Source organism: Pseudomonas sp. PSPC2-3, from assembly GCF_049898265.1.
Taxonomy (GTDB): Bacteria; Pseudomonadota; Gammaproteobacteria; order Pseudomonadales; family Pseudomonadaceae; genus Aquipseudomonas; species Aquipseudomonas veronii.
Genome location: NZ_JAFCXJ010000005.1, coordinates 401783 through 455839, shown reverse-complemented (window position 1 = coordinate 455839; position 54057 = coordinate 401783). Strand labels below are relative to the sequence as shown.

Here is a 54057-nt window from a genome sequence, read left to right as displayed (position 1 = left end):
TCGCCGCAGGCATTGCAATCGCAAAAATTGTGAGTTGATGAGAGTCGACTCGCTCGCCCTGGGCTCGGCTCAAGACGACTGAATTATTCGCTGTTGTAAATGGACGTTAACCGGCAAGAAAACAGATACGGCTTATAACGAGCTTTCAATTTTGGTTGAAGGTTGTGATTTTTTAGACGGGGTGAATAAATGATTGATGTTGCAACTCAAATGAAACGGACAGCTTTGGTTGCTTTTATGGCAGTAGCATCGGGGTGTTCGTCACCGCCAGAGCGCAGCGCTGATTCCACCAAACCTACTGAGCCACTCGCGGATTCTCACTTTCATATTTCCAACTATGCCTTCCAAGGCACAACGCTGCGCAATCTGGTAGACAACTACATGTCGACGGGTATCACGCGCTCGGTCGTGATGCCACTGCCACTGCAGCAACGATGGGACAGTTTTGAGGGGTACCAAGCAAATTCCGGAGGGGATGCGTTCGGGCCGAACTACTATATTGGGCCGAAGTCAGATCTTTATTACTATGCATTCGCCGATGCCATGTACGCCAAGGAATATCTTGAACTGCCCCGGGAGTACCAAGAACGATTAGATCTCATGATCACGGGATTTAATCCCATGGATCGCTATGCCGTTCAGCATCTGAAACGGGCGATACTCACGTACCCCGGGGCATTTGTTGGAATCGGTGAGTTTACAATTCATAAAGAAGTCGTCTCCAAGAAAATCGGGGGTGAGCCAATCAGCCACACTGCCGCAGGCGATATTCCATCGGACGTTCACAGCGCTGACGAGACGATGTCCCTGACTTCAGAATCACTCTCCAGCCTTCTCCAGGAAGCTGGCGAAATAGGGCTCGTGGCGACGCTTCACAACGATGTCTATGATTCGGATGTTACACACACCGGTGAAGTAAAAGCTCTCCACCCTGAACGGAATTATGAGGCAGAACTGAAATCGCTGTGCTCAACGGCCCCCAAAACGGTCACTATTTGGGCTCATACCGGTTTGGGGCGATTCGTCAAACCTACAAAAGACCACTTGGCAATCGTTGGTCGAGTCTTGGATAGTTGCAATAATTGGCTGGTCGATATCTCATGGGATATCGTACAGGAAACGATTCTTCATCCTGGCTCAGCAATGCCGTCGACTGAAGAATGGATTGCATTTCTAGATAAATATCAGGACCGGATTCTTTGGGGCTCTGATACCGTTATTTTCGGGCGCAACAAGTTCGAGGCTCTTCCAGGTACCGGAATGACCGTTACCCCCGGAAAATTAATGGCCGCCCAAGACTATAAGAGTGTTTCTAATATTCTCGATCCGGTGTTTGCGACATTGTCGCCTCAGGCTGCGGCGAAGATAAAATATGAAAACTATGTGCGCGTTTTTAACGGGGCTCGTCTAAAAGTTCGTGCGTGGGAACAGCTTCATCGAGACGCTAACGTCTGGGACATCAAAACGCCCAAGACTCCCGATCTTCGCCCTCAGTGAGTCGCACCGCTATCAGCCTATAGCGACCAGGTATTTGTAGCCTTTCCAATACATTCAATACCATCAAGTTACACGATAGGCGTGACGCACTTCATTTTGAACGGTCTTATCCATCGAGCATTAAAGCTTGTGACTAGAGAGTGTTGTGATGAAGTTGAGCAATCTAACTAAGGCGGCACTGATTGTCGCGTTGTTATCGTCCCTGTCGGGCTGCTGGATATTCATGCCGCCGGGTGGTGGTGGTGGTGGTGGCCACGGTCAGGGCGGTGGCCATGGCGGTCCGGGCGGTCCCGGTCTGCGTTAAGTAACGGCTTATTGGGGCAAGCCACGCTATTCATCTTGATGAGGCGTGGCTTGCCTTTTTTTTGCCCGGCTTAAATCACAGGCAAAGAAAAGCCCGCGATGGGGAGAGCGGGCTAAAAGGTGTTTCTCTAGGAGCTGAAACAACACTAGGTGTTCACCTGTGAAAGCTTTGTGAAAGGCTTGAGCCAATGTGTCGATGGCCAGTTTGCTGGTGCTGTCGCTGTACCCGAGGCTGTTTTCGCGTTGAGTGCCGGGCTGCGCTGACGTCAAACGGGCGAGATGGTCGCCAGCAGACCGATGCCAATGGTCAGCACCAAAAAGCCAAACAGGAAAATTGCCATCTTGGTCATAAGGCCTCCGAAGGGAAGGGGGCGGCAGGAACATTCCTGTCGCGCTCGACAAGGGTGTCGGGAGTGGCCCTATTGTCCGCCTCGATGACATTTCGATACAGGCGCAGATAGTAAAGAAAAAACCGTATCAGATGCGCGCGCAACGCTTTGGCCTGGGGGGTTGGAGAGGGCTGGGTTTATCAAGATCAGCAGGTGAGCCATGTCTTGAGGGTACGGCGAGCCACCTGAGACAGCCGCAGCATTTCCCCCTAAGATGGCGCCCACAGCCTCAACAATAAGAGAGGGCCGACCCTCGATGGAAAGACGTCAATTCAGCGGTGGCATGAAAGGCAAGAACCTGCGCTATCTCAATGAAACACCCGGCCAGCCGGCGTCGGCCACCCGCGTTGGCTTCCTGCTGCTCGAACACTTCTCCCTGCCGGCCTTCACCCAGACCCTCGACACCTTCGTCACCGCCAACCTGTTGCGCCCCGAGTTGTTCGCATCGCGCACGTTCGGCTGGGGCGACGGCGAAGTCATCAGCGACCTGGGCCTGGTGATCCGCCCGGATGCACGCCTCGACGTGGCGGCCCTGCAAACGCTGGAGTTGTTGGTGATCTGCGGCGGCTTTCGCACCGAACTCAAGGCCAGCGACGACTTCATCCACCTGCTGCGCAATGCCGCCGAGCAGGGCGTCAGCCTGGCCGGCTTGTGGAACGGCGCCTGGTTCCTCGGCCGCGCCGGCCTGTTGCAGGGCTACCGCTGCGCCATCCACCCCGAACATCGCCCGGCACTGGCGGAAGTGTCCAAGGCGGCCCACGTCACCAGCGAACCGTATGTCATCGACCGCGACCGCCTGACCGCCTCGAGTCCGTCTGGCGCTTTCCACATGGCGCTGGATTGGATCAAGGGCCTGCACGACAAGGCCTTGGTCGAAGGTATCGAAGATATCCTGGCCTTTGAGGAGTCCCGCTACCGGCGCATCAAACCGACGGAAAACATCTGCGTCAGCGCGCCGTTACGCGAGGTGGTGAAACTGATGGACGCCAACCTCGAAGAACCCTTGGAGCTCGACCAGCTCGCCGTCTACGCCGGCCGCTCCCGCCGCCAGCTCGAACGGCTGTTCAAGGAACAACTGGGCACCACGCCGCAGCGCTATTACATGGAACTGCGGGTGACCGAGGCGCGCCGGCTGTTGCAGCACACTGAGTTGTCGCAGGTGGAGGTGCTGGTGGCGTGCGGGTTTGTTTCGCCGAGTCATTTCAGCAAGTGTTATAGCTCGTATTTCGGCTACAGGCCGTCGAAGGAAAAGAGGTTGGTCAAGTAGCGTGGAGGTTGTTGGATTTTTTGTGTGACGAGTCATGATCACGGAGTGCTGATTCTCATCATATGTTTCAGAACCGCGCCAACCGATACCCCTCCAACTCCGGCAAACCCGACAGCCGCGGCCGCGTCGAAGCCAGTTGCGCGATGAGCTCCGCAGTCACCGCCGCCTGCGTCAACCCCAGATGCTGATGCCCGAACGCAAGCAACACCTTGCCGTCGAAGACCCGATCGATGATCGGCAGCGAGTCCGGCAGGGAGGGCCGGAAGCCCATCCATGGCGTCGCGTCCTGTGCATTGAGGTCTTGCCGGAACAGCCCTTTGCTCAGGCGATGCAGCTGCCAGGCGCGTTGCATATTCGCCGGGCGCTCCAGGCCGGCGAATTCCACGGTGCCGGCCAGGCGCAGGCCGCCGCGCATGGGCGTCATGATGAACTTGCGCTCCAGGGAGGTAACGGCGAAGGGCAGGCGTTCATGTTCGTGGGGCAGCATCAGGTGGTAGCCGCGTTCGGTGTCGAGGGGGACGTGCTTGCCGGTCAAGGCGGCGGTGAGTTTCGCCGAGTGGGCTCCGCAGGCGATCAGCACCTGGCGTGCGGCCAATGGGCCTTGATCGGTGATCAGCGTGACGCCATGGGCGTCGACTTGCCCGCCCAGCACCTGGCGGGTGAAAAATTGCACGCCGTTGGCTGTGGCGGCGTTCACCAGTTCGCACACCACTTGATAGGGATCGAGAAAGTGCCCGGTGCCCGCAAAGAACAGCCCGCCCAGGATGTGCTCGCTCAACTGCGGCGCGGCCTTGCGAATGGTGTCAGCCGACCAGAACGCCACCGGCACGCCTTGCTGCGCCATCCGTTGCTGCAGCGCGTCGATGGCCCCTCGCGAATCCGCACGCTCGAACACCAGCAACGAGCCGTCTTCGCGCAGCAGCTCCGGCCGGTCGATGCCTTGCAGCAGGCGCTGCCATGCGCCCAGGCTGCCTTCGTTCAGTGCGCGAATGCCGGCGACCGTGCGCCGGTAGCTGGCCGGGCGCAGGTTGAGCAGCAAACGCGCAAACCAGGGCAGGGCGCGGGGCAGGTATTTCCAGTCCAGGCGCAGCGGGCCCATGGGGTCCATCAGCATCGTGGGCAAGCGCTTGAGGATCGACAGGTCGGCGATAGGGAACACTTGTTCGCTCGCCAGATGGCCGGCGTTGCCATAGGAGGCGCCCATGCCGGGGGGCTGCGCGTCGATGACGACGACCTGGCGCCCTTGACGTGCCAACTGCAAGGCACAGGCGACGCCGATGATGCCCGCGCCGACCACGGCGATGTCGGCGCTAGGGGTTTCAAGCGACATTCTGTTCCGCCGACCAGTTCGCGTACCACTGGCGGAACAGCGCGTACTGGCTTTCGGCATAACGACGCTGGGCCGCGCTGAGTTGGTCGCTTTCGTTGAAGTGCAGGGCGTAGCCATGGTCACCGTTGAGCACCATCAGGTGCTTGTAATACAGCACCAGATCGCAGCCTTCGTCGAAGGACGACAGCACCGCCAGCGCAGCCTCCAGCTCAAGGGCCTGGCGACGTGCCTTGGCATCGCCCTTGGCGGCTTGCTTGCTCAGCGCCACCAGTTGCAGCACTTCCCGAGGTAGGGCGTTGCCGACGCCGGTGATAGCGCCGGTCGCGTTGCAGTTGACGAAGCCGTGTACCACCTGGGTATCGACGCCGACCATCAAACTCACGTTATCGTCCTGGGAGGTGATGTGTTCGGCGGCGTAGCGCAGGTCGGCGGCGCCGCCGAACTCTTTGAAGCCGATCAGGTTCGGGTGCTCGCGGCGCAGCTCGAAAAACAGCTCGGCGCGGGTGGCGAAGCCGTAGTAGGGGCTGTTGTAGATCACCGCCGGCAGGTGGGGCGCAGCGTCGAGGATCGCGGCGAAGTGGGCCTTTTGCGCGGTGGCCGAAGCGCCACGGGACAGCACGCGGGGAATCACCATCAACCCCTGGGCGCCGACCTTGGCCGCATGCGCTGCGTGGGACACCGCTTCACGGCTGTTGACCGCGCCGGTGCCGACGATGGTCGGCACGCCGGCGGCGGCCAGGCGCGCCACGCCCTCCTGGCGCTGGGCTTCGGTGAGCAACGGCCAATCGCCCATGGAGCCGCAATAGACCACGGCGCTCATGCCGATATCGATCAATTCGCGGCCCTTGGCGACGAGGGCGTCGAAATCCGGCTTGCGCGCGGCGGTACACGGGGTCATCAGTGCGGGAATGCAGCCGGTGAAGATGGTGTCGCTCATGGGGCTAACTCCTTGGAATATTCAGTCAAACCATGCAGGGCTCAGATGCCCCAGGCGAAAGGGTCCTGCGCATCGATCAGCAGGGTGCTGTCGGCGGTCATGTAGGCGCGACCGGTGATGTACGGGCGCACGCGTTCGCCGTCCCATTCATAGCGGCCTTCGAACTGGCTGCCGGTGATGCTGGCTTGTACCCAGGTTTCACCCGGCGCGAGTTTGTCATCGGCGGCCAGGCAGGCGAGCTTGGCGCTGGTGCCGGTGCCGCAGGGCGAGCGGTCGTAGGCTTTGCCCGGGCACATGACAAAGTTGCGGCTGTCGGCGTGGGCGTCATCGGCGAACAACTCGATATGGTCGATCAGTGCGCCGTCTTCGCCATAGATGCCTTGGCGTTCGAGGGCCTTGAGCATCGCCCAGGTGTAGTCGGTCAGGGCGTCGACGTTATCCATCTGCAGCGCCTGGCCGTGCTCCGACACCAGGAAGAACCAGTTGCCGCCCCAGGCGATATCGCCATGGACCACGCCATGCCCCGGCACTTCCACCGCTACCCGTTGGCGAAAACGGTAGGCGGGCACGTTGCGCAGGGTCACGGCGCCGTCTGCATGGAGTGTGGCCGCCACCGGCCCGACGGGCGTGTCGACGGTGTGTACGCCTGGCTCGATGCGCCCCAGATAGTGCAGCGAGGCAACCAGGCCGATCGTGCCGTGGCCGCACATGCCGAGGTAGCCGGCGTTGTTGAAGAAGATCACGCCGCAGGTGGCGCCCGGTGTGACCGGCGCGCAATACAAGGCGCCCACCAGCACATCGTTGCCACGCGGTTCCAGCAGGCAGGCGCGGCGCCATGCGTCGTGGTGGGTGCGCAGGTTGTCGAGTTGCGCGGCGATGCTGTTGCCGGCCAGTGCGGGGAATCCGTCCATCACCAGGCGCGTGGGTTCGCCGCCGGTGTGAGAGTCGATGACGTGCAGTCGTTTCATGACACGCTCCATTCAGGGGTGAGCCTGGCCGATGGGATAGGCATGCAGTGGCCATATCGTGAACGCGTCAGCGCTGCGACGATTGATGTTTTGCGCCGGGTTGGATGACGAATTCAGCACAGTTTTCTACGCTCGACAGCATCCCGTGCATGGGGCAATCTGCTGGACGTCGAGGCGCAAAGAGGGGGGCGGAGTGATGTTGCAGAGTGCGTTTGCGGCCCTGTGCCAAGGGCGCGAGGCGAATCGCCCGCAGAGCATCGAGCAGTTATTGGCCGGCGTCATGCAACTGCTGCCGATGCTCGACGTGATCCCCAATGCCGCGATTTTCATCAAGGATCTCGACGCCCGCTATGTGCTCGCCAACCGCACCCTGGTGCAGCGTTGCGGGCTCAAGCAACTGCAACCGTTGCTCGGCAAAACCAGCGCCGAGGTGTTCCCCGCGCAATTGGGGCCGGGTTATACCGAGCAGGACCGGCGCGTGCTGGAGCAGGGGTTTGTATTGGCGGATCAGCTCGAGTTGCATCTCTACGGCAGCCGCGAACCGGGCTGGTGCCTGACCCACAAGTGGCCGCTGTACAATCACGTCGGGCAGATCATCGGCCTGGCCGGCATTTCCGTCGACCTGCAATCGGCCAGCGAAACCCACCCCGCCTACCAACGCCTGGCCGCCGTGGACGCGCATATTCGCACGCACTTCAATCGGCGCGTGACCTTGGGCGAACTGACGCGTATCGCCGGGATCTCGGTGGCGCAGCTGGAGCGCTACTGCAAGCGCGTGTTCCACCTGACGCCGCGGCAGATGATCCAGAAAGTGCGCCTGGAGCACGCCCATCGCTTGCTGCACAGCGACCTGCCGATCACCGACGTCGCGCTGCAGTGCGGTTACACCGACCACAGTGCGTTCAGCCGCCAGTTCAAGGCGTCGACGGGGTTTACGCCGAGGCAGTACCGCCAGTTGGGCTAACCGCCGGCATTGCGATGCAACGAATAGCCCCGCTCGCCGCTCCTATGCTTACGAGTAACCTTTTCACGACGACAGGTAATGGGCTTATGACGGCGGCTGACAACGATCATGTGAACTGGCTGGTGCAACAGTCGATGCTGCACGCGGCGCGCCAGCGCGCCAAGCTCTATTCGGGGCAAGGGCGCCTGTGGCAACAGCCGTATGCACATACCCGGCCGCGTGACGCTTCGGCCTTGTCGTCGGTGTGGTTCACCGCGTACCCGGCGTCGATTGTCACCCGTGAAAACGGCACGGTGCTCGAAGCGCTGGGCGATGAGGCGCTGTGGCATGCCTTGTCGAAGATCGGTATCCAGGGTATTCACAACGGTCCGCTGAAAAAGTCCGGCGGCTTGGCCGGGACGGAACACACGCCGACCATCGATGGCAATTTCGATCGCATCAGCTTCGACATCGACCCGCAGTTGGGCACCGAGGCGCAGTTGCAGGCGCTGACACGCATGGCGGCGGCTCACAATGCGGTGATCATCGACGATGTGATCCCCTCGCACACCGGCAAGGGCGCGGATTTCCGCCTGGCCGAGATGGCCTACGAGGACTACCCGGGGCTCTACCACATGGTGGAAATCCGCGAGGAAGACTGGCCGTTGCTGCCGGAGGTCGCCGACGGGCGCGATGCCCAGAACCTCAGCCCGCTGCAGGTGGACGCGCTGCGCGATAAACACTACATCGTCGGCCAGTTGCAGCGGGTGATTTTCTTCGAGCCTGGCGTGAAGGAAACCGACTGGAGCACCACGCCGGTGGTCATCGGCGTCGATGGCAAGCCGCGGCGCTGGGTCTACCTGCATTACTTCAAGGAGGGCCAGCCGTCGCTTAACTGGCTCGATCCATCCTTCGCCGCGCAGCAGATGATCATTGGCGATGCGCTGCACGCGATCGATGTGATGGGCGCCAAGATCCTGCGCCTGGATGCCAACGGTTTCCTCGGTGTGGAGCGCAAGCTCGACGGCACGGCCTGGTCGGAAAGCCATCCGCTGTCGATCACCGGTAATCAATTGCTTGGCGGCGCGATTCGCAAGGCTGGCGGTTTCAGCTTCCAGGAACTGAACCTGACGCTGGACGACATCGCGTCGATGTCCCACGGCGGTGCTGATCTCTCCTACGACTTCATCACGCGTCCGGCCTATCAGCATGCGTTGCTGATGGGCGACACCGAGTTTCTGCGCCTGATGCTGCGCCAGATGCACAACCTCGGCATCGACCCCGGCTCGCTGATCCATGCCTTGCAAAACCATGACGAACTGACCCTGGAACTCGTGCATTTCTGGACCCTGCATGCCCATGACAGTTTCCTCTACCAGGGTCAGACATTTCCCGGCAACATCCTGCGCGAGCATATCCGCGAGCAGATGTACGAGCGCCTGGCCGGCGAACATGCGCCGTACAACCTCAAGTTCGTCACCAATGGCGTGTCCTGCACCACCGCCAGCATCATCACGGCAGCCCTCGGCATTCGTGACCTTGCGACGATCACGCCGGCCGATGTCGAGCAGATTCGCCAGATCCATTTGCTCCTGGTGATGTACAACGCCATGCAGCCCGGCGTGTTCGCCTTGTCCGGCTGGGACCTGGTCGGGGCATTGCCGTTGGCGGCGGATGACGTCGCGCACCTGATGGCCGATGGCGATACCCGCTGGATACACCGCGGCGCCTACGACCTGGTGGACCTGAACCCGCAGGCCGAGCTTTCGGCGGGGCAGATGCCGCGTTCGAAAACCCTGTACGGCAGCCTCAACCGCCAATTGCAGGACCCGGACTCGTTCGCCTCCCAGTTGCAGAAAATCCTCGCTGTGCGCCGTGCCTATGACATCGCGGCCAGTCGCCAGATCCTGGTGCCGGACGTCGAACATCCTGGCTTGTTGGTCATGGTCCACGAACTGCCGGCCGGTAAAGGCACACAAATCACCGCGTTGAACTTCGGCAGCACGCCGATCACCGAAACCCTGCACCTGCCCAATATCGCGCCGGGGCCGGTGGTGGACATCATCAATGAACGGGTCGAGGGCGATCTGACGGCCGAAGGGGCGTTCACCATTACCCTGGACGCGTATGAAGGGTTGGCGTTGCGGGTGGTCAGCAGTTCGCCGATGCTTTAGCGCAGATCAAGTGATGACCGGCACCGAGCCGCCAAACTGGTTGGGTGCAGGTTGGCACACGGGTTGAGGGCAACCCGACACGACGCTCATCCAGCCATAAAGGAAACCCGACCATGTTGTTTGATGCATATGCTGAAGAGTCGCTGAACGGTATCGGATATGTCGTCCAGGATATCGAGCAAGTCGCCAAGTACACTGAAGGCCTGCGAACGCGTCTTTCTGAACTCTTCACATCTACGCACAGCCGTTTTGGCGTGAGCTTTACCGTTCCGCCAGAAGGTTACTTCCAGCTTGAAGGCCATTTCGGCCTGATCAGAGCGAATCTGCTCTATGCCAATGAGGGCAGCGGCACCTTTGGTCGTGTGGTGCTTCGCAAGCACACGCTGGACGAGCAGGGGAGAGAGGCGTGGCCAGAAATCTGGGCGTTCCGCATTCTGAAAGATGGCGATGTCTGGGTGAGTGACAAAGGCCCGGTGCTCTACAACGAGTGGAGTACGCCAAGCGAACACAAGTTTGTCGCTGCTCGGCGTCTCGTTGAATCAATCGTGCTGTCTGCGATGAAGCCACGCTAGACCGGTAGTCAGCAAGCAACCCCTGCGGGAGGCGATTGAACGCGTCTACCGCTGCGGGTTGCGTCTTGCAAGCGCCACGGCCGCAGTGATGGCCGCGCGCGCTTGTGGGCTGTTCTTCCAGCACGTCGAGCCCAATGCCGCGGAGGCTTGGGCGAGGATGTCCCCCACGTTGGATTGGCTGAGTGTGTCCAGCGATTCAATGCCCATCTGTTCAAGCCGGGTAATCACCGTGGGGCCTACCCCCTTGAGTGCGAGCAACGCTGTTCTTTCTTCCAATGAGAATGGCATCGGTGAATTCCTTTTTCCAAGAGTCGCGGGAGTGTGCCGGATACTGGAGAGTGCCTCAATAGGTCGTTGTTGATTGGGTATATCGAACTTCCCGACTATCGACGACAGCGCCACGCGGGACTCCTGTTTTTGTGCGCTGAAGAGCCATATAAAGAACGTTACATTTTTGACTGTTAAATCACTCACCATTAAAAAATAAAATAGCTGACTTTGAAGTCAATCCGAAAAAACAGGATCATATTTGAAGTAGGGAAATAAATTCCCTCTTAAAAAGGTGAGCCAATTGGAATATACGTATAAAAACCAGTTTCACGAAAAAGCCAATGTAAAAGCGGTTCTCGTGGGCGACAATAAAGTCATTAGTCCATTCGAGTATATTGAGATCTTCTTAATAACCAGAGGCTATGACACGAGCCCGGAAAATAGACTCCGAGTCGCGGAAAGCCTGGCCCACGTGCCCGCGCGCGAACGCCATTCCGCCTCTGAGCTGGACCACTGGCTTGATTGTCACTTCAAAAGCTGAGGGGCTCCGTCGCGGCACATTCAACGCAAGAGTGATAATCAAAGACAATGCCAGGTACTTATGCAGGCAGATTACGAGATACATTATATAAAGAGCGACCACAAGAAGGTCCGACGCGTCAGAGCCCAACAGATGATGGATCTTGATGCGTGGAAATTTGCAATTATTGCCGAAGGCGGCAGCCGTGAAGAGACTTCGCCGTTAGTTTGTTTGGTGCAGGTCAAAGCACTTGCCGCTAAATACGATGTAAGTTCAGTCAGGTGGAACAAGGCGATCCATGTCAACAACTTGGATACCGTCGTATCGAATAGGCGGATGGCGTTGGAGGATACCGGAGACCGTAACTTAGAGCAGGCTCAACCTCGGGATGACGTGACACCCGATCAATCTGGCTGATAGAACGCAATCGAGTGTTGTTCGACTCGAAAAAGGCCTGGACGTGTTCCAGGCCTTTTCATCGAGCAGCGCCGCTTCAGCAGTTGGCGCTCCTTGGGTTTGGCTTGGTTTTGTCGGCGCATAAAAAACCCCGCACTGGGCGGGGTTAGTCTGCATCACCGATGCAGAGGGCGGGAAATAGTGCTGGGAACTTCCCCCAGCTTGCCCCAGTGGGGCGTTTTAACAAGCCTGCCATCAGGCAGGCTTTGTCGGGACTCTGTTAGCTGTTGGAGCAACCGTTAGCCATGACACTGTATTGCATGACGTGTTCGTGACCTTGGTGGTCCAGGTAGGTCATCTGGACAGGGACTACGGCACAGACATTGTCAGGGATGGAGTCCATGTGAACCACTTTGGCGATGTCGAGGTGCGAGCTGTAGCTGTATTGCTCAACGGCAGGCTCATCGGCAAACGCCATCTGGCTACCCAGCATTACAAAAGAAGCAGCAATCAACATTTTAAACAGTTTCATTTTTTCAGTGTCCCAACGATGCAAACGATTTACGTCTTCAGTCGGATTGGCTATGGCCGAAGGCTCTACGAGGCGCGGGTGGGTGGTTTGCTTGGACCCTATGGATTCGCGCTTCGTCGCTTTGTTTGGAAGCTGGGTCTAGTTTATGCCTATGGCGATTTTGATAAATCCCAAAGACTGGAAAGCATTGTTGTTGAAAAAGTAATAATTCACTCCGGCGCCCCTGGTAGCCACCCCAGCCAATACACTCGGTTCTGCTCCTGTCGATGACGCGAACTTGCGCTTGTTTAGTGCCGTGAGAAAGCATGGGGTTGGGGGTAGTACGAATCTCAAAACCGAGTGTCTCAGCATTAAGGCTCAGAAGTTTCATCTCGGATGGCCAGGCTTTGGCGATGTGCCGCCAACCCGTTCAGTCGCCAGCACGGATGATCTGCTAGCTCGTGCAGCGGCCGAAATAGACAGGCCAACCGCCAGGGCTTTACCCACCCGTCAGAGGTGGCCGGGTTGATCGATAAACACCTGGCTCACGGATTGGTTGAGCCATGCGTTGGCTCACAAAAAAGGCCCGCGCACGGGCCAAATGGAAAACCTTCAAAGACGCAGAGGGGGTTGTCCCTCCTCTTGGGTCAGCTGACCGTTACGCAGTCGTGTTGACTCGTGTACCTACCGATCCTGAAGTTGCTTTGGGCTGTTCGACTTTGCTTGCAGTGCTACCGTCATGATCGCCGTCGCTGTCCGCCGGCATGGCTGGCCGGACTTGAGGTTTGATTGCTACGGGTTGCGGTTGCGCGATCTGTGTCGACCCAGTGATTGCCGATGCCATGTGAATCCCCTTAAGTGACGGTGGTTTGAGTTAATGCTATCGGCATGTTATTTCAATATTTAAGCGTTCTAGTTAAAGCGCTCATGAATAAAAATAATTGAGAGTATTTCGCAGACTTAAGTTTGTTTCGGTACTTGGGCATTCAAGTGTTATGTGAAAATTTCGTGATATGTCTGTGATGCTTGGCGAGTTGCTTTTGCACTATCCCTGTCGGCGGATCGTGTTGCCGGCGTCGCACCAGGTTAATGATCAAGGTCGGGGCGGTGCCAGGGATCTACATGCGTCATAAGATTCAAAACACGATGAATCTGCATCACATTTTCCCTTGCGCAAACTGCAATGGCATGACCTTCCTCAACGGTAATTGAGGCATCCACTTCGATGTGAGCGTCGACGATGATCATGTCCCCCATTTTTCGAGTGCGTAGATCATGTACACCTTTAATGCCGGGGGTATTTTTAAGCGTATTGCGGATAGTTTCGACTTCCTGCTCATCAGCCGATCGGTCCATCAGGTCGTGCAATGAATCCCAAGTGAAACTCCAACCCATCTTGGCGATCATGCCTCCAACAACCAGCGCAGCAATCGGGTCAAGAATCGGGTAGCCCGCCAGATTGCCCACAATACCTATGCCGACAACCAAGGAGGAGGCGGCGTCGGACCTTGCGTGCCAGGCATTGGCAACCAACAGACTAGACTTAACTTTTTTGGCCACCCGCAGCATAAAGCGAAACAGCAGCTCTTTGGCCACCAGCGCTGCGATGGCAACCCATAAGGCCGCAATGTGTACCGTTGGAATCGATTCAGGGGTTTCAAGCTTGAACACTGCAGAACCGATCATGCCCACGCCCACGATCAACAACAGTATGCCCAATACCATGGATGCGGCGGTCTCGAAACGCAGATGCCCATAGGGGTGACCTTCGTCGGCATCCTCCTTGCTTTTGTGGCTGGCGAACAGCACTACGAAATCGGCGATCAAGTCTGATAGCGAGTGAATACCATCGGCTACAAGCCCCTGGGATTTTGACATCACGCCTACGACAATCTGTGTGCACGACAGCGCGATATTGACGATGACGCTCATCCAAGTGCATCGCGAGGCTGCCGCCGCGCGGGCGACTTGACTATATCCCTCGTCTTCAGATTGTTCAGAGATCTGTTGATGATTCATGTGTATTTCTCTAATTGAAATTGATACTCGTCTCGCGCGGCAAGACGCGCCACTACTTAGTACTGGTTGCGCTTTTTATCGGGGTTGGAGGGTAAGGCGTCTACCTCAATTAAAGCAAGGTGCGATGAGTTATAAAAGTGCCTATTTATCGGTATTTAGGTCTGAGTGTAATGATGTAAATGCTAATACTTCGCGTAACTAAGTTTTCCACCTGGCTGCAGAGTTTGTGAGTCAAATAGGGATGACTCTCAACTTCACTAAAGAACAGGTGGGCCGGTGCGGCGGGGTGGGTTTCATCTCTCGAGCCGAAGCGGTCAGGCGCAAGAAAAATGCACGGAAGAATAATGTGATTGTCGTGGGGTATTTGTTTGTAATAGATGTATTGGGCGGTAAGTTCAGAATCTTGCGCTACAAAGTCCAAGGACGAACTGGTTAGCGGCGATTTTTTAGGGGGTGAGGAGGATCGCGGGTCTGAGTTTTGCCTCGGTGTGCCTGCGTAGAGTAAGCAGCATGGTAGTAGATTCGGCAGGAAGCCGGGGGAGAGGGGGAGTTGCGGGGAGCAAAGCGCCTCGGTCATCCTCCGGTGATTGGTGACGGTAAGATTTGCATCGTCATTTCGTAACGAGACGATGGGCAAAATATGTCACGCACCTCAATCGAGTACTAAGCCTGCGCTTGCTTTACCGGTTAGAGCTGACAGCGTTTTTGATATCAAGGATGGATATGCTGACGCGGTGGCTATATCTGCTGGCTGTTTCTGTACTGTCACTGTTGTCGATGGTATGCAACGGTCAGGTTCGAGACGTCGTGATGGATCTCGGCGCACCAGATGCAGCGCGGCCAATACGCGTGGCTATCTGGTATCCCGAAGGCGTATGTTCCCCAGAAACGTCGGGGCTGTGCCTTGATGAGTCAGCGGTTACTCACAAGGTCATCGTCGTTTCACATGGCAGTATGGGTGCGTCAGACGATTACGCCTGGATCGGTGACGGCTTGGCAGCCAAGGGATATATCGTCATAGGTCTCAATCATTTCGGTGAGTCCCGGGTCTACGGGGAGCAGACACAGACCTTCCGAGCGACCGGTATGGTGTGGGAGAGGGCCCTGGATGTGTCGCGCGTATTGGATGCGCTGAAAAAGCTGAGCCCCTTTCAAAAACAAGTCTCCTGGGACGATGCCATCGTCATTGGCCACTCCGCCGGTGGCCAGACGGCTGCATTGCTGGTGGGAGCACGCTTTGACCTTCAGGCGTTCGCGCAGTATTGCGGTACCGGGCAAGCAGAGGGCGACCGTTCGTGTTCTTACGCCCACGACATCAAGCGCGCGCCAAGTTCATTTATCTCATTGTTCAACGGTAACTATCGCGACTCTAGGGTCAGGAAAATCGTTCTGCTTGACCCTGCCCTAGGGCCAGCATTACTTGAGCAATCCATGGCGGGCTCGCGAGTTCCAGCGCTGGTGGTGGGGGCTCTCCACGATGATTTTTTGCCTTGGAACAGTCAGGGTGCCCGTTATGCGGCCGCGATTCCTTACGTAAAAACATTGTTGTTGGAAGGCGGCGAGGGGCACTTTGTTTTTCTCTCCGTTTGCCATCATGACGCCAAGGTCAATGACGTTCCGCTCTGTGTGGACAAGGCTGGTGTGGATCGCCAAGCGGTGCATGAGCGCTTGTTGTCCACGCTCGTTGCGTTCATTGCGCCTGATGACGAAATCCCGCTATCCGGACAACCGACAACGCCCGCGACTGCCAATGCCAAGGTTGCGCAACTGACTGTGATGGAAATCCTCAGCTACACGCCGCGATGGGTCTTCGGTTTGTTTTTTGTGCTCTGCGCGTTGGGGCTGATGCAAACACGCACACGACGGGTGCGATTCAGCCTCGCCTTGCTGTTGCCCATTGGCATGCTCATGTTGTCCCTGTTGGGAGTTTTTCAGTACACCCGGTATTGGATCGCCGCAATTGGGTGTTGGCTCGTGGGGCTTGTCGCCGTCTGCATGATCGCTTCGCGGATAATGGATGGCGGTTTCGTGAAGTGGGATGACAGTTCGGCTCGACTGATAGTGCTTGGGAGCTGGGTGCCGCTGTTGGTAATCCTGGGGATTTTCATCACGCGCTATCTGTTAGGCGTGGCCCGTGCGCTGCAGTTCCAACCGCTCGATCAATGGCCGCTGCAGATGTTGGTGGCCGGCGGGTTGGGAGCTTGGAGTGGCTATTTCGCGTGCCGGGCCCGACGGTGTTGGCAAGCATCTCGTTCGTAGCCTTGCGCGTGAGGGTTGAGAGCATTCTGCTCGGCGACCTCTTGTTTTAAATTGAAATCATCGGCGTCAACATCAAGATACTTTTCAGCCGCTCAGGAGTCGCTTCTAACTTGTTAGCAGGGAGCTCTTGGCCCAGTACAATTGTCAATGCGTTGAGCCAGTCTCTTGAGTTTTGAGAGGCGCATTGGTTTGTTGGTAAATGCTCATCAGCTACATCCCATTTCTGTACAGGCCAATCCACCAGGGACGCTAGGAGACCATCTCTCAGAAGCTGAAACTGCTCGTAAGAGTCGTTTGGTGTCTGATTGAGTGCAACTTTCAACTTCGTGAGGCGATGTGGCATTACCGTTCCTTGGCATTTCAGATAGGCACAACGCTACTACGCTGAGAGCATTGTCGGTTACTGGCATTCCGTCCACGCTGGATGCCTGGTCAGGCGCGGGGTACAGTCGACACTTTCCTGGGGAGGACCACAATGAAAGCTTGGCTGACGGTTTTGTCTGCGCTAATTCTCGCGGGCTGTGCGGACAGTGGGCCGATGAAGGTCGGGCCTGATACGTACACGATTTCAACCCGGGTACCTTTTGGCGGACCTGCGTCCGCGAAGGGGCAGGCGCTCAAAGAGGCGAACACATTCTGCGAGTCCCAAGGCCGAGAAATCCTGCTTGATCACATGCAGGCCAGTGAATGTGCATTACACGGCGGTTGCGGTGAGGCTGAGATTTACTTCTTCTGTCTGGCCAAGGGTGATCCGCAGTTGACGCGCCAAAAATACAGCCCCGATCCCACACAGAAGATTGAAATCAATCAGCGCTGATCAGCCACGGCTTTTTGGTCCGGCAGCATACCTTGGGCTACAGTCTTGCCAAACCAACGAGGGAACGACATACGGATATTGATAACGGTGTGTCGGGCATCGTTCATGTGCTGTGTGGAAGATTGCGCTGGATGCTCAGCCCCTAGGCCTGCGGCCTCAAGAACACCACTGCATCTGGTAACCCGGTACCGCTCTGCTACGGCAAGCGGTGGGTAGGCGGGGCATTATGCCTTCGCCAGCGTGACCAAGCGTCTAGGTCATCAATGCGCTCAAGCACGCCGACCGGAGAGCGGAGTTGCGAGTCGATGCGTCAATGAGGGGGTTGTGTTTGGTCGGCAGGACGCAGGGAGAGGGGAGTTGCGGAGCAAGGCCTAAAATTGCGGAGCGCAAACATTAAGGGCCTGCATGAAGTTCATCATGCACGCCCTTGATATCCATGGTACCCGAAGCCGGAATCGAACCGTCACGCCCTTACGGGCGGGGGATTTTAAGTTCGCATGAGGGCACGTGTCGGGCGTGAACCTTTAAGCCCGGCGCCATCCGTAATTAACGGCGGAAGCGGAATTTTTGCCAGCCATACTTGAACCTGAAAGTTCCGGTATCTCCTCGTAGAACATAGAGGCTGACCCTGTAAAAAGCAGTAAAACGTGAGAATCCAAGGTGTCTGATTTTTCTGTAGACCCAAACCCATCCGTGGCGATTGGTAGTTTTGGCGGGTCTCAACACGATTAACGCGTTCCTTCTGCTATGCGTAATTTGGCGCAGATGATAGCGATGTGCCCCATCTAGAGGCTGTCAAATAATAACGGTGCGGGAACTCGTTGTCGCAATAGCTGTATTGCCAATATTCATCTTGGTACTGCACCGCGCGCCCACGTAAACCAAGCTGCTGTTCACCTCTAATCTCCGCCGTTGTGCGGGGTTTTTTCGTAGGGAGAAAAGTATGACTGCAACCGGAAAAGACCGGGATATCTTGGCGCGCCCCCCTTTGGCGTGAGGTCCGTGGTGCAGGTCTGGACGGACAGATCGCCGTGGCCCGGACCGTCCGTCACCGAGTGCTCAACGAATTCTCGCCATCACCGGTGACGGCGATCAAGGATTGATCGCGCTGCGGGCGTGCCCGGCGTATGTGAGGAGTGTTTCAAAATAGGCGTTGGTGTTCGGTCGGCAGGACGCCGGGGAATGGAGAGTTGCGGAACAGGTCTGAAAATTGCGGAGCAAAAAAGATAAGGGCTCGCATGAAGTTCATCATGCAAGCCCTTGATATCTATGGTGCCCGAAGCCGGAATCGAACCGGCACGCCCTTACGAGCGGGGGATTTTAAGTCCCATGCGTCTACCAGTTTCGCCATTCGGGCGGCAGCGCGGTGCAGCAGGGTTGGGAATATATAGATCCGGGCGTCAGGGCGCAAGGTCGGAAGTTGCCTTTCTTGCACAAACACCGGGATGAAAAAGCTCGATAGATCAGTGATCTACATCGGCTTTTGAGCACAAGCCGAAGATTCCCAGGGCCGGCGAATACGCCTCATAAATGACAGGTGCGGCAATACGCCGTCACGCTGCTTCAGAGTGGACGACTCAGCAGTGGCGGCCTTGGGCATAAGCCGCTGCGACATGCGGTCCGCAACGGCGCTGGATGCAGGTGTAAGGTAGGCCGTGCAACGCTTGGAAATCTCAGGAAAAGCGAGGTGACTATGAGCGCTCCAACACTCAAGAAGCTGCATCTGAATGGGTATGACATCGTGCAGGTCAATTTCGGGCCGTGGCGGGTGTGTACGGCTCAGGACCGGTTGGCGTCCTTCGATTCCCGCGAGCAGGCGCTGGCCTATGCGGCCACGCTGTCGGTGCGCAAGGCGCGTGGCAGGCCGGGGTCCAATGATGACTGAGTGATTGATTCAGCAGAACCAAGCCCCGGCGCAACCGGGGCTTCTGCTGTTTGGGACTACACGAAGGGCTGACCACTGAAGCCGCGTGGCAGGCGCTGCAACCCTGGCAGGTCGGTCAAGTGTTGCGCCCAGGCGCTGCGCCAGTCACTGGAGGTGTGGGTCTTGGCTGCGCGCGAAGCTCGGCGTGCGGCGTTGCGCTGGGTGCGGCGCGCTTCCTTGTAGGCCTCGGTGTTGCGGCAGGTTCGGCATTTGACGCGGTTCAGCTCGGCGCTGGAGGGGAGGCTGCTGCCGTGATGGCCGCAGGCTAAGTGCCCGGCGACTTTGAAGTGAATGACCATGTAAGCGTCTCCTTCTTGGGGGTACGCGCATCTGCAGATCCACAATGCACGCGGGGAGGGCGGGCTGCGATTGATCCCGACACCTACAATTACGACCCCGCGCTGGTCGCAGCGTTCGGTTTACGGGCCTGGCCCTTCTCAACAGCAAGGCTCGACGTTACTCTGCCTCAAGTCCAGTCATAAAAAGGAGTGAGTGATGAGCGTCGAAAACCTGCCACGTGAAGGCAGTTGCCGTTGTAACCGCGTGCGCTTCAGTGTGAGCCAGCCCCCCGTGATCACCATGGCTTGCCATTGCACCGGTTGTCAGAAGATGACCGCCAGCGCGTTCTCCCTCAGTGCGCTGATTCCCGCCAGCGCGTTCACCGTGACCCAGGGTTGCCCGGTGATCGGCGGCATCCATGGCGTGGACCGCCATTACTTTTGCCCCCATTGCATGAGCTGGCTGTTTACACGGCCCCATGGCATCGATGAGTTCGTCAATGTGCGTGCGACGATGCTGGAGAATGCCGAGGATTATCCGCCGTTCATGGAAACCTGGACCAGCGAGAAATTGCCTTGGGCCACGACGCCGGCGGTCGAGCACTTTGCACAATTGCCCGGGCCGGAGGATTTTCCGCGTTTGTTGCAGGCTTACGCCGAGTTCAGCGCCCGCTGAGTTCAGTCGATCAGCGCGAGCAGGTCGGTATCGCCCACATCGTGTCCGGCCTGGGTCAGCAGTGTCGTCAGCTGGCCCCGGTGGTGGGTCTGATGATTGAAAAAATGCACCAGCAGGCCGAAGAACGGCTTGTCTGCCGCGACCCCGCGCATGTTGTGGTAATGCAGGCGCAGGTCGAGGTCAGGCTCGCGCAGGCTTTGCGCCCAGTCGATGATCAGTCGATCCAGCCAGGTGCGGTGGGTGGCCAGTTCGTGCAGGTCGGCGAAGGCCAGTTGCTTGAGATCGGTGGGGGCGGCAATGCCGCTTAACGGTGCCAGCGCCGCATGGCTGGCGGGGTGCTGGGCAAAGCGTTTGAGCCACACGGTGTCGCCCAGTGTCAGGTGGTTCAGCGTGCCGAGGATCGAGCCGAAAAATGCGCGGCGGTCCATCCGTAGTTCGGCGTCCGTCAGCTTCGCGGCCGCGTCGTAGACTTTACGGTTCATCCACTGGTTGTAGGTCGCCATCAGGGCGATCTGTTCGATACGGTTCACGGGCTTTCTCTCTGTCTGGGCGGCGCGATGGCGCCATCATAAGGCGTGCCCACCCCGCGGTCATCGGGTTCCGCCAGAGGACGCCACCCCTACGAAGGCGTGACGCCTAGAAACGCAACGTGGCGCCGGTGGTCAACCATTGCGCGCGTTCAGCGACCAGGCTGCGCCCAACCACCACGTCGACGTCGATCAACGGCCCAAGGTGGAACCGTGGCCCCGCTTGCCAGGCCTGCTCAGCGCCTTTTTGGCCGTAGCGCTCGACAATCAGCGTCAACGAGTGCGCTACCCGATATTCGGCGCCGGCGCCCCATGTGAGACGCTGGTTTTGCTCGCCGTCATCATACGCGTGGGTCCAGCCGGCATTCAGGTTCAGTCGCAGGGGCTCCAGCGGTTGCCACGTCAACGGCACGTTGAAGTCCGCGCCATCAAACGCATGTCGCCGGTCCAGGGCAACGTGGGCGCTGGCGGACACGGCTATCTCCAGGCGCAGGTCCTGACGTGACATTACCTGCGCCTTCACTTGCGGGCTCACTTGCGTCTCGCGGTTGGCCCGTGACAATGCCGCGCCCCATTGCACGGCGGGCAGGGCCTCGAAGGTGCAGGCAGGCGACAGTGTCTCATTGTGCGTGCCGCCGTCGTGTCGGTGGGCGCTGTACCAGGCGTCGACGTTGCATTCGCCCGGCGTATTGATCGCGCCGTCGTCGACTGCATAAGCGCCCCCTGCCGCGAAGGCCTTCGAGAGTAAGCTGATGAGCAGGACGACGCTGAGTGTAAGCCCGATAAACATCAGGTTGCGCCGTAACGCCCGCCGTTTGGCTGGCGGTAACAACAAGAGGGTATGGCGAGCGCCTCGATAGCGGGTAACCCTTTCAGAGGGTTGGCGGTGTTTTTTGTACATGTTGTGCCTCGCTTGAATTCAGCTTTCTACGGTCAGCACCGAAATGCCGCTGGCTTTGGCCTGACAGACCAGCTCTGACGTGTCATCGCCACCGGGCAGGGCGATGACCACATCAGGGCGGCTGTCGGTCAGCATGAAATGGTTGCGCTGGCGTTCCGCCTGCTTGCCATGGCGTTGCCAATTGGGCGGATAACGCACCACGTCGATGCCGATTTCCCGCGCCCACTCCTCGATCTCGCTGCCGAGGAACTGGTTGCCGCCGTGGATCAATACCTGCACCGGGCGCAGGCGGTGGTAAGCGTCCAGCACGTGGCGGGAACGTTGGGTGTCGGCGTAATGACGACCTGCACAGATCAACACGCGCATGCTTGAAATCCTTGTAATGCACGGTGGCAGCCGAGCGACCGCCACCGTCTGAACGGCGGGAGTGATCAGTACCACTGCTTGAAGCGGCGGATGTAGATCGTCTTCATCAGTTGAGCCACGCAGCAGTAGCTGAGCAAGGTGCCTGCCAGCCATGGGAAGTAAGCCAGCGGCAGCGGTTGCAGGCCCACCAGGGTGCCGAGCGGCGAGAACGGCACATAGATCCCCAGGGCGATCACCACACCGGTCATCAGCAACACCGGCCATGCCGCGGTGCTCTGGAAGAACGGGATCTTGCGGGTGCGCAGCATATGCACCACCAGGGTTTGCGAGAGCAGGCCCTCGATGAACCAGCCGGACTGGAACAGGGTCTGCATCTCCACGCTGTTGGCGGCGAACACGTACCACATCAGCGCAAAGGTGGTGATGTCGAAGATCGACGAGGTTGGCCCGATCCACAGCATGAAGCGGCCGATGTTCTTCGCGTCCCACTTGCGTGGCTTGGCCAGGTATTCCTTGTCCATCTTGTCCCACGGCAAGGCCAGTTGGGAGATGTCGTACATCAGGTTCTGCAGCAGCAGGTGGATCGCCAGCATCGGCATGAACGGAATGAACGCACTGGCCACCAGCACCGAGAACACGTTGCCGAAGTTGGAGCTGGCGGTCATGTTCAGGTACTTCATGATATTGCCGAAGGTTTCGCGGCCCTTGAGCACGCCTTCTTCCAGCACCATCAGGCTCTTTTCCAGCAGGATGATGTCGGCCGATTCCTTGGCGATGTCGGTGCCGCTGTCCACCGAGATCCCCACGTCGGCATCGCGCAGCGCCGGCGCATCGTTGATACCGTCACCGAGGAAACCGACAGTGTGGCCGTTGGCTTGCAGGGCCTTGAGCACCCGCGACTTCTGCAGCGGTGTCAGCTTGGCAAACACCGTGCGCTCTTCCACGCGGCGCTGCAGGGTCGCATCGTCCATTGCTTCGATGTCCACGCCGAGCAGCGGCTGGCCTGGGTCGAGGCCGACCTGGCGGCAGATCTTGCTGGTGACCACGGCGTCGTCGCCGGTCAGCACTTTTACCGCTACGCCGATCTGTTGCAGCGCCGCAATCGCCGGGCCTGCGGTTTCCTTCGGTGGATCAAGGAAGGTCAGGAACCCCTGGATCACCAGGTTGCGCTCATCGGCGGTGGTGTACTGCCGGCGCGCCAACGCGTTCGGGATATTGCGGGTGGCCACCACCAACACGCGAAAGCCGTCTTCGTTGTAGTCATTGGCAATCGCCAGCAACGCCTCGCGACGCCGCTGATCCAGCGGCACCGCGGCGCCGGCTTCGATCACATGGGTGGCAATGCTCAGCATCTCTTCCACGGCACCCTTGCACACCAGCAGATGGTCGCCGGCGGCGTCCTTGACCACAATCGACAGGCGACGGCGTACAAAGTCGAACGGCAATTCATCGACCTTGCTGTAGGCAAACGGCGCCTGGAACTTGGGGTTTTGTGCCGAGAACTGCACCACGGCCTGGTCCATCAGGTTCTTCATGCCGCTTTGGTGATAGCTGTTGAGCCAGGCCAGCGACAGCACCGCGTCGTCACGCTGGCCAAAGGCGTTGACGTGGTGCTCGAGGATGATCTTGTCCTGGGTCAGGGTGCCGGTCTTGTCGGTACACAGCACGTCCATCGAGCCGAAGTTCTGGATCGCGTTGAGGCGCTTGACCACCACTTTGCGCTTGGCCATGGCGGTGGCGCCCTTGGCCAGGTTAGCGCTGACAATCATCGGCAGCATTTCCGGGGTCAGGCCGACGGCGACCGCCAGGGCAAACAGGAAGGCATCGCCCCAGTCACCCTTGGAGAAGCCGTTGAGGAAGAACACGATCGGCACCATCACCAGCATGAAGCGGATCAGCAGCCAGCTGACGCTGTTCACGCCGCGATCAAACGCGGTCTGCGCCCGGGAGCCGACAATCGCCTTGGCCAGCGAGCCGAAGTAGGTGCGCGGTCCGGTGGCCACCACCACGGCTTTGGCGCGGCCGCTGACCACGTTGGTGCCCATGAAGCAGATGTTCGGCAGGTCGAGCAAGTTGCCCTGGTCGGCGGCAAGGGTACTGGCGGACTTTTGCGTCACGTCCCCCAGCGTGTCGTATTTTTCCACGGGCAAGGCTTCGCCGGTCAGCACCGCCTGGCTGATGAACAAGTCACGCGATTCGATCAGGCGGATGTCGGCCGGGATCATGTCGCCGGCCGACAGTTGCACGATATCGCCGGCCACCAGTTCGCGCATCGGCACTTCGCGCAGGGTTGGCTGGGCGCCGACCTGTTCGCGGCGTAGTACGGTGGCGGTGGTGCGGACCATGGCTTTGAGCGTTTCGGCGGATTTGGCCGAACGGTGCTCCTGCCAGAACCGCAGCAGGCTGCTGAGCAGGACCATGGTCATGATGATGATGACTTTGGTCAGGTCGACTTCTTCACCGGCCTGCAACGGCAACCAGTAATCGGTGACGAAGCTGATCGCGCCCAGCGTCAGCAGCACATAGATAAACGGATTGTTCAGCGCCTGCAGGAACTGGATGAATGCGTGAGGCGGCTTGTCATGGGCGACTTCGTTATGGCCTTGCTGTTGCAGGCGTGCAGTGGCATCCAACTCGGTCAGGCCATCCAGAGTGGCTCGCACATTGGCCAGGGTGGCCGACAGGCCGTTATGGGCTTCGCGGGCGGCCCGCATTGATAGCCGAGCGTCGGCGTCGGTGCGGTTTTTGTTGGGCTGTGGCGGTTTTTTAACGGCGCTCATGGTGTGTACTCCTGTCGCCAGTTCTCGACAAAACATACCCGGTACTGACCTGATGACAGGCGAGCGAAAGCATGCCGAGCCGCGGACTTCGCGATCGGTTCAAATAAGGTGTTGAATAACTTTCAATGGGCCCGCTAAGTGCGCGTTAGTTACTGCGCGCGCAGCGGGCTACTACTGGAAAGGTTCATAAAAGAACTCCAGGGTATTGATCAGAAAGTTGCTGTTTCCAAGCGGTCAAGCGGCGCGAGTGCCCAGGTAAAGAGCGGGCATCAGGCGGGCTTCAGCCAGGTTGGAAACGTTACGTCTCTGTGGGTCTTGAGGGGCGGCGTGAGCCCAATGCTGCTGCAGTCGGCCAGTCGTCGGGCAGGCACGCCAGCGCGCCAGCGGATGGGCCGGGCGCATTCGAGGGGAGGGTACGGCAAAGGCCGGGCGGGCAACACAAACGCCTGCGGGCGCTCGGCACAGCTTGGCCCGCAGGGTCGCGGCCAGCGTTCGTACATCTTTTACAACAAAGGTTTGGAAGGTCATAACACACCTCGGGACCGGACGGGCGACCGGCGAGGCAGTTACGGTGGAGCACAAGCTCTAGCGCAGCTTACCGGACCGGAGAGGCAAGTCCTGTCATCTTCTGGGTTGGGCGCCCGATGCCCGCCAACGCGGTGCTCGGACAGCGACTAGATACTGTGTCCATTGGCTTCTTTTGTGAGGTTTAAAAAAGGCCCCAGTTGCGGGCAGGGGCAATCTACTCAGCCAGTTGCGGAATGTCAACGCATGATTAATTAAAATGCCAAGTGTTCAGAGTCTATTCAGATAAAACATATTCACAAGTTACCGGGCATATATAACTTCATATGCCTTGCGCGGCGAGAACGGCGAGATAGATCAAGACTACACCGCATGCCGCGTAACTGATGCGTTGCCAGGTCGGCGAGGCGTTCTTGCGCAGCAGATTGACCAGTGCGGCCGTCAGAAAACACGACAGCACCGAGGCCAGCATGAAACCGCCGAAAAACATCAGCGTCTGCGCGTGGCTGGGCGTAGCCCCGACGATGCCCGACAACGCACTGCCCAGCGCCCCCCAGTACACAATGTTCTTCGGGTTGGCCAGCGAAATGGCTGCGCCCACCGCCAGCGCATTCGTGCCGGAGCCGGCCGGTGCGCTGTCGGCTGCGGGCAAACGCCAGGCGTCGAGCAGGCTGCGCACGCCGAGCCAGGCGAGGTAGAGCGCGCAGAGGAGGGTCAGCGGCACGCGCACGGCGTCATGCTGGATCAACAGCGCGATGCCGGTCAGGCCGATCACGGCCCACACCGCATCGCCGACCAGCGAACCGACCTGCACCAGCAACGCCGGGGTGAAACCGTGTTGCAAACCACGGCGCAAGGTCTCCGCCAGCACAGCGCCGGGGGACAGGCAAAACACAAAACCGAATACCAGTGCGTAAAAGAAGATCGCCAGCATCCCTATGCTCCATCAAGTGATGGCGGGCAGTGTGCTGGCGCACGCACGCGTTGTCTTGGACCAGATTGTGCTGTTCAGCGTTTCGCCACACTCTGATAGCGGCCAGGCGTGAGGCCATAGGCGGCGCGGAAATGTCGGTTGAGGTGGCTTTGGTCGGCAAAACCGAGCTGATGGGCGACCTCGCCGGCCGCCATCCCACTGCGCAACAGGCCTTTGGCGCGGCGCGTGCGCAATTGCATGGCCCATTGGCGAGGGCTGAGCCCGGTCTCTTTTTGAAAGGTGCGCAGCAGGTGGAACTTGGACAACCCCAGCGCCTCGCCGAGGTGGTCCAGGGGCAGCGATTGATGCAACTGTGCGGCGAGCAATTCCTGGGCGCGGCCGATCAGGCTTTTGCCGGCTGCCGCGTTGCCGGGCAAGCGCACGCCGCTGAGGCGGACCACTTCTCCCAGCAGCACAACCAGGGCGTCTTCGTTCAGCTCGCGGACCAGAACGTCGCCGCTCGATGCGCCTTTTGCCACAACCGCCAGGCGCCGCGCCAGATCCGGCTGGAAACACAACGATCGATCGAATTCGACATGCGCCAACCCCAGGTCGGCGGCCAATTGCTCGGCGCTGACGTACAGGCTGACAAACTGCCACGGCGTGCCTTCCGCTGCACCACCGCCCTGAATCTGCCCGGGGTTGTACAAGGTGATGGCGCCTGGCCCAGCCACGAATTCACGGCGGTCCAGCCACACGTTTTCTTCGCCCACCAGGTTCACGCCGATCACGCATTCGTCGTGGCTGTGGCGGGCAAAGGTCAGGCCGGAGCAGTGGACGCTGTTGATTTCGTAGTCGCCCAGCCAGGCGTGTTGCAGGGTGCTCATGGGGTCGGCTCAGTCATGGGATGGACGTGAGCATACGCCGTCAGCCAGGCTCAGATCGACCGTTGATTGACCCGTTGCGACAGTTCTTCGGCGCTTTCCCTGCGCTCCGAGTAGCGGTCGACCAAATCCGGACGATCACGCAGCAGCACGGTGAACTTCACCAGTTCCTCCATCACGTCGACAACGCGATCATAGAGCGCCGAGGGTTTCATGCGGTCCTGATCATCGAACTCCATGAACGCCTTGGGCACCGAGGATTGATTGGGGATGGTGAACATACGCATCCAACGCCCGAGTACGCGCAGTTGGTTGACCGTGTTGAAGGACTGGGAACCGCCGCACACTTGCATCACCGCCAGGGTTTTGCCCTGGGTCGGGCGGACCGCGCCCAAGGACAACGGCACCCAGTCGATTTGCGCTTTGAACACCGCCGACATCGAACCGTGTCGTTCAGGGGAACACCAGACCTGGCCTTCCGACCATTGCATCAGTTCCAACAGCTCCTGCACCTTCGGATGCTCACGCGGGGCATCATCGGGTAATGGCAAGCCGCTCGGGTCGAAAATGCGCGTTTGTGCGCCGAAGTGCTGCAAGAGGCGCGCGGCCTCTTCCACCAGCAGGCGGCTGAACGAGCGTTCGCGGGTTGAGCCGTAGAGCAGCAGAATGCGCGGCGGCCGACTCGAATCGAGCGGGCCGGAGGTGATTAACGACGCGTCCAGATTGGGCAGGGTACTCATGGTTACTCCGCCTGCAACAGCGCAATGCGCTCGAGTTCGGCTTTCAGTTCGCCAGGGTTGAGGTCGGCAAAGGGCAGCGCGAAAAACGCCCGGCAGCGTGTGGCGATGGTGCGCAGCGTGGCGTCGAATGCGGCTTGGATGCTCGCCTCGTCGCCGTCGACATCCGAAGGGTCTGCCAACCCCCAGTGCGCCTTCAGCGCCGGGCCGAAATACACTGGGCAGGCTTCACCGGCGGCCTTGTCGCACACCGTGATCACCACATCCGGCGGGCTGCCTTCAAAGGCGTCGTTGCCCTTGCTGTACAAGCCCTGTGTGCGGATGCCCGCCGCCTGCAAGGTGCTCAGGCTGCGGGGCAGCACCTGGCCCTTGGGGAAGCTGCCGGAGCTGACCGCCTCAAACCCTTCTGGCGCCAGGTGGTTGAACATCGCTTCGGACAAAATGCTCCGGCAGCTGTTGGCGGTACACATGAACAAGACTTTCATTGGCGTATGTCCTTCAGAGGCTAAGACGCAAGGCGAGGGCGGCGAGAGTGACCAGCAACACCGGCAAGGTCAGGACGATGCCGACCTTGAAGTAGTAACCCCAGGTGATGGTGATGCCTTTGCGCGCCAGGATATGCAGCCACAGCAGGGTGGCCAGGCTGCCGATGGGGGTGATTTTCGGGCCGAGGTCGCTGCCGATCACGTTGGCGTAGATCATCGCGTCCTTGACCACGCCCGCGGCATGGCTGGATTCGATGGACAGCGCACCGATCAACACGGTCGGCAGGTTGTTCATTGCCGAAGACAACAATGCCGTCAGCACCCCGGTGCCCATCGCCGCGCCCCATACGCCATAGGTGGCGAAGGTGTCGAGCCAGGTCGCCAGGTAAGTGGTCAGCCCGGCGTTGCGCAGCCCGTAGACCACCAGGTACATGCCCAGGGAAAAGATCACGATCTGCCAGGGCGCTTCCTTGAGCACTTTGCGCGTGGAAATCTTGTGGCCTTTGGCGGCGATCACCAGCAGCAACACCGCGCACACCGCAGAGATCGCGCTGATGGGAATCCCCAACGGTTCCAGGGCAAAGCAGCCGATCAGCAGGATACCCAGCACCCACCAGCCGGCGCGAAAAGTCGCGTGGTCGTGAATGGCGCTGGCCGGGTCCGCCAGGTCGGCCGGGTCGTAGGTCTGCGGAATATCGCGGCGGAAAAACCACAACAGCACCGCCAGGGTGGCGGCGACGCTGACCAGGTTCACCGGCACCATCACCGCTGCGTATTCATTGAAGCCGATCTTGAAATAGTCCGCCGAGACAATGTTCACCAGGTTCGACACCACCAGCGGCAGGCTCGCCGTGTCGGCGATAAACCCCGCGCCCATGACGAAAGCCAGGGTCGCCGCCGGAGAAAAACGCAACGCCAGCAGCATCGACATCACAATCGGCGTGAGGATCAGTGCCGCGCCGTCATTGGCAAACAGCGCCGACACCAACGCGCCCAGCAGCACCATGTAGGCAAACAACCGCCGGCCGCGACCACGGCCCCAACGGGCCACATGCAGCGCAGCCCAGGCAAAGAACCCGGCCTCGTCCAGCAACAGGCTGATGACGATCAGCGCGACAAAGGTGCCGGTGGCATTCCAGATGATGTGCCACACCACCGGGATGTCCGCCAGGCTGATCACGCCGCAGGCCAGTGCGAGGATCGCGCCCATGGTCGCGCTCCAGCCGACACCCAGGCCTTTGGGCTGCCAGATGACCAGGATGATGGTGAAGATAAAAATCGCAATTGCGACAAGCATGAATAAACGCTCCGGTGGCTCAACAGCAGGTGCTGGCTCGTTGTGGTCTGTCGCCCATTGCATCAAGACGCAGCGCGTCGTTTTGCAACCATGGCTGGTTGGCTTGCAGGGTGGTGTCCAGCACGTGAGTCACCCAGTCGGGCAGTGCCGGATTGATGCGGTAGTAGATCCATTGCCCTTGGCGACGATCCAGCAGCAACCCGCTGTTGCGCAGTTGCGCGAGGTGGCGGGAGATTTTCGGCTGGCTGTCGTCAAGTGCATGGATCAGTTCGCACACGCAAAGTTCGCCTTCGCGCAGGATCAGCAAGGTCATTCGCACGCGAGTGGCATCGGCCAGGCATTTGAATAGGGTTGGAGGTGAGAAAGGGACTGACACGGTCAAGGCCTGCTCGTATAGGTATATCTGAATATACGTATTTCCATATGTTTCAGTCAAATCCTGTTTCAATTGATATGGATCAAATGTCTGGAAACACGCCACAAGTGATTGAAATTAAAATGAAACACAAATGTCCTAAAGTGCCTGCCCATAGCTGATGAAGGAATACCACGCGTGACCCGTGCCACTCGCAATCTGCGCAAGACCCTCGATTCCGTCGCGGAAAATAACGAAACCGCGGCGTTCGATCTGATGCGTGCCGTCGAAAAACTCGGCGATGAAGTGCTGCGCCAGCGCTTGCTCAATACCATCCACCGTCTCAACCAGGACGCCTATGAACTGCGCGAAGCGCGGGACTCGGTTGAACTGGTGTCGGTAAGGCTCGCCTGAGCAAGATCGTTCAAGACAACCTGCATATTGCGCTGGCATGCTTGTCGACTGTCTGTCGATGAGCGGTTCCCATGCCTACTGCTTTACCTCACTACGCCTTCGCCCGTGGCGCGATTGCTGTCATTCCGTTGTCCCTGGCGTGCGCGCCCTGGGGCTTGCTGGCTGGCTCAATGGCCATCGAAGCGCACTTTTCCCCGCTCGAAGCCCAGGGGCTTTCCGCCATCGTGTTTGCCGGTGCCGCGCAACTGGTGGCCATCGGCATGGTCAAGAGCGGCGCCAGCCTGATCTCCATCTTGCTCACGACTTTGCTGCTGACCTCACAACATCTGCTGTACGGCATGCACCTGCGCCCCACATTGTCCGTGCTAAAACCGCGCTGGCGCATGAGCCTGGGTTTCCTGATGACCGATGAGTTCTTCGCCCTGGTCAGCCAGTACGACCGCGAAACCTTCAATCGCTGGTACGCGCTGGGTGTTGGCCTGACGTTCTATATCGCCTGGAACCTGTTCACCCTCGCCGGCATTGTCCTGGGCAAGAGCATTCCAGGGCTCGAACACCTGGGCCTGGAGTTCTCGATTGTTGCGACCTTTATCGCGTTGATCACGCCCGTGGTGCGCGATGTGCCCACCGTGGTGTGCGTGGCGGTGGCGCTGTTGTGCTCGGTCGGCTTGAGCTTCCTGCAGTGGGAGTCGGCCGTGGTGGTATCGGGTGTGTTGGGCATGAGTGCAGGGTATGCCTGCAAACGACTGGGAGTCGGGCAGGCATGATTTTTGTGATGATTGTTGCAATGGGCTTGATCGTATTTTTTAACCGCTACCTGTTTATCGAACCGCGCCTGCCCGTGCGGCTCACCCGCGGTGCGCGGGAGTTTCTCGGGTTCGCGGTACCGGGCATGCTCACGGCGATTTGCGGGCCGATCATTTTCTTTGCCGACCACCGGCTCAACCTGAGCCCGGCCAACCCCTACCTGCTGGCCGGGATCTGCGCGGTGGCGCTGATGGTCTGGACGCGCAATGTGCTGCTCACCGTGCTGTTGAGCATGGCGTTGTTCTACCTGTTTCGCTGGTGGTTCTAAACACACCGGCGAAAAAAAGCCCGCGGGAGGGCGGGCTGAAGGAGACTTCTAAAAATGAGCCCGGCCATTATCGGTGGCGCGTTCTCCTGTCACAGTGAAACTAAATTCATTCGGTGGGCGGCGTCGGCTTCTTTTTCGCCTTGGCCTCGGCCGCCAGGCACTCCAGCGCGAACTGCTCGGTGTAGGTCATCTGGATCGGCGTACTTTCGCCTTTCACCGTGCGCTCGCCGTCGAGAATGTAGCGAATGCGCTTGTCCGTCACGCCAATGCGCTTGGCGATCCACGTGGGCGTCTGGCCGATGCGGCTGATCAGCTTGTCGGCATAGTCGGTGGATGGGTTGTAGCGTTCGGCATTGGGTGTCATCGGTTTTCCAGGTAGAAGCGAACTCGCAAGTAGGCGACAGGGTGACGTAATAATCCGTGAGTGTCGCCTGCTAATGGTAGAGTCGCGTTTTTTTCCAAGGAGCGATGGCATGCGGAAACTGGTAATTGGCGCATTGGTACTGGCAGCACTGGCCGGCTGCGCGGGCTCGAAAATGAACGCGGCACGCACCGGCACGCCCTACAAGACCTTGGCGTCGGACAAGGCTGCGCTGGTGGTTGCCCAATGTATCCAGTTCGGCTGGCAGGACGAGGCGGTGTTTGGTGTCGACGCCGGCGGCTTCAAGGAGCCGATCGGGGCGGGCGGTTTCACGGTGTACACCACCGGCGGCGATTACTTTGCCGACGTGCGCAGCGCAGGGGCCGGTTCCTCTGTCGATTACTACACCGCCGAAGACTCCATGGTCGCCAAGCGCCGTTTGGCCGCACTTGCGACTTGTCTGTAATCTGTTGCCGTAGTGCTTTTGGGAAATGCCCTGCGGGACAGTCGCAGGGCATTATCCTATGATTCCCCCGCTCGCTCGACGTAATAGCTCTTTACCAGTACATGGATGTCGAGGCCGTCACGTCGGGCGAGCCTCCCAGGTCATCAGCGCGGCATATAACCCAAGTGCCAGCGCCGGGGGATCTTCAGTGACACCAGACCCAAAACCGCAGCCAGCGCCCCGCTGACCAGCAGCGCACCCAAGCCCATGCGGTGCTCGAGCAACGCCCCGATCACCGCCCCGATGAACATCCCCGTCCAGGGGACCAACTGCACGCGCCACCCGTTGCGACGCTCCCCCAGCAGCCAGCGTCCCAACCCGCGACCAAAGCGTGACAGCGCGCCGGTGACATAGGTAAGCCCCACCGGCAAGCCGTTGACCTCTTCGACGGCGGCATTGAGCATGCCCATCGCCACAATCGCCGCGAGCAAGGCGGGCAGCATATCGGCGAACGGCCACAGCGCGCCGCCGCAGAGCAGTGCCGCGATGCACAGCAGCAGGGGCAGGGCGTGACGGCCGCTCATGCGGCTGACCACGATACCCAAGGCGTTGCCGACCACGAAGGTCGCGACCAGCAACAGCAGGCGCCCGGTCAGGCCCAGGTCACCTTCGCTGATTGCTACCGCCAGGCGCGTGGTGTTGCCGCTCATGAATGAGACAAAGTCGCCGCTGGCCATGAAACCAATGGCATCGGTCATGCCCGCCAGCACAGACAGGCTGGCCACCAGCATCATGCCGACACGACCCCGCCATTGCTGTTGACGGGCGAGTACGACGTTGGCGTAGGGCTTTTGGGACGAAGGCAGCATCGGGCCGGGTTCCTCGGTGAGATTATGCGGCCACTACCGTAAGGCGCTTTGATGTCTGGCGCAATGACCTCAGGCAGCTTCCAGCCTCCAGCCAGCGTCATGCCAGACCAAAGTATGAGAGGACTCGATCGCCTGTAAAAAACTCGAGGTGTGACACTCCCGTTGCGTAGGTAATGTCCTTGCAGGTCGCGGGGCAGGTCGGCGGACGGCAGGTTACAAACAGATCAGGCCGGTCTGTCTGATTGACTGCAACGCAAGACGCTGCGGCCACAAGGTTTCGCGGCTACGCCAGCACCGCCACCGCCTTGATCTGTGCCCACAGCGTCTGGCCGGGGTGCAGTTGCAACTGGTCGCGGGAGAAGCGTGTGATCCGTGCCAGCAACGGCGTGCCGCCGGCATCCAGGCGCACCAGCACATGGGCGCTGTTGTCCGCCGCAATTTCCTGGGTGACCGTCACCGGCAGGCGATTGAGGATGCTGCTGTGGGCTTCGGCCTGTAAGTTGAGGCTCACGTCCCGCGCCTGCACCTTGACCCGCAGGGCTTTGCCCAAGGCCAGCGGCGTATGGGCGACGCGCATCTGCAAGGCACTGCCGGGCAGTTGCAGGGTCAGCAATTGATAGTGCGCGTCGTAAGCGCTTACCGTGCCGTTGATCACCACACCGGCGTCGTCGCCCAAGGCCAAGGGCAAATCCAGCCGCGCCAGGGTTTCACCGATGGGGCCGCTGGCCAGGGCCTGGCCGTCGCGCAGCAACACGATGTGATCGGCCAGGCGCGCCACCTCGTCCTGGGCGTGGCTGACGTAGAGCACCGGAATGTCCAGTTCGTCGTGCAGGCGTTCCAGGTAAGGCAGGATTTCACCTTTGCGTTGGCTGTCGAGTGCCGCCAGCGGTTCGTCCATCAATAACAGGCGCGGGCTGGTCAGTAGCGCGCGGGCGATACCGATGCGCTGGCGCTCGCCGCCGGACAAGTGCTGCGGATGCCGCTCAAGCAAGTGGCCGATGCCCAACAGTTCGGTGGCCTGGGCCATGTCGACGCGACGTTGCGCACGCGGGATGCGCTTGAGGCCGAATTCCAGATTGGCGCGCACCGACAGATGGGGGAACAGGCTCGCTTCCTGGAACACATAGCCCAGCGCACGTTTATGCGGCGGTACGAACAGCCCGTTGCGGCTGTCTTGCCAGACTTCGTCGTTGACCTGGACAAAACCGTCCTTGGCACGTTCCAGCCCGGCAATGCAGCGCAGGCAGGTGGTCTTGCCGGAGCCGGAATGCCCATACAGCGCGGTGACGCCGCGACCGGGCAGTTGCAGGTCCACTTTCAGGGCAAAGGCGGAATACGTGAGGTGCAGGCGTACATCGATCATCGGCATCAGCTCCAGCCCATCTTGGTTTTACGGCTGGAGTAGAGCGCCAGCAACACGAGGAACGCGAACACCACCATGGCGCCGGCCAGCCAGTGCGCCTGGGCGTATTCCATGGCTTCGACGTGGTCGTAGATCTGCACCGAGACGACCCGGGTCTTGTCCGGGATATTGCCGCCGATCATCAGCACCACCCCGAACTCGCCGACGGTATGCGCAAAGCCGAGAATCGACGCGGTGATAAACCCCGGGCGGGCGAGGGGCAGGATCACGCTGAAGAACGTGTCCCAGGGGTTGGCGCGCAAGGTCGCGGCCACTTCCAAGGGGCGTGTGCCGATGGCGGAGAAGGCGTTTTGCAACGGCTGCACCACGAACGGCATGGAATAGATCACCGAGCCGATCACCAGCCCGGCGAAACTGAAGGTCAGGGTGCCCAGGCCCAGCCATTGGGTGAACTGGCCGAAGTAACCGTGCGGCCCCATCGTCAGCAGCAGGTAGAAGCCGATGACCGTGGGCGGCAGCACCAGCGGCAGGGCGACCACCGCGCCGATAGGCCCGCGCCACCAGGAGCGCGTGCGCGACAGCCACAGGGCAATCGGAGTGCCGATGACCAGCAGGATCACCGTGGTCAGTGACGCCAGTTTGATGGTCAACCAGATCGCGGAAAAATCGGCACTCGATAGCGGCATTTAGAGCTCGTAACCGTAGGACTTGATAACGGCAGCGGCTTTCGGCCCTTTCAGGTACTCGACCAGCGCCTTGGCTGCGGCGCTGTCTTTGCCCTTGTTGAGGATCACCGCATCCTGTTTGATCGGGTCATGCATGGACGCCGGGACGATCCACGCCGAACCGCTGGTGACTTTGCCGTCTTTGTAGATCTGCGACAAGGCCACAAACCCCAACTCGGCATTGCCGGTGGAGACAAACTGATAGGCCTGGGTGATGTTCTGGCCCTCGACGAGCTTGTCCTTGAGCTTCTCGGTCAAGCCTTCCTTGGCCAGCACTTGGGTGGCGGCCAGCCCGTAGGGCGCGGCTTTCGGGTTGGCGATGGACAGGTGCTTGAACGCGTTCTGCTTGAGCACATCGCCCTTGGCATCGACATAACCTTCCTTCGCCGACCACAGCGCCAGGGTGCCGACCGCGTAGGTAAAGCGCGAACCCTTGACGGTATCGCCTTCGGTTTCGAGTTTTTGCGGGGTGGTGTCGTCGGCGCTGAGGAACACTTCGAACGGCGCGCCGTTCTTGATCTGGGTATAGAACTGCCCGGTGGCACCGTAGGCGGCGATCAGCTTGTGACCGGTGTCCTTCTCGAAATCGGCGGCAATCGCCTGGATCGGTGCGGTGAAGTTGGCGGCGACGGCCACCTGGACTTCATCGGCGTGGACCGCAGCGGCGGTGACAAGCGCAATGACGGCCGCCAGGCCGGGGCGAATCAAGCGTGGGAGGCTGAAGGTCATGGATAGCTCCGTATGAGAAGGAAAAAAGCCAGTATTGAGCGCTGCCGGACCATGGGGGGCGGTCAAGCGGTGTATGTATAGGTATATAGCGAAAAAATGGCAAGGGGAATCCGCCGGCCCCGCGCTGACATTTCCCGGCGGCAACGGCCCGCCTCCTGACAGCCAATGCAGGGGAACCCGTTGATAGTGCAGCTCCTTTAGCCGGCAAAGGAGCAAGTGCCATGCAAAGGGAATATGCCTATATCAACGTCGGTGCACCGAACAACCTTACCAGCGAGGCCGCCGTGAAAGCCTGGCTGGACCGCGTACTCAGCGCTTCGGCACTGGAACCGCAGGCCAAGGCGCTGATCACCACGCAATCGTTGATACCGGTGGAGTTTTCGATCCTGGAGGAGGGGGCCGAGCCGGGAAGTCCTGCGTTGATTGTCGAGCGCCAGGAAATGCCCCTGTGGAAAATCCTCGACAAGCGCTTCACCTGGCGCGCGAGTGTCGGAAAAAACCAATCGACTGACAGCGTGCAGGTCAATGTCCTGTTTCCCAAGTTTTACGGGGCATTGGCCCAACGCTTGACGGCCCATCGATACTTTCTCGACAGCCTGCGAGTGTCAGGCCAGGCCCAGAGTGTCGAGTGGGAAGAGCGTGGCCTGGCGATCGCGACACGGCCTTTGCTCAAGACCGAGGTGGTGCTGTTCTCCGTGTGGGGGGCCAGTAAGCGCCTGCTTGCGGATATCTGGTTCGATCTCCCGCTGATTTCCCTGGGGGCCGGGCAATGGCCCAGGGCGATTGGCACCGGTTGGCCGGGGATGCGTATTGGCGCACGCAGCGGCGATCACATTCGTTATTCCGATGAGCCCGGCAAAAACACGCTGTGGGTCAAGCCGTTCGGCGAGGCGGTACTCGACGCCGATTTCAGCATTTTCCCGCGCTGGACGCCCCGTGCCGTCCTCCTCGCCGACCAAGCGCTGAAGGCCGACGAAGTGATCGAGGTGACCCTGAGCGCAATGCCTTATCAGGCCGATGAGGAGCGCTACATCATCGAGGTTCCGGCCTCGCGCCGCGCCGCTGCGGATTGGCACTACTATCTCAGCGTCTACATGAGTTACCGCTGCCCCTGGGTCAACTGCGGCGTCTTGCAGGAAGACGGCGGCATCCGGCTGCAGAGCGAGCGGCCCAATCAATGGTTCGTGCGCTGCGATGCCGCGCGGCTGTTTATAGCGGTCAGCATTCAGCCCCGCGAACGTACCGGCTGGAAGGCCCCCACCGCGCCCCCGACGCCCGAGGCAACCACGACCCAGGCCTGGCAAAAATGGGATGGGCTGAGGGAGAGCGTGGGCAATAACAAGATCGCCAAAGACTATATCGAATCGTTGATCGATCGCTGCCTGAAGAAGTCCGGTCTGTCTCAAGACACCCAGCAATTGTTCAAAAAAGAACGCCAATTCAAGTTCAAATACCTGATAGGCCACCCCACATATTCTCCTGGCGTGAGTGCATTCGTGCCGCCACGCTACAAGTACTTTTCCTTTGAACAAGTGCTGTTAGGTGAGCCGCAACGGCGTGCGTACTTCCAGGAAAAACTCAGTGCCGTGCATGTGCAGGGGCAAGCCTTGCCAGCGTCGCAAGTCGCGACATTGACCGGGATGCGCGACGTGTTGCTGGCTGACTTCCTGGCGGATATCGATGCGCTGGCCGCCAGCGACGACTACCAGAAACTGTTCGGCGAAACCTGTGACGCCCTCGCCAGGGTGCGGGTCGCACGCTACCTCGCGCAAGTCGATGCAGCCGACGAAGACTTGCGAGGGTGTGCGTTCCGCTACTTGAAAGGCGAGTTGAAACCGCGACTGCTGCTATTCAATGAAGCGGTGGTGCCCAATGCGATTGTGCTCAAATTCAACTCACAGAAGGCGTTGCTGATATCCCTCAACTTCACCGAGCTCAAGTGGGCGGTCTGGGCACCAAGCACCACCGCCGGGCAACCCTCGGAGGTGTTGATGCGATTTGTCGCGGAACATTCCCCTTTCCCGCAGAAAATGAACCTGGTGCCCCAGGATTTTTTTCCGCAAAAAAAACGCTATGGCTACCATTACCGGCGTTTCGCCCCGGAGCCGGTGTCCTTTCGTGATACCCAGCACATCAACGCGCAATTGCAATTGGCGGCCATCGCAGATATCAAGGGGCAGGTCGACTACGCAGTGTTTTCGTCCGACGAAGAGCGGCGCCGGGTAAAACTGGCGATGTTCAAAAGTGTCGCCCGTGCGGTGTCCGGCCTGGTGACGGCGGCCGTCGGGCCTCTGAGTGGGTTGGGCGCGCTGCTGCTTTCCGGCATGGCGCGCTTCATCGCCAATGTCGGTGATGTCGGCCTTACGTATGCGCTGGCGCAAAATACCGATCGGCCCGAGGACTACGCCCACTACATCCATGAGTGCAAGCTGGGGGTGCTATTGGCGATGGTCGACCTGGGGGCCGACCTGCCCAGCGCCAATGCCAAGTTGCGCATATTGCTCAAGCAGTCGACGCTCGGCGGTCGGACTGTCGCGCCGATTCTGAATGCGCCCATAGACTACGACGTCCCGATAAAGTTGAAACAGACCAGTAAGTCCGAGACTTTTGTCTCCACGCCATTCTGGTTGATCGACCTGCGCCAGCGCATGGAAAAAGCCTTCGACGACCGGGGCAAAAGCGCCGAACTCAAAGGTTACCTCCAGGCAACCGCCACCTGCGGTTATGCCGAGGCGAAAAGCTGTTCCGACTTTTTACGCAGCCAACGCTGGGAGACACAGGCCGTCGGCGTGCTGATTTTCTCCGAACTCGGCGATCAGCGCCCGCAAACGCATTTTGCGTTGTCGATTCGGGATGCAACGGACACCGCGATGGTCGATTTCAGCCTGGGCGACCTCGATGCCTCAATGAACGGTCGCGGCTATTTCGGTACGTTGAAAGGCTGGGAGGACTGCGTGCGCGGGTTGCCGGCCTTGGAGGGCGCGTTGGTGATTTACAAGTTTTATCCGGATTTTGCCAACGCAAGCCTGGAGGTTGACGGGGCGTTTGCGCTGGGCATCAGTTGGAGCCCCTTCGTCAATGGCGGCGATTACAGCGTGCTGTCGTTTCCCCTGGATTTCGTCTGCGGGGTTCGCGAGCAGTTGGAGCGTGTCTGGGCCCAGGTCTTTCACCAGTTGCCGATCAATGCATCGCTATCGCTCAATGAACCGGCGACCTTCAAGCAGTCTGAACTGCTGGCGCAAGTCAGCAACCTCAGCGGCCTGGTCGACGAGGCGGAAGGGCTATTGCGGCGCACCATTGGCGTGCAGGCGATCGGTGAGTTACGGGCCTTGATGCTGGGCTTCCTTCAGGCATGGCGTAACGAACCGCGGGGCGGCTATCGAGAACTGATGGAGGGCGTGATGGCTGAGGAGGCAGACTTGGTCAACCAGGCATTGATCCACCTCGAAGCCCTGCAGGCCGGTTTGCCAGGCACGCTCGCGAGCGCGCAAAACGCGCTGGTCGATTGTGTCGACTGGGTCGCGGTGCGGGCCGGAATCGACGACGATGCGTGGCGACTGTTATTTAAACAACAACTGGAACTTCATGTGTCAGGCGAGCAGGCGACGGTGGATTTATACACCGCCGCTGAACTGGACGCGCTGTATGAACAGCTAGCCCGGGGCCAGCAGCGCGAGTGTCATCACCAGCGCAGCTCGGGTTATGAGCGACTGACCATGACCAGTAGCCGGGCGTTGCTGGGGATAGGGTTGGGATTGATCCGCAAGATGGCCCAGGAGCGCCAGGCCGAATGCTGTTTCGCGCTGATCATGGCGAGCCAGCCCTACGACGACAGCAACGAACACTTTGCCCGAGTCGTATATGGCATCTGTGCGTTGCGCCAACAGCGGTTTACTGTGTTGACGCCGCTGCATGAACGTCGGCTCAGCGGCCTTCCACCCGCAGAGCCGATACTGATCTGACGTGCGTTACCGAGACAGCCGGCTCAAGGCTTGTTCTGCCAGCCAGGTGGTCAGCTCGCGGGTTGCGAACGGATGCCGCAGGCCCACCGCCTGGCCCGCCCACAGGTTGCTGAAGCCGGCTTCATCCTTGGCCTTGAGTGGCAGCAACGCACCGCCGGCCCTGGGGAAGGCCGGGGCCAGCGGGTTGATCGCGCCGAGTTCTCGCATCACCCGGTTGACGATGCCGCGCGCCGGTCGGCCGGTGAACAGGTTGGTCAGCGCGGTTTCGCTGGCCTGGGCGTGACGCAATGCGTGGTGGTGCGAGGGGCTGACTGTGGCTTCGGGGGTCAACAGGTAGGCGGTACCGATCTGCACCGCCGAAGCACCCAAGGCAAAGGCGGCCGCGATGCCGCGCGCGTCAGCGATACCGCCGGCGGCGATCACTGGCACGCTCACGGCGTCGACGATCTGCGGCACCAGCGCCATCAAGCCGATCTGGCTGTTGAGGTCGTCGCTGAGAAACATACCGCGGTGGCCGCCGGCTTCAAGGCCCATGGCGATGATCGCGTCGCAGCCATGCTGTTCCAGCCAAATCGCTTCTTCGACGGTTGTGGCCGATGAAAGTACCTTGGCGCCGGTCGCTTTGACACGGTCGAGCAAGGACTTTTCCGGCAAGCCGAAATGGAAACTGACCACCTCGGGACGGAACGCTTCCACCACTTCACAAGCCGCTTCGTTGAACGGCGCACGGTTGGTCACCGGCGTCGGAGCATCAAAGTCGGCGCCCAGTTCGCGGTAGTAGGGTTGCAGCAAGTCTTTCCAGCGCCGATCACGGGCGTCGTCCGCCTCGGGCGGTTGATGGCAAAAGAAGTTCACGTTGATCGGCCGCGTACTGGCCTGACGGATAGTGCTCAACGCATCGCGCAATTGCTCGATACTCAGCGCCGCCGCCGGCATCGAACCGAGCGCGCCGGCCTCGTTGGCGGCGATGACCATTTGCGCGGTGGTTGCACCGGCCATGGGCGCCTGGATAATCGGTACCTCGATGCCCAGCAGATCGAGAATGCGCGTGTCTGGCCAGGTGCTCATGGGATGCGTCTCCAGCGTTGGTAAGAGTTTTCGCTGTTTTAGCAGGGCCCTTGGCATCCGGCCAGTCTGTTTTATTCACTGGACGCAGCCTGGGTTTCGTGTAGTGGCGCGGGCTGTTTTAGCGGTCGCGCTCGCGTTCCAGCAACTGGCGCTTGCGCTCCACACCCCATCGGTAGCCCGACAACTCGCCATTACTGCGCACCACGCGGTGGCAGGGAATCGCCACTGCGAGGCGATTGGCGCCACAGGCCTGGGCCACAGCGCGAAAGGCGGTGGGCGCGCCAATCCGCTCGGCGATCTGCGCGTAGCTGGCGGTGCTGCCCACCGGGATGTCGCGCAAGGCCTGCCATACCCGTTCCTGAAAGGCCGTGCCGCGCAGGTCCAAGGGTAAGTCCAGGCCCAGGGCCGGGGCTTCTATAAACCCCACCACCTGGGCGACCAACTGTTCGAAGGCCGGGTCGGCGCCCAGCAGTTCGGCGTTGGGGAATTGGTCCTGCAGGTCGCGCACCAGCGTGTCCGGCTCGTCGCCCAGCAGAATCGCGCACACGCCGCGATGACTTTGCGCCACCAGAATCGCGCCGAGGGAACATTGGCCGACGGCAAAATGGATGTGAGTATTCGTGCCGCCGGCTTTGTAATCGCTTGGCTTCATGCCAAGCAGTTGGTCCGCCGACTCATAGAAGCGGCTGTTGGAATTGAAGCCGGCGTCATACAGCGCGTCGGTGACGGTGTTGCGACCTTTGAGCCCCTTGCGCACTTTGCGTGAGCGCTGGGCGCTGGCATAGCCCTTGGGGGTGAGGCCGGTGACTGACTTGAACACGCGGTGGAAATGGAACGGACTCAGCCCGGCTTGCTGTGCCAGTTGGTCGAGGCTGGGCGGGGTTTCGGCGTGTTCGATCTGCCGACAAGCGTTGGCCACCAGTTCGGCGTGGCGTGCCGCGCGTTGCGTCTGGTCACCGGTCGCGCGTTTGCTTGGGCGATAGCCTGCGGCTTCGGCCTGTTGAGGTGTCTCAAAGAATTCGACGTTTTCCGGGCGCGGCAAGCGCGAGGCACTGCTGGGACGGCAATACACACCGGTGGTTTTTACCCCATAGACGAACAGCGCGTCGGCCTGAGGATCACGGGCGAGGATCGCTGCCCAGCGCGGGTCATGTTCGTTATTCATTGCCTGCTCTCATGACGGGTCACGGCCAGATTAGTCGTGTCGCGGCGGCATGGCACTCTGAAGCTTGCGGTCAAATCAGCCGGCGGTGCGAAAGGTCAGGTTGATGCGTTGCGGGCCCATGACCGGATGCGTGCCGTCCTTGACCGGCATGACTCCGTGGAAGCGCAGACGATCGACCCCGCCCCACACCACCACATCGCCATGGAACAACGAGATTTTTTGCGGCTTGTCGCTGCGTGCATGGCCGCCGAACAGGAAGATCGCCGGCAGCCCCAGCGACACGGAAACCACCGGCGCGGTATAGCAGCGTTCGTTCTTGTCCTGGTGCAACGACATCTTCGCGCCCGGCACATAACGGTTGATCAGGCAGGCATCGGGCACAAAATCGCTGAACCCGGCGTCGGCCGCCGCGTGTGCCGCCAGTTGGCGCAACGTTTCGGGCATGGCTGGCCAGGGGTGGCCACTGCGCGGGTCAAGCGCGGTGTAGCGGTAGCCGCTGGGATCGGTGGTCCAACCCAGTTCTCCGCAACTGCTCAGCGCGGCCGACATGGTGAAACCACCAGGCGTGACCATTTGCCGAAACGGCGACTGAGCCAGCACGCAGCGCAACGCTGGCAGAAGATGCTCAATCCAGGGCAGGGCATAGCCCCTCAGAACGTGGGACTGTTCGCCAATCTGCTCACGCCCTGCGGGTTGTTGCAGGGCGTCGTCGGCGAACAGGTCGACGGTCGGGCCGGGCATGGGCTTACAGCGCCTTGCTCACGTTGATGTCAGTGATTTCATCGCTGGCGTCGTGAATCTTCGCCAGTACTAGCTTGGCTTCTTCGACGCTGTTGCTGTGCAGTTGGGCAAACTCAAAGCGGCGTTCGCCGTTGAGTTTGTACTTGATGACGTATTTGGTCGTGGTCACAGCTTTTTTCCTGTCGAGTGTTCGGGTCAGCTCAATTTGCTGTTGGTGCGACGAACGATGCGGATCTTGTGGGACAGCGCAGGTTTGCGGGTAACGCTGATGGCGCGGCGCGTCACAACGTCCAGGGTGATGTTCCAGAAACCGGTGCTCGGTGCGGTGATTTTCGCCGGGAACTTGTCGAACGCGCCGCCGTGGTAGGTGTGACGACCGCCATTCTTGAAACTGCGAAAATTCGCATCGCTCATCAGACGAATATTACAAGTCTGTGAGCATTCGATGACGACAATATCTCCCTCGTTGAGGTGCTCACGCTGGTGGATGAATTTCATGGGCGGGTGTCTCCAGAAGGGCTTTTTCTGAAAAATCAGAACGATACGTAGGTTAAGATAGAGTTTATCAGCCCCAGCGCGTTTATTATCGGGCCGTCGTCGACGACTTCGACAATTTAAAACAGTTATTTACCGAGTTATCAGGGATAAATCCTACGTGGGCGGGAGAAAATTACCATCCCCGCTGTCCTAGGGTCTTTATCGGAGGTTTTATATGAAGTGGAGTGTGTTGGTTCTGGCCTTGGCGATTGGTGGGTGTGCTTCGGTTGCAGATATCAAGCAGACCCCCCCGACCTTGGCGGTCATTTCAGGGAAAAAACCGCAGGAATATGCCGCCTGTGTGGTACGCAAATTGTCGACTACCCGCCGGCCGCCGCAGATCGAGCCGCATAAAGACGGCGTGCAGGTGATTGTGCCGCAGAAATTCTCCGCTGACCCGTCGGCTATTTTCGAGATTGACGAGCGCTCCAGTGGCAGCAGCATCAAGCTCTACGAGAGCATGTCCAATGTGCCGATCCGCCCGGGTGATGTGAAGAAGGCCGGGGAGGACTGCATTTCCGGCTGAGGCCGCGCGTTTACACGGTCCGTTTGAATCCGATAAAAAAGCCTGACCTGCCATTGCGGTGTCAGGCTTTTTTTTGCGCGCGTTTTCGCAGTTGTCGTGATGGGAAGGTTCTCCTACCATTTGTAGGCTTATGACATAAACGCCTAAATATATAACTATAAAAAATGGAGCCGTGATGATGTCTCTGGAACGAGTACTGATAGGCAGTGCGCTGATGTTGCTGCTGGGCAATGCCCACGCGCTGGATGGGAAGAAGATATTCACCGAGGGCGGCTCGCAGCCGGGCGCCATGCCTTGCGTAGCCTGCCATGGTGCCGATGGCGCGGGGCTCGCCGCCGCGGGCTTCCCCAGGTTGGCGGGGTTGCCGGCCCTGTATGTGCGTAAACAGTTGGAAGACTTCAAGCGCGGCACGCGTGCCAACCCGGTGATGCAACCCTTGGCGAATGCCCTCACTGACGCCGAGATCGACGCTGTCAGCCAGGCGCTGGCGGCGATGCCAGGCGCCGTCCCGCAACCGATCCATCGCAGCGAGATGCCTATCGGTGCTGCGCAAAAGCTCGCCCAGCAGGGCGCCTGGGAGCGGCAGATTCCGGCATGTGCAAGTTGCCATGGTCCTGCCGGTACGGGTGTCGGCGACACGTTCCCGCCTCTTGCCGGTCAGCCTGCCACCTACCTGGCAGCACAGTTGACGGCCTGGCAAAACGGCACCCGTCACAACGACCCGAATGACCTGATGGGCCACATCGCAAAATCCCTGACGCCGGATGAAGTACAGGGCGTGGCCCAGTATTTCGCCTCACTGAAACTGGAGGCCAAGCCATGAGCCCGTTTGTTTTAGTTCTAGGACTGTTGGGTCTGCCGTCCGCCCACGCCGCAACGATCGCCATGGAAGACCAGTCGCAGTTGCAGCCTTCTGCCGGCCATGCGGCTGTCAGTCAATTCCAGCCGCCCCAAGAGAGCGAGCTGCCTGACAATGCCTACGGCAAGCTGGTCAAGGAGGGCTACGCGTTGTTCGTGGATACCAAACGCCTGGCGCCGACATTCGTCGGTAACGGGCTCAACTGCAGCAATTGCCACCTGGATCAGGGCCGCCTGGCCAACTCGGCGCCGCTGTGGGGCGCCTACCCGATGTATCCGGCCTATCGAAAGAAGAACGACAAGGTCAACACCTTTGCCGAGCGGTTGCAGGGGTGTTTCCAATTCAGCATGAACGGCGGTACGCCGCCGACCGCTGATAGTCGCGAAATTACCGCGCTCTCGGTGTACGCCTACTGGCTGGCCAGCAAAGCACCGTTGGGCGTGGAGTTACCAGGCCGTGGGTATCCCGACGTGGCCCAACCGGCCAAGGGTTATGACCTGTCCGGGGGCGCGCAGGTTTACAAAGGGCAATGCGCCGTCTGCCATGGCCCCGAAGGGCAGGGCCAGAAGGTCGGTGACAGTTACGTGATGCCACCGTTGTGGGGGAAGGACTCCTACAATTGGGGCGCCGGCATGCACCGTATCAATACTGCGGCGTCCTTCATCAAGCACAACATGCCGCTGGGCAAGGGTGGCAGCCTGAGCGACCAGCAAGCCTGGGACGTAGCGGCCTACGTCAACAGCCACGAGCGACCGCAGGACCCGCGGCTGGTTGACGGTTCCGTGGAGAAAACCCGGGTCAAATTCCACGCCAACGATGGGGTCAATCTCTACGGCCAAACCGTAGAAGGCGTGTTGATTGGGCAGGGCATCCGTTAGACTCTCGCCCAATCAACGCAAAAATGCCGCGCAAACCCTCGGTTTGTGCGGCATGTGTCTTTTTTGGGAAGTCTTTCATGAAGCGTGAACACGTCAGGGCTCGCCAGGCCGAAGGTCAGATATCGGCCACTCACATCATCCAGAACCCGGCTGACCTCGGGGAATGGATCGTATTCTTCAAGAAAAGCGGCGGTCGCAGTTTTTTCCTGGTGGACGATCAGGATGAAGTCGAATCTTTCTCGCGCCTGGATGACCTGGTGGAGACCGTCCGTGGCCTGGGTATCAAGTTTGCCGATATCCAGCTGTAGACGTAACGCTTACTTGCAGACCACCACCACACTGCGGCTTTTGAAGTTGCCCACGTCCTGGCCCAGGGTCTTTTCACTTTCCTTGAGCGAAGGCGTGCCTTCGGTACCGACGATACGGTAGCCGGTGCCCGCACAAGAGGCGTCGGCCTTTTCGTAGCAACTGGCCCAGGAATTGGCTTCGCCCGAGCAGTCGATGGTCAGGCCTTGTTCGCCGTTTTTCAGGTAGACATCAGATGTGGTCGTGCAGCCGGCGAGCGCCAATACTGCAGTGAGTGCCAGAATCTTGTTCATGTGTGTTCATCATCGAGGGTGTTGGAGGGCGCGCTGACACTGTCGTGGGGCGTTTCGACGAGACTATAGCGAACTGCCATCTACGTATAGACATGTCTCGTTCTGAAAGTCAGGTGTAAGCCTATTCCAGGGTTAGACAAAAGATACAAAAAAGCCCCGTTCACCGGGGCTTTTTTACGCAGCTTCCAAGGCTTACTTGCCCTTCGGTCGCTTGCTCGATGCGTGGCCCGCTTCATCCACAAACACTTCTGCAACCGCAGTTGCCTGGCTCTCGGTCGCGAATGCGCCAGCGACGCTGTCGCCGTGGAAGTTGATCAGGTGCCAACCGTCCGCTCGCTTAGTGATCAGGTAGCCGTTCACGCCTTTGGGTTCTGACATCTATTAACAATCTCGTAGTCTGGTTCAAGGGCGTAATGATAGCGCCAATTGTCGCGCCACCGCCCAAGTTATTCCAGGTCAATGTTTGCGGCGCCAAAGCGTGCTAAAAGGGTTGCAGCCCTTTTCAAGCCACAGGGCTACGCTGTTTTTGTCGGGGTATTGGTGAAGCTCTTTGTAGGATTAGCGGAACTTACGCCGACATTTTTTCTCTATGATGACATCGCAACGCCAGCAGGACCCATTGTAAGGTGACTGCGGCCTGATTAGACTGCGCCGAATTCCGTACGCACAGCCCTTTGTAAGGACCCATATGATCAAGAAATGCTTGTTCCCAGCAGCCGGTTACGGCACTCGCTTCTTGCCAGCGACCAAGGCCATGCCCAAAGAGATGCTGCCGGTGGTGAACAAGCCACTGATCCAGTACGGCGTCGAAGAGGCACTGGATGCCGGTTTGAATGAAATCTCTATCGTTACCGGCCGTGGTAAGCGCGCGCTGGAAGACCACTTCGACATCAGCTACGAGCTGGAAAACCAGATCAAAGGCACCGACAAGGAAAAATACCTGGTCGGTATCCGTAAGCTGCTCGACGAGTGCTCGTTCTCCTACACCCGTCAGACCCAGATGAAAGGCCTCGGCCACGCCATCCTGACCGGCCGTCCGCTGATCGGTGACGAACCGTTCGCCGTGGTACTGGCCGACGACCTGTGTGTGAACCTGGAAGGCGACGGCGTACTGACCCAGATGGTCAAGCTGTACCAGAAGTACCGTTGCACCATCGTCGCGGTTCAAGAGGTCGATCCTCAAGAAACCAACAAGTACGGCGTGATCGCCGGCGACGACATCGGCGATGGCCTGATCCGCGTGCGCGACATGGTCGAGAAGCCAGCGCCTGAAGATGCTCCGTCGAACCTGGCGATCATCGGTCGTTACATCCTGACCCCGGATATCTTCAAGCTGATCGAAGAAACCGAGCCGGGCAAGGGTGGCGAGATCCAGATTACCGACGCCCTGTTGAAGCAGGCCAAAGACGGTTGCGTGATCGCGTACAAGTTCAAGGGTCGTCGTTTTGACTGCGGTGGCGCCGAAGGCTACATCGAAGCGACCAACTTCTGCTACGAGCACTTCTACAAGACTGGCAAGGCTTACTGATTCACGGTTGCCCGCCTGTTGTAAGAGAAAGCCACCTTCGGGTGGCTTTTTCGTTTTTCGCCCCCAACTAAGTCGGTATGCTGATTGCCTGCCGAGGAGAGTGAAATGGCCTACGATTTTGACCTGTATGTGATTGGCGCCGGTTCCGGCGGTGTTCGTGCTGCGCGCTTTGCCGCCGGTTTTGGCGCCAAGGTGGCCGTGGCGGAAAGCCGCTACCTGGGCGGCACGTGTGTGAACGTCGGCTGCGTGCCGAAGAAACTGCTGGTCTACGGCGCGCATTTTGCCGAAGACTTCGAGCAGGCCAGCGGTTTCGGCTGGTCCCTGGGGGCGGCGAACTTTGACTGGGCGACGCTGATCGCCAACAAGGACCGCGAGATCAACCGCCTCAACGGCATCTATCGCAACCTGCTGGTCAACAGCGGCGTGACCCTGCATGAAGGGCATGCGCGACTGGTCGATCCGCATCAGGTGGAAATCAATGGCGAGCGCTTCACGGCCAGGCACATCCTGATCGCGACCGGCGGCTGGCCGCAGATCCCGCAGATACCGGGGCATGAGCACGCGATCGGTTCCAATGAAGCGTTCTTCCTCAAAACGCTGCCCAAGCGCGTGCTGGTGGTTGGCGGTGGCTATATCGCCGTTGAGTTCGCCGGAATTTTCCATGGTTTGGGTGCGCAGACGTCTTTGCTGTATCGCGGCGACTTGTTCCTGCGCGGTTTTGACGGTGCGGTGCGCAAGCATCTGCAGGAAGAATTGACCAAGCGTGGCCTGGATCTGCAGTTCAATGCCGATATCGAACGGATCGACAAGCAAGCCGACGGCAGCCTCAAGGCCACCCTCAAAGACGGGCGCGTGCTGGCAACAGACTGCGTGTTCTACGCCACCGGCCGTCGGCCGATGCTGGATAACCTGGGCCTGGAAAACACCGGGGTCAAACTGGATAAGCGCGGTTTTGTCGAAGTGGATGACCTGTACCAGACCGCCGAATCGTCGATCCTGGCGATTGGCGATGTGATCGGTCGCGTGCAGTTGACCCCAGTGGCCCTGGCCGAAGGCATGGCCGTGGCGCGTCGCTTGTTCAAGCCGGAGCAGTATCGTCCGGTGGACTACGCGATGATCCCGACGGCCGTGTTCAGCCTGCCGAACATCGGTACGGTCGGTCTGAGCGAGGAAGATGCGAAGGGCAAAGGCTATAAGGTGAAGGTTTTCGAAAGCCGTTTCCGGCCGATGAAGCTGACATTGACCGGCTGCCAGGAGAAAACCCTGATGAAACTGGTGGTCGACGCCGACACCGACAGGGTCCTGGGTTGCCATATGGTCGGCCCGGACGCCGGGGAAATCGTGCAGGGCTTGGCGATCGCGCTCAAGGCGGGCGCGACCAAGCAGCATTTTGATGAAACCATTGGCGTACACCCGACGGCGGCCGAAGAGTTCGTCACCATGCGAACGCCCGTGGCCGACTGATCAGGTGCTGGGCGTTGCCTCGGCGGTCGCTGCAACGGCGGCTGTCAGACGCAACGCCTCGATGCTGGCCTGAGCCTTGATCAGGTCCAGCTCCAGCGCCTTGTTGGCCTGCTGGAATTCGCTCAGCGCGGCTTGGCGTGACTGACTGTCTTGCACCGCGACCCGCAGGCGTTCCTGGAGCAGGGTGCGTTCGCTGTCGATCTGCTTCAACTGTTCGCTCAGGTTGAGTTGCTGCGCCTGGTCCTTGCGCACTTGCTCCTGCAGTGCCGCCAACTCCTTCACCGTCACCCGATGTTCGATCAGCAGGCGCTCGTTGTCGCGGTGCAACTGGGTGATCTCGTCCTGGCGCACCATGGCGCTCTGCTGGGCCTGGCGCAGTTCCGCCTGGACCTGTTGCACCTGGCCTTCGTGGCGTCGCTGCTCCTGTTCGCGCTGCTCTTTGATGGCGTTGCGGTAATGCTCCAGGGCATCCCGAGCGTGCAGGTGTTTGTCTTCCAGCGAGCGAATCTGTTCGTCCTTGTCGCTGATGCGCAGCTCGTAGTCACTGCATGCCTGGCTCAACCCGGCGTTACGGGTTTGTTCGGTCTGCAGGCTGGTGCTGGCGGTTTGCAGGGCTGCGCTTTCTTCGGCAAGGGCCGCGGCCTGGATATCGAATTGCTGTTGCAGTTGGTTGTGGGCTGCTTGCAGCGTTTCGAGCTGGGCGAGCAGGGCGGTTTTCTGTTGTTCGAATTGCGCCAGGGCCAGGTCGATGGGCTCTTGGGCTTTCTCTTTCAGGCGCTGGGCAAGCCGTGCCACCAGTTCGCCGAGTTCATCGTCGATGGGCGCTTCGGTGATGGTCTGCCGCGTTTCGCTCTCGTCCAGTTCCTTCAAGTAGCGATGAATCGTGGTTTTCGAGCCGGTATTGCCCATTTCGATGCGTACCGCATCGATGCTGGGGTTTTCGCCGCGGGCGAGGATCGCCAGGCGTGCCGTTTGAACGACTGCTTTGTTTATGCCGCCACGAGCCATGGGGTCTCCGTCGATTTAGTACTGTGGTACATGGTATGTATTTGCATATCATATCATGAATAAAAACGAGTTAAAAATCATGATCTAACAGATGGGATATTGGCGTATTATCCCGTGTCAGCGCGGTTTTCACCGTGAGTGCGCCCTATCAGCAGTACGAAAAGGCTTTCATGAGCGATCTGGATCGTTACCTCAACGCCGCTACCCGCGATAACACGCGCCGCAGCTATCGCGCAGCCATCGAGCACTTCGAGGTGAGTTGGGGCGGATTCCTGCCCGCCACCAGTGACAGCGTGGCGCGTTACCTCGTGGCCCATGCCGGGGTGTTGGCGGTGAATACCTTGAAGTTGCGCCTTTCGGCATTGGCGCAATGGCATACGAGCCAGGGTTTTCCCGACCCGACCAAGGCGCCGGTCGTGCGCCAGGTGCTCAAGGGAATTCGCGCCGTACACCCGGCGCGGGAAAAGCAGGCGCAGCCGTTGCAGCTCAAGCATCTGGAACAGGTGGTTGCGTGCCTGGAAGGGGAGGCGCGCGCAGCGAGCGAAGCCCAGGACCCCGCCCGGCTGTTGCGCGCCAAACGCGACAGTGCATTGATCCTGCTCGGCTTCTGGCGCGGCTTTCGCAGTGATGAGTTGTGCCGATTGAGCATCGAGCACGTCCAGGCCGTGCCCGGGGCCGGCATCAGCCTGTACCTGCCACGCAGCAAAAGCGACCGCGACAACCTCGGCAAGACCTACCAAACCCCGGCATTGCTGCGGCTGTGCCCGGTGCAGGCTTACAGTGAATGGCTCAGCGCTTCGGCGCTGGTCCGCGGCCCGGTGTTTCGCGGGATTGACCGCTGGGGCAACCTGGGCGAGGCGGGGTTGCACCCCAACAGCGTGATCCCGCTGTTGCGCCAGGCCTTGGAGCGTGCGGGCATTCCGGCCGAGCACTACACCAGCCACTCCCTGCGTCGGGGCTTTGCCACGTGGGCCCATCGCAGTGGTTGGGATTTGAAGTCGTTGATGAGTTACGTCGGCTGGAACGACATGAAATCCGCCATGCGCTATGTTGAAGCGACACCCTTTCTAGGCATGACCCTGGCAACTGCGCCGCTGATTTGAGGTTTCTTCTATTAATACTGTCGGCTGATAGAGAAAGCCAATCGCGAGCATCAGGTTTGCCAATGAGCCATCGGCCAAGAGAGTGGGTAGGATTCACTTCATCAACTTACCAACCCCTGACGGAGAGTCAACGATGCCTATCATCAACAGCCAAGTAAAACCGTTCAAAGCGACCGCCTACAAAAACGGCAACTTCGTAGACGTGTCTGACGCTGACCTGAAAGGCAAATGGTCCGTAGTGTTCTTCTACCCGGCCGACTTCACCTTCGTTTGCCCGACCGAGCTGGAAGACCTGGCTGACAACTACGCCGAATTCCAGAAGCTGGGCGTCGAAATCTACAGCGTTTCCACCGACACCCACTTTGCCCACGCTGCCTGGCACAACACCTCGCCAGCCATCGGCAAGATCCAGTACACCATGATCGGCGACCCAACCCTGACCATCTCCCGCAACTTCGACGTGCTGATCGAAGAAGCCGGCCTGGCAGACCGCGGTACTTTCGTGATCAACCCAGAAGGTCAGATCAAGATCGTTGAGCTGAACGACGGCGGTGTTGGTCGTGACGCTTCCGAGCTGCTGCGCAAAATCAAAGCCGCTCAGTACGTCGCTGCCCACCCAGGCGAAGTGTGCCCAGCCAAGTGGAAAGAAGGCGAAGCCACCTTGGCTCCGTCCCTGGACCTGGTCGGCAAGATCTAAGTCTGTGACACATCAAGGGCGGGATTCCGCACCTAAGTAAGCTGCAACCGCCCTCAAAAACGCCCGGGCGAGATTCGCTCGGGCGTTTTTTTTACCAAATTCAAAGGAATCGCCCGTATGTTGGACGCCAATCTTAAAGCTCAGTTGAAGTCATACCTGGAACGGGTCACCCAGCCGATTGAGATCGTCGCCTCCCTCGATGACGGCGCGAAATCCCAGGAAATGCTTGCACTTTTGCAGGACGTAACCAGCCTCACCACGCTGATTACCCTGAAAACCGAGGGTGACGATGCACGCAAGCCCTCGTTTTCCATCAACCGCCCGGGTGCCGAGATCAGCCTGCGTTTTGCCGGCATCCCCATGGGGCATGAATTCACTTCGCTGGTGTTGGCCCTGCTGCAAGTCGGTGGCCACCCGTCGAAGGCCAGTGTCGAAGTGATTGAACAGATTCGCGCGCTCAAAGGCGAGTTCAGCTTCGAGACTTACTTCTCGCTGTCATGCCAGAACTGCCCGGACGTGGTCCAGGCGCTGAACCTGATGGCCGTGCTGAACCCGAACATCAAGCATGTGGCCATCGACGGCGCGCTGTTCCAGGCCGAAGTCGATGAGCGCCAGGTCATGGCCGTGCCAAGTGTCTACCTCAACGGTGTGAACTTCGGCCAGGGCCGCATGGGCCTGGAAGAAATCCTCGCCAAGCTCGACACCAGCGGTATCGAAAAAGCCGCCGAGAAGATCAGTGCCAAAGCGGCATTCGATGTGCTGGTGGTCGGCGGTGGCCCGGCCGGTTCGGCGGCGGCTATCTACGCTGCGCGCAAAGGTATCCGTACCGGTGTGGCAGCCGAGCGTTTTGGCGGCCAGGTGCTGGACACCATGTCCATCGAGAACTTTATCTCGGTACAGGAAACCGAAGGGCCGAAACTGGCCAGCGCGCTTGAAGCTCATGTGCGTCAGTACGACGTGGACATCATGAACCTGCAGCGTGCCAGCAGCCTGGTGCCGGCGAAAAATGCCGGTGACTTGCACGAAATCCGTTTTGAAAGCGGTGCGACGCTCAAGTCGAAGACGGTGATCCTGGCTACCGGCGCCCGCTGGCGTGAAATGGGCGTTCCGGGCGAGCAGGAATACAAGGCCAAGGGCGTGTGCTTCTGCCCGCACTGTGATGGCCCGCTGTTCAAGGGCAAGCGCGTAGCGGTGATTGGTGGCGGTAACTCCGGCGTCGAAGCGGCCATCGACCTGGCCGGCATCGTCAGCCACGTTACCTTGCTCGAGTTCGACAGCAAGCTGCGGGCTGATGCTGTGTTGCAACGCAAGCTGTTCAGCCTGCCGAATGTCGACGTGATCACCAGCGCACTGACCAGTGAAGTTAAAGGCGATGGCCAGAAAGTCACCGGCCTGGTGTACAAGAATCGCGACAATGGCGAGTTCACGACCATCGGCCTGGAAGGCATCTTTGTGCAGATCGGTTTGTTGCCCAACACCGATTGGCTCAAAGGCACCGTCGAACTGTCGCCCCGGGGCGAGATCATTGTCGATGCGCGTGGCGAAACGTCACTGCCGGGTGTATTTGCTGCCGGTGACGTGACCACTGTGCCGTACAAGCAGATCGTGATTGCGGTGGGCGAGGGCGCCAAGGCTTCGCTGAGCGCGTTCGATCACCTGATCCGGACCTCGGCGCCGGCCTGAAGTCCGCGCCGTAAATAAAAAACCCCGTGTGTAAACATGGGGTTTTTTATTTCAGGATGGTTTCGGTAGCGTATTTTGCTGGGCTACGCCGCTGCCCGATACACAAGGTCTGCACCTTCAGTGCGGGTTTTATTTTTGAGACATCACCTCAAACGCTGCCGGGTATCGGTCGCCCGAGATGTTTTCGGGCGAGAACGTCGCTTCGAGCCAGGTGCATTCCTCTTCGGTCAATTTCAGGCGGGTCGCGGCGACGTTCTGCTCCAGATGTTCGAGGCGTTTCGCACCGGGGATCGGAATGATGTCGTTGCCCTGGGCCAGCACCCAAGCCAGGGCGACTTGCGCAGCGCTCACTCCTTTTGCGGCGGCGATTTCTTCGATCACGCTCACCAACCTGCGGTTTGCCTCGACGTGCCCAGGCTGGAAGCGCGGCAGATTGTG

At 59.6% G+C, this 54057-nt stretch carries 59 protein-coding genes, 1 tRNA gene and 1 pseudogene (2 of these 61 only partly in view); 27 read left to right on the top strand and 34 right to left on the bottom strand.

The features are described from left to right. On the top strand, nucleotides 1-38 hold the end of the coding sequence (locus ACP7E3_RS14605; protein ID WP_426123498.1) for an acetyl/propionyl/methylcrotonyl-CoA carboxylase subunit alpha. 1699 nt of this gene lie to the left of the window's left edge; only the last 38 of its 1737 coding nucleotides appear in the window; its start codon lies beyond the left edge, outside the window; the stop codon is at nucleotides 36-38. Nucleotides 39-189: 151 nt separating this feature from the next. Next, nucleotides 190-1497 (top strand): hypothetical protein, encoded by a 1308-nt coding sequence (locus ACP7E3_RS14600; protein ID WP_426123497.1) that lies wholly within the window; start codon nucleotides 190-192, stop codon nucleotides 1495-1497. Nucleotides 1498-1827: 330 nt separating this feature from the next. On the opposite strand, the gene ACP7E3_RS14595 is transcribed toward ACP7E3_RS14600, so the two are convergent. Then, nucleotides 1828-2184 (bottom strand): hypothetical protein, encoded by a 357-nt coding sequence (locus ACP7E3_RS14595; protein ID WP_426123495.1) that lies wholly within the window; start codon nucleotides 2182-2184, stop codon nucleotides 1828-1830. A 288-nt stretch (nucleotides 2185-2472) separates the two neighbouring features. Between ACP7E3_RS14595 and ACP7E3_RS14590 the strand changes: the two genes are divergently transcribed. After that, complete coding sequence (locus ACP7E3_RS14590) at nucleotides 2473-3456, top strand: GlxA family transcriptional regulator (protein ID WP_079443908.1); 984 nt, start codon at nucleotides 2473-2475, stop codon at nucleotides 3454-3456. A 67-nt stretch (nucleotides 3457-3523) separates the two neighbouring features. Here the strand turns inward: ACP7E3_RS14590 and ACP7E3_RS14585 are convergent, their stop codons facing one another. Genes ACP7E3_RS14585 through ACP7E3_RS14575 form a run of 3 tightly spaced genes read right to left on the bottom strand, consistent with a single transcriptional unit; the run spans nucleotide 3524 to nucleotide 6691 of the window. Next, nucleotides 3524-4786, bottom strand: a complete 1263-nt coding sequence (locus tag ACP7E3_RS14585; RefSeq protein ID WP_426123493.1) for an NAD(P)/FAD-dependent oxidoreductase — start codon at nucleotides 4784-4786, stop codon at nucleotides 3524-3526. After that, the gene (locus ACP7E3_RS14580) at nucleotides 4776-5723 is read right to left on the bottom strand and encodes a dihydrodipicolinate synthase family protein (protein ID WP_017846348.1); all 948 of its coding nucleotides are present in this window, start codon (nucleotides 5721-5723) and stop codon (nucleotides 4776-4778) included. Before ACP7E3_RS14580 ends, ACP7E3_RS14585 begins: the two co-directional genes overlap by 11 nt. 41 nt (nucleotides 5724-5764) lie before the next feature. After that, entirely contained in the window at nucleotides 5765-6691 is a 927-nt protein-coding gene (locus tag ACP7E3_RS14575) for a 4-hydroxyproline epimerase (protein ID WP_017846347.1), read from the bottom strand. Nucleotides 6692-6887: 196 nt separating this feature from the next. On the opposite strand from ACP7E3_RS14575, the gene ACP7E3_RS14570 reads away from it, so the two are divergent. From ACP7E3_RS14570 to ACP7E3_RS14560, 3 genes are all read left to right on the top strand, one after another. Next, nucleotides 6888-7655, top strand: a complete 768-nt coding sequence (locus tag ACP7E3_RS14570; protein ID WP_102617052.1) for an AraC family transcriptional regulator — start codon at nucleotides 6888-6890, stop codon at nucleotides 7653-7655. An 86-nt stretch (nucleotides 7656-7741) separates the two neighbouring features. Further along, on the top strand, nucleotides 7742-9808 hold the full coding sequence (gene treS, locus ACP7E3_RS14565; protein ID WP_108524193.1) for a maltose alpha-D-glucosyltransferase: 2067 nt from the start codon (nucleotides 7742-7744) through the stop codon (nucleotides 9806-9808). A 113-nt stretch (nucleotides 9809-9921) separates the two neighbouring features. Continuing rightward, nucleotides 9922-10380, top strand: coding sequence for a hypothetical protein (locus ACP7E3_RS14560; protein WP_426123490.1), 459 nt, complete (start codon nucleotides 9922-9924; stop codon nucleotides 10378-10380). Between the two features lie 45 nt (nucleotides 10381-10425). Here ACP7E3_RS14560 and ACP7E3_RS14555 read toward each other — a convergent pair whose 3' ends face one another. Further along, entirely contained in the window at nucleotides 10426-10668 is a 243-nt protein-coding gene (locus ACP7E3_RS14555; protein WP_046383567.1) for a Pathogenicity locus, read from the bottom strand. 655 nt (nucleotides 10669-11323) lie between these two features. Here ACP7E3_RS14555 and ACP7E3_RS14550 point away from each other — a divergent pair. Beyond that, on the top strand, nucleotides 11324-11587 hold the full coding sequence (locus ACP7E3_RS14550; RefSeq protein WP_126589485.1) for a hypothetical protein: 264 nt from the start codon (nucleotides 11324-11326) through the stop codon (nucleotides 11585-11587). A 259-nt stretch (nucleotides 11588-11846) separates the two neighbouring features. Here the strand turns inward: ACP7E3_RS14550 and ACP7E3_RS14545 are convergent, their stop codons facing one another. Then, a complete protein-coding gene (locus tag ACP7E3_RS14545) occupies nucleotides 11847-12083 on the bottom strand; it encodes a DUF2790 domain-containing protein (RefSeq protein ID WP_169850573.1) in 237 nt (78 codons plus the stop codon). Between ACP7E3_RS14545 and ACP7E3_RS14540 the strand changes: the two genes are divergently transcribed. Continuing rightward, the gene (locus ACP7E3_RS14540; protein WP_169865381.1) at nucleotides 11970-12368 is read left to right on the top strand and encodes a hypothetical protein; all 399 of its coding nucleotides are present in this window, start codon (nucleotides 11970-11972) and stop codon (nucleotides 12366-12368) included. The two genes, ACP7E3_RS14545 and ACP7E3_RS14540, sit on opposite strands and share 114 nt — an antisense overlap. 795 nt (nucleotides 12369-13163) lie before the next feature. Here the strand turns inward: ACP7E3_RS14540 and ACP7E3_RS14535 are convergent. Then, nucleotides 13164-14096, bottom strand: a complete 933-nt coding sequence (locus tag ACP7E3_RS14535) for a cation diffusion facilitator family transporter (protein WP_046383563.1) — start codon at nucleotides 14094-14096, stop codon at nucleotides 13164-13166. A 717-nt stretch (nucleotides 14097-14813) separates the two neighbouring features. On the opposite strand from ACP7E3_RS14535, the gene ACP7E3_RS14530 reads away from it, so the two are divergent. Beyond that, nucleotides 14814-16355 (top strand): DUF6622 family protein, encoded by a 1542-nt coding sequence (locus ACP7E3_RS14530; protein WP_426123487.1) that lies wholly within the window; start codon nucleotides 14814-14816, stop codon nucleotides 16353-16355. A gap of 46 nt (nucleotides 16356-16401) precedes the next feature. Here ACP7E3_RS14530 and ACP7E3_RS14525 read toward each other — a convergent pair whose 3' ends face one another. Further along, on the bottom strand, nucleotides 16402-16698 hold the full coding sequence (locus tag ACP7E3_RS14525; RefSeq protein WP_372812598.1) for a hypothetical protein: 297 nt from the start codon (nucleotides 16696-16698) through the stop codon (nucleotides 16402-16404). Between the two features lie 132 nt (nucleotides 16699-16830). Between ACP7E3_RS14525 and ACP7E3_RS14520 the strand changes: the two genes are divergently transcribed. Beyond that, entirely contained in the window at nucleotides 16831-17172 is a 342-nt protein-coding gene (locus ACP7E3_RS14520) for a hypothetical protein (RefSeq protein ID WP_046385301.1), read from the top strand. Nucleotides 17173-18229: 1057 nt separating this feature from the next. Further along, nucleotides 18230-18322 (top strand): annotated as a pseudogene (locus ACP7E3_RS14515) (lysis protein); the annotation flags it as partial. A 120-nt stretch (nucleotides 18323-18442) separates the two neighbouring features. On the opposite strand, the gene ACP7E3_RS14510 reads toward ACP7E3_RS14515, so the two are convergent. Next, nucleotides 18443-18529: transfer RNA gene (locus ACP7E3_RS14510), tRNA-Leu, on the bottom strand. A 336-nt stretch (nucleotides 18530-18865) separates the two neighbouring features. On the opposite strand from ACP7E3_RS14510, the gene ACP7E3_RS14505 reads away from it, so the two are divergent. Next, a complete protein-coding gene (locus ACP7E3_RS14505; protein WP_079443901.1) occupies nucleotides 18866-19057 on the top strand; it encodes a DUF2188 domain-containing protein in 192 nt (63 codons plus the stop codon). Nucleotides 19058-19113: 56 nt separating this feature from the next. On the opposite strand, the gene ACP7E3_RS14500 is transcribed toward ACP7E3_RS14505, so the two are convergent. Beyond that, entirely contained in the window at nucleotides 19114-19395 is a 282-nt protein-coding gene (locus ACP7E3_RS14500; RefSeq protein WP_046383559.1) for a hypothetical protein, read from the bottom strand. A 196-nt stretch (nucleotides 19396-19591) separates the two neighbouring features. Here ACP7E3_RS14500 and ACP7E3_RS14495 point away from each other — a divergent pair, with 196 nt between their 5' ends. Continuing rightward, entirely contained in the window at nucleotides 19592-20050 is a 459-nt protein-coding gene (locus tag ACP7E3_RS14495) for a GFA family protein (protein ID WP_046383558.1), read from the top strand. Nucleotides 20051-20052: 2 nt separating this feature from the next. On the opposite strand, the gene ACP7E3_RS14490 is transcribed toward ACP7E3_RS14495, so the two are convergent. From ACP7E3_RS14490 to ACP7E3_RS14445, 10 genes are all read right to left on the bottom strand, one after another. Continuing rightward, a complete protein-coding gene (locus ACP7E3_RS14490; RefSeq protein WP_046383557.1) occupies nucleotides 20053-20580 on the bottom strand; it encodes a DinB family protein in 528 nt (175 codons plus the stop codon). Nucleotides 20581-20686: 106 nt separating this feature from the next. Next, nucleotides 20687-21478, bottom strand: a complete 792-nt coding sequence (locus ACP7E3_RS14485; RefSeq protein WP_046383556.1) for a hypothetical protein — start codon at nucleotides 21476-21478, stop codon at nucleotides 20687-20689. A gap of 18 nt (nucleotides 21479-21496) precedes the next feature. After that, the gene (locus ACP7E3_RS14480) at nucleotides 21497-21844 is read right to left on the bottom strand and encodes a DUF2493 domain-containing protein (protein WP_046383555.1); all 348 of its coding nucleotides are present in this window, start codon (nucleotides 21842-21844) and stop codon (nucleotides 21497-21499) included. Between the two features lie 65 nt (nucleotides 21845-21909). Next, entirely contained in the window at nucleotides 21910-24624 is a 2715-nt protein-coding gene (gene mgtA, locus ACP7E3_RS14475) for a magnesium-translocating P-type ATPase (protein ID WP_426123483.1), read from the bottom strand. Between the two features lie 847 nt (nucleotides 24625-25471). Then, the gene (locus ACP7E3_RS14470) at nucleotides 25472-26083 is read right to left on the bottom strand and encodes a LysE family transporter (protein WP_301556162.1); all 612 of its coding nucleotides are present in this window, start codon (nucleotides 26081-26083) and stop codon (nucleotides 25472-25474) included. Between the two features lie 74 nt (nucleotides 26084-26157). Further along, on the bottom strand, nucleotides 26158-26949 hold the full coding sequence (locus ACP7E3_RS14465; RefSeq protein ID WP_426123480.1) for a helix-turn-helix domain-containing protein: 792 nt from the start codon (nucleotides 26947-26949) through the stop codon (nucleotides 26158-26160). Between the two features lie 50 nt (nucleotides 26950-26999). Further along, nucleotides 27000-27686 (bottom strand): arsenical resistance protein ArsH, encoded by a 687-nt coding sequence (gene arsH / locus ACP7E3_RS14460; protein WP_046383551.1) that lies wholly within the window; start codon nucleotides 27684-27686, stop codon nucleotides 27000-27002. A 2-nt stretch (nucleotides 27687-27688) separates the two neighbouring features. Beyond that, nucleotides 27689-28168 (bottom strand): arsenate reductase ArsC, encoded by a 480-nt coding sequence (locus ACP7E3_RS14455; protein WP_046383550.1) that lies wholly within the window; start codon nucleotides 28166-28168, stop codon nucleotides 27689-27691. A gap of 13 nt (nucleotides 28169-28181) precedes the next feature. Next, a complete protein-coding gene (locus tag ACP7E3_RS14450) occupies nucleotides 28182-29465 on the bottom strand; it encodes an arsenic transporter (protein WP_079443896.1) in 1284 nt (427 codons plus the stop codon). Between the two features lie 19 nt (nucleotides 29466-29484). Next, nucleotides 29485-29841 carry a metalloregulator ArsR/SmtB family transcription factor gene (locus ACP7E3_RS14445; RefSeq protein WP_046385300.1) on the bottom strand — a complete coding sequence of 119 codons (357 nt, stop codon included), beginning with the start codon at nucleotides 29839-29841 and terminating at the stop codon, nucleotides 29485-29487. Between the two features lie 177 nt (nucleotides 29842-30018). On the opposite strand from ACP7E3_RS14445, the gene ACP7E3_RS14440 reads away from it, so the two are divergent. The 3 genes from ACP7E3_RS14440 (at nucleotide 30019) to ACP7E3_RS14430 (ending at nucleotide 31309) form a co-directional block, all read left to right on the top strand. Beyond that, the gene (locus ACP7E3_RS14440; RefSeq protein WP_017846326.1) at nucleotides 30019-30234 is read left to right on the top strand and encodes a hypothetical protein; all 216 of its coding nucleotides are present in this window, start codon (nucleotides 30019-30021) and stop codon (nucleotides 30232-30234) included. A gap of 71 nt (nucleotides 30235-30305) precedes the next feature. Beyond that, nucleotides 30306-31001, top strand: coding sequence for an AzlC family ABC transporter permease (locus ACP7E3_RS14435; RefSeq protein WP_046383548.1), 696 nt, complete (start codon nucleotides 30306-30308; stop codon nucleotides 30999-31001). Next, entirely contained in the window at nucleotides 30998-31309 is a 312-nt protein-coding gene (locus tag ACP7E3_RS14430; RefSeq protein ID WP_046383547.1) for an AzlD domain-containing protein, read from the top strand. Before ACP7E3_RS14435 ends, ACP7E3_RS14430 begins: the two co-directional genes overlap by 4 nt. 106 nt (nucleotides 31310-31415) lie before the next feature. Here ACP7E3_RS14430 and ACP7E3_RS14425 read toward each other — a convergent pair whose 3' ends face one another. Continuing rightward, nucleotides 31416-31673 (bottom strand): hypothetical protein, encoded by a 258-nt coding sequence (locus ACP7E3_RS14425; protein ID WP_046489453.1) that lies wholly within the window; start codon nucleotides 31671-31673, stop codon nucleotides 31416-31418. A 109-nt stretch (nucleotides 31674-31782) separates the two neighbouring features. Between ACP7E3_RS14425 and ACP7E3_RS14420 the strand changes: the two genes are divergently transcribed. Further along, nucleotides 31783-32136 carry a hypothetical protein gene (locus tag ACP7E3_RS14420; protein ID WP_017846322.1) on the top strand — a complete coding sequence of 118 codons (354 nt, stop codon included), beginning with the start codon at nucleotides 31783-31785 and terminating at the stop codon, nucleotides 32134-32136. A gap of 143 nt (nucleotides 32137-32279) precedes the next feature. Here ACP7E3_RS14420 and ACP7E3_RS14415 read toward each other — a convergent pair whose 3' ends face one another. The 4 genes from ACP7E3_RS14415 to modA form a co-directional block, all read right to left on the bottom strand. After that, nucleotides 32280-32984, bottom strand: a complete 705-nt coding sequence (locus ACP7E3_RS14415; RefSeq protein WP_017846321.1) for a YoaK family protein — start codon at nucleotides 32982-32984, stop codon at nucleotides 32280-32282. A 283-nt stretch (nucleotides 32985-33267) separates the two neighbouring features. Continuing rightward, nucleotides 33268-34353: a molybdenum ABC transporter ATP-binding protein gene (gene modC, locus ACP7E3_RS14410; protein ID WP_390896565.1), complete on the bottom strand. Its 1086-nt coding sequence runs from the start codon at nucleotides 34351-34353 to the stop codon at nucleotides 33268-33270. Continuing rightward, the gene (modB, locus tag ACP7E3_RS14405; protein ID WP_017846319.1) at nucleotides 34353-35033 is read right to left on the bottom strand and encodes a molybdate ABC transporter permease subunit; all 681 of its coding nucleotides are present in this window, start codon (nucleotides 35031-35033) and stop codon (nucleotides 34353-34355) included. Before modB ends, modC begins: the two co-directional genes overlap by 1 nt. Continuing rightward, nucleotides 35034-35801: a molybdate ABC transporter substrate-binding protein gene (gene modA / locus ACP7E3_RS14400; RefSeq protein WP_046383545.1), complete on the bottom strand. Its 768-nt coding sequence runs from the start codon at nucleotides 35799-35801 to the stop codon at nucleotides 35034-35036. 221 nt (nucleotides 35802-36022) lie between these two features. On the opposite strand from modA, the gene ACP7E3_RS14395 reads away from it, so the two are divergent. Then, nucleotides 36023-39763 carry a hypothetical protein gene (locus tag ACP7E3_RS14395; RefSeq protein ID WP_426123474.1) on the top strand — a complete coding sequence of 1247 codons (3741 nt, stop codon included), beginning with the start codon at nucleotides 36023-36025 and terminating at the stop codon, nucleotides 39761-39763. Between the two features lie 6 nt (nucleotides 39764-39769). Here ACP7E3_RS14395 and ACP7E3_RS14390 read toward each other — a convergent pair whose 3' ends face one another. The 5 genes from ACP7E3_RS14390 to ACP7E3_RS14370 all read right to left on the bottom strand — a co-directional run bounded on the left by ACP7E3_RS14390 (nucleotide 39770) and on the right by ACP7E3_RS14370 (nucleotide 43235). Continuing rightward, nucleotides 39770-40831, bottom strand: coding sequence for an NAD(P)H-dependent flavin oxidoreductase (locus tag ACP7E3_RS14390; protein WP_046489455.1), 1062 nt, complete (start codon nucleotides 40829-40831; stop codon nucleotides 39770-39772). Nucleotides 40832-40949: 118 nt separating this feature from the next. Further along, a complete protein-coding gene (gene ada / locus ACP7E3_RS14385) occupies nucleotides 40950-41996 on the bottom strand; it encodes a bifunctional DNA-binding transcriptional regulator/O6-methylguanine-DNA methyltransferase Ada (protein WP_169882020.1) in 1047 nt (348 codons plus the stop codon). Nucleotides 41997-42071: 75 nt separating this feature from the next. After that, nucleotides 42072-42737, bottom strand: a complete 666-nt coding sequence (gene alkB / locus ACP7E3_RS14380; RefSeq protein WP_046489457.1) for a DNA oxidative demethylase AlkB — start codon at nucleotides 42735-42737, stop codon at nucleotides 42072-42074. A gap of 4 nt (nucleotides 42738-42741) precedes the next feature. Then, complete coding sequence (locus ACP7E3_RS14375; protein WP_017846313.1) at nucleotides 42742-42906, bottom strand: hypothetical protein; 165 nt, start codon at nucleotides 42904-42906, stop codon at nucleotides 42742-42744. A gap of 26 nt (nucleotides 42907-42932) precedes the next feature. Further along, nucleotides 42933-43235, bottom strand: coding sequence for a DUF1883 domain-containing protein (locus ACP7E3_RS14370; RefSeq protein ID WP_017846312.1), 303 nt, complete (start codon nucleotides 43233-43235; stop codon nucleotides 42933-42935). Nucleotides 43236-43449: 214 nt separating this feature from the next. On the opposite strand from ACP7E3_RS14370, the gene ACP7E3_RS14365 reads away from it, so the two are divergent. The 4 genes from ACP7E3_RS14365 to ACP7E3_RS14350 all read left to right on the top strand — a co-directional run bounded on the left by ACP7E3_RS14365 (nucleotide 43450) and on the right by ACP7E3_RS14350 (nucleotide 45845). Further along, nucleotides 43450-43800, top strand: coding sequence for a hypothetical protein (locus ACP7E3_RS14365; protein ID WP_046383541.1), 351 nt, complete (start codon nucleotides 43450-43452; stop codon nucleotides 43798-43800). A 175-nt stretch (nucleotides 43801-43975) separates the two neighbouring features. Further along, complete coding sequence (locus ACP7E3_RS14360) at nucleotides 43976-44623, top strand: c-type cytochrome (protein ID WP_046383540.1); 648 nt, start codon at nucleotides 43976-43978, stop codon at nucleotides 44621-44623. After that, nucleotides 44620-45537, top strand: a complete 918-nt coding sequence (locus ACP7E3_RS14355; protein ID WP_026139942.1) for a c-type cytochrome — start codon at nucleotides 44620-44622, stop codon at nucleotides 45535-45537. The genes ACP7E3_RS14360 and ACP7E3_RS14355 overlap by 4 nt, the downstream gene beginning before the upstream one ends. 77 nt (nucleotides 45538-45614) lie before the next feature. Then, complete coding sequence (locus ACP7E3_RS14350; protein WP_102617064.1) at nucleotides 45615-45845, top strand: hypothetical protein; 231 nt, start codon at nucleotides 45615-45617, stop codon at nucleotides 45843-45845. A gap of 9 nt (nucleotides 45846-45854) precedes the next feature. On the opposite strand, the gene ACP7E3_RS14345 is transcribed toward ACP7E3_RS14350, so the two are convergent. Next, nucleotides 45855-46136, bottom strand: a complete 282-nt coding sequence (locus tag ACP7E3_RS14345; protein ID WP_017846307.1) for a hypothetical protein — start codon at nucleotides 46134-46136, stop codon at nucleotides 45855-45857. A 192-nt stretch (nucleotides 46137-46328) separates the two neighbouring features. Then, nucleotides 46329-46514, bottom strand: a complete 186-nt coding sequence (locus ACP7E3_RS14340; RefSeq protein ID WP_017846306.1) for a hypothetical protein — start codon at nucleotides 46512-46514, stop codon at nucleotides 46329-46331. A gap of 310 nt (nucleotides 46515-46824) precedes the next feature. On the opposite strand from ACP7E3_RS14340, the gene galU reads away from it, so the two are divergent. Further along, nucleotides 46825-47664, top strand: a complete 840-nt coding sequence (gene galU / locus ACP7E3_RS14335; RefSeq protein WP_003212579.1) for a UTP--glucose-1-phosphate uridylyltransferase GalU — start codon at nucleotides 46825-46827, stop codon at nucleotides 47662-47664. A 105-nt stretch (nucleotides 47665-47769) separates the two neighbouring features. Further along, complete coding sequence (gene gorA, locus ACP7E3_RS14330) at nucleotides 47770-49128, top strand: glutathione-disulfide reductase (RefSeq protein WP_057004173.1); 1359 nt, start codon at nucleotides 47770-47772, stop codon at nucleotides 49126-49128. Here gorA and ACP7E3_RS14325 read toward each other — a convergent pair whose 3' ends face one another. Beyond that, nucleotides 49129-50136 carry a DNA-binding protein gene (locus ACP7E3_RS14325; RefSeq protein WP_046383536.1) on the bottom strand — a complete coding sequence of 336 codons (1008 nt, stop codon included), beginning with the start codon at nucleotides 50134-50136 and terminating at the stop codon, nucleotides 49129-49131. A 170-nt stretch (nucleotides 50137-50306) separates the two neighbouring features. On the opposite strand from ACP7E3_RS14325, the gene ACP7E3_RS14320 reads away from it, so the two are divergent. From ACP7E3_RS14320 to ahpF, 3 genes are all read left to right on the top strand, one after another. Beyond that, the gene (locus tag ACP7E3_RS14320) at nucleotides 50307-51239 is read left to right on the top strand and encodes a site-specific integrase (RefSeq protein ID WP_046383535.1); all 933 of its coding nucleotides are present in this window, start codon (nucleotides 50307-50309) and stop codon (nucleotides 51237-51239) included. A gap of 133 nt (nucleotides 51240-51372) precedes the next feature. Beyond that, entirely contained in the window at nucleotides 51373-51936 is a 564-nt protein-coding gene (gene ahpC / locus ACP7E3_RS14315) for an alkyl hydroperoxide reductase subunit C (protein WP_010210361.1), read from the top strand. Nucleotides 51937-52053: 117 nt separating this feature from the next. After that, the gene (gene ahpF / locus ACP7E3_RS14310) at nucleotides 52054-53619 is read left to right on the top strand and encodes an alkyl hydroperoxide reductase subunit F (RefSeq protein WP_079443890.1); all 1566 of its coding nucleotides are present in this window, start codon (nucleotides 52054-52056) and stop codon (nucleotides 53617-53619) included. 129 nt (nucleotides 53620-53748) lie between these two features. Here ahpF and ACP7E3_RS14305 read toward each other — a convergent pair whose 3' ends face one another. Further along, a protein-coding gene (locus tag ACP7E3_RS14305) for an aldo/keto reductase (RefSeq protein WP_104903242.1) crosses the window boundary here: on the bottom strand, nucleotides 53749-54057 show its 3' end. Its footprint extends 687 nt past the window's final position; 309 of the gene's 996 nt are visible here — the last part of the coding sequence; the start codon falls outside the window, past its right edge — the gene reads right to left on this strand; the stop codon is at nucleotides 53749-53751.

Bases quoted from the DNA above. Each gene is read 5' to 3' on its own strand.
- ACP7E3_RS14520 (WP_046385301.1), top strand. From the start codon at position 16,831: ATGAAAGCTTGGCTGACGGTTTTGTCTGCGCTAATTCTCGCGGGCTGT.
- ACP7E3_RS14465 (WP_426123480.1), bottom strand. From the start codon at position 26,949: ATGAGCACCCTGCAACACGCCTGGCTGGGCGACTACGAAATCAACAGC.
- alkB (WP_046489457.1), bottom strand. From the start codon at position 42,737: ATGCCCGGCCCGACCGTCGACCTGTTCGCCGACGACGCCCTGCAACAA.
- ACP7E3_RS14420 (WP_017846322.1), top strand. From the start codon at position 31,783: ATGCGGAAACTGGTAATTGGCGCATTGGTACTGGCAGCACTGGCCGGC.
- arsH (WP_046383551.1), bottom strand. From the start codon at position 27,686: ATGAGTACCCTGCCCAATCTGGACGCGTCGTTAATCACCTCCGGCCCG.
- ahpC (WP_010210361.1), top strand. From the start codon at position 51,373: ATGCCTATCATCAACAGCCAAGTAAAACCGTTCAAAGCGACCGCCTAC.
- ACP7E3_RS14350 (WP_102617064.1), top strand. From the start codon at position 45,615: ATGAAGCGTGAACACGTCAGGGCTCGCCAGGCCGAAGGTCAGATATCG.
- galU (WP_003212579.1), top strand. From the start codon at position 46,825: ATGATCAAGAAATGCTTGTTCCCAGCAGCCGGTTACGGCACTCGCTTC.
- ACP7E3_RS14595 (WP_426123495.1), bottom strand. From the start codon at position 2,184: ATGTTCCTGCCGCCCCCTTCCCTTCGGAGGCCTTATGACCAAGATGGC.
- ACP7E3_RS14570 (WP_102617052.1), top strand. From the start codon at position 6,888: ATGTTGCAGAGTGCGTTTGCGGCCCTGTGCCAAGGGCGCGAGGCGAAT.
- ACP7E3_RS14435 (WP_046383548.1), top strand. From the start codon at position 30,306: ATGCCTACTGCTTTACCTCACTACGCCTTCGCCCGTGGCGCGATTGCT.
- ACP7E3_RS14500 (WP_046383559.1), bottom strand. From the start codon at position 19,395: ATGGTCATTCACTTCAAAGTCGCCGGGCACTTAGCCTGCGGCCATCAC.
- ACP7E3_RS14525 (WP_372812598.1), bottom strand. From the start codon at position 16,698: ATGCCACATCGCCTCACGAAGTTGAAAGTTGCACTCAATCAGACACCA.
- ACP7E3_RS14535 (WP_046383563.1), bottom strand. From the start codon at position 14,096: ATGAATCATCAACAGATCTCTGAACAATCTGAAGACGAGGGATATAGT.
- ACP7E3_RS14505 (WP_079443901.1), top strand. From the start codon at position 18,866: ATGAGCGCTCCAACACTCAAGAAGCTGCATCTGAATGGGTATGACATC.
- ACP7E3_RS14425 (WP_046489453.1), bottom strand. From the start codon at position 31,673: ATGACACCCAATGCCGAACGCTACAACCCATCCACCGACTATGCCGAC.
- ada (WP_169882020.1), bottom strand. From the start codon at position 41,996: ATGAATAACGAACATGACCCGCGCTGGGCAGCGATCCTCGCCCGTGAT.
- ACP7E3_RS14320 (WP_046383535.1), top strand. From the start codon at position 50,307: ATGAGCGATCTGGATCGTTACCTCAACGCCGCTACCCGCGATAACACG.
- ACP7E3_RS14365 (WP_046383541.1), top strand. From the start codon at position 43,450: ATGAAGTGGAGTGTGTTGGTTCTGGCCTTGGCGATTGGTGGGTGTGCT.
- ACP7E3_RS14430 (WP_046383547.1), top strand. From the start codon at position 30,998: ATGATTTTTGTGATGATTGTTGCAATGGGCTTGATCGTATTTTTTAAC.
- modC (WP_390896565.1), bottom strand. From the start codon at position 34,353: ATGCCGATGATCGATGTACGCCTGCACCTCACGTATTCCGCCTTTGCC.
- ACP7E3_RS14575 (WP_017846347.1), bottom strand. From the start codon at position 6,691: ATGAAACGACTGCACGTCATCGACTCTCACACCGGCGGCGAACCCACG.
- ACP7E3_RS14345 (WP_017846307.1), bottom strand. From the start codon at position 46,136: ATGAACAAGATTCTGGCACTCACTGCAGTATTGGCGCTCGCCGGCTGC.
- ACP7E3_RS14325 (WP_046383536.1), bottom strand. From the start codon at position 50,136: ATGGCTCGTGGCGGCATAAACAAAGCAGTCGTTCAAACGGCACGCCTG.
- modA (WP_046383545.1), bottom strand. From the start codon at position 35,801: ATGACCTTCAGCCTCCCACGCTTGATTCGCCCCGGCCTGGCGGCCGTC.
- ACP7E3_RS14355 (WP_026139942.1), top strand. From the start codon at position 44,620: ATGAGCCCGTTTGTTTTAGTTCTAGGACTGTTGGGTCTGCCGTCCGCC.
- ACP7E3_RS14600 (WP_426123497.1), top strand. From the start codon at position 190: ATGATTGATGTTGCAACTCAAATGAAACGGACAGCTTTGGTTGCTTTT.
- ACP7E3_RS14555 (WP_046383567.1), bottom strand. From the start codon at position 10,668: ATGCCATTCTCATTGGAAGAAAGAACAGCGTTGCTCGCACTCAAGGGG.
- ACP7E3_RS14395 (WP_426123474.1), top strand. From the start codon at position 36,023: ATGCAAAGGGAATATGCCTATATCAACGTCGGTGCACCGAACAACCTT.
- ACP7E3_RS14455 (WP_046383550.1), bottom strand. From the start codon at position 28,168: ATGAAAGTCTTGTTCATGTGTACCGCCAACAGCTGCCGGAGCATTTTG.
- ACP7E3_RS14530 (WP_426123487.1), top strand. From the start codon at position 14,814: ATGGATATGCTGACGCGGTGGCTATATCTGCTGGCTGTTTCTGTACTG.
- ACP7E3_RS14545 (WP_169850573.1), bottom strand. From the start codon at position 12,083: ATGTTGATTGCTGCTTCTTTTGTAATGCTGGGTAGCCAGATGGCGTTT.
- ACP7E3_RS14550 (WP_126589485.1), top strand. From the start codon at position 11,324: ATGATGGATCTTGATGCGTGGAAATTTGCAATTATTGCCGAAGGCGGC.
- ACP7E3_RS14590 (WP_079443908.1), top strand. From the start codon at position 2,473: ATGAAAGGCAAGAACCTGCGCTATCTCAATGAAACACCCGGCCAGCCG.
- ACP7E3_RS14580 (WP_017846348.1), bottom strand. From the start codon at position 5,723: ATGAGCGACACCATCTTCACCGGCTGCATTCCCGCACTGATGACCCCG.
- ACP7E3_RS14485 (WP_046383556.1), bottom strand. From the start codon at position 21,478: ATGTACAAAAAACACCGCCAACCCTCTGAAAGGGTTACCCGCTATCGA.
- ACP7E3_RS14495 (WP_046383558.1), top strand. From the start codon at position 19,592: ATGAGCGTCGAAAACCTGCCACGTGAAGGCAGTTGCCGTTGTAACCGC.
- ACP7E3_RS14480 (WP_046383555.1), bottom strand. From the start codon at position 21,844: ATGCGCGTGTTGATCTGTGCAGGTCGTCATTACGCCGACACCCAACGT.
- ACP7E3_RS14390 (WP_046489455.1), bottom strand. From the start codon at position 40,831: ATGAGCACCTGGCCAGACACGCGCATTCTCGATCTGCTGGGCATCGAG.
- treS (WP_108524193.1), top strand. From the start codon at position 7,742: ATGACGGCGGCTGACAACGATCATGTGAACTGGCTGGTGCAACAGTCG.
- ACP7E3_RS14370 (WP_017846312.1), bottom strand. From the start codon at position 43,235: ATGAAATTCATCCACCAGCGTGAGCACCTCAACGAGGGAGATATTGTC.
- mgtA (WP_426123483.1), bottom strand. From the start codon at position 24,624: ATGAGCGCCGTTAAAAAACCGCCACAGCCCAACAAAAACCGCACCGAC.
- ACP7E3_RS14415 (WP_017846321.1), bottom strand. From the start codon at position 32,984: ATGCTGCCTTCGTCCCAAAAGCCCTACGCCAACGTCGTACTCGCCCGT.
- gorA (WP_057004173.1), top strand. From the start codon at position 47,770: ATGGCCTACGATTTTGACCTGTATGTGATTGGCGCCGGTTCCGGCGGT.
- ACP7E3_RS14585 (WP_426123493.1), bottom strand. From the start codon at position 4,786: ATGTCGCTTGAAACCCCTAGCGCCGACATCGCCGTGGTCGGCGCGGGC.
- modB (WP_017846319.1), bottom strand. From the start codon at position 35,033: ATGCCGCTATCGAGTGCCGATTTTTCCGCGATCTGGTTGACCATCAAA.
- ACP7E3_RS14360 (WP_046383540.1), top strand. From the start codon at position 43,976: ATGATGTCTCTGGAACGAGTACTGATAGGCAGTGCGCTGATGTTGCTG.
- ACP7E3_RS14450 (WP_079443896.1), bottom strand. From the start codon at position 29,465: ATGCTTGTCGCAATTGCGATTTTTATCTTCACCATCATCCTGGTCATC.
- ACP7E3_RS14560 (WP_426123490.1), top strand. From the start codon at position 9,922: ATGTTGTTTGATGCATATGCTGAAGAGTCGCTGAACGGTATCGGATAT.
- ahpF (WP_079443890.1), top strand. From the start codon at position 52,054: ATGTTGGACGCCAATCTTAAAGCTCAGTTGAAGTCATACCTGGAACGG.
- ACP7E3_RS14340 (WP_017846306.1), bottom strand. From the start codon at position 46,514: ATGTCAGAACCCAAAGGCGTGAACGGCTACCTGATCACTAAGCGAGCG.
- ACP7E3_RS14470 (WP_301556162.1), bottom strand. From the start codon at position 26,083: ATGCTGGCGATCTTCTTTTACGCACTGGTATTCGGTTTTGTGTTTTGC.